The organism is Sphingobium jiangsuense (assembly GCF_014196495.1).
GTDB lineage: Bacteria > Pseudomonadota > Alphaproteobacteria > Sphingomonadales > Sphingomonadaceae > Sphingobium > Sphingobium jiangsuense.
This window is the reverse complement of the sequence record NZ_JACIDT010000024.1, coordinates 1-54035: the sequence shown is the minus strand read 5'-3', so window position 1 is coordinate 54035 and position 54035 is coordinate 1. Positions and strand designations below refer to the sequence as shown.

At 66.6% G+C, this 54035-nt stretch carries 43 protein-coding genes, 1 pseudogene and 1 CRISPR repeat array; of the genes and pseudogenes, 24 read left to right on the top strand and 20 right to left on the bottom strand.

Features of this window, described 5'->3' with window-relative positions:
• Positions 1-233, top strand: a 233-nt coding sequence (locus tag GGR43_RS23415) for a hypothetical protein (RefSeq protein WP_223177552.1), incomplete at its 5' end; no start/stop codon positions are given.
• On the opposite strand, the gene GGR43_RS20825 is transcribed toward GGR43_RS23415, so the two are convergent.
• Both GGR43_RS20825 and GGR43_RS20820 read right to left on the bottom strand, forming a co-directional pair.
• Positions 208-1680, bottom strand: coding sequence for a YncE family protein (locus GGR43_RS20825; RefSeq protein ID WP_188073737.1), 1473 nt, complete (start codon positions 1678-1680; stop codon positions 208-210). The two genes, GGR43_RS23415 and GGR43_RS20825, sit on opposite strands and share 26 nt — an antisense overlap.
• A gap of 107 nt (positions 1681-1787) precedes the next feature.
• Positions 1788-2957 (bottom strand): ABC transporter substrate-binding protein, encoded by a 1170-nt coding sequence (locus GGR43_RS20820; protein WP_223177551.1) that lies wholly within the window; start codon positions 2955-2957, stop codon positions 1788-1790.
• 183 nt (positions 2958-3140) lie between these two features.
• On the opposite strand from GGR43_RS20820, the gene GGR43_RS20815 reads away from it, so the two are divergent.
• From GGR43_RS20815 to GGR43_RS20790, 6 genes are all read left to right on the top strand, one after another.
• Positions 3141-3974, top strand: a complete 834-nt coding sequence (locus GGR43_RS20815) for an alpha/beta hydrolase (RefSeq protein WP_188073735.1) — start codon at positions 3141-3143, stop codon at positions 3972-3974.
• Between the two features lie 33 nt (positions 3975-4007).
• Complete coding sequence (locus GGR43_RS20810; protein ID WP_188073734.1) at positions 4008-4541, top strand: cytochrome b; 534 nt, start codon at positions 4008-4010, stop codon at positions 4539-4541.
• Positions 4542-4813: 272 nt separating this feature from the next.
• A complete protein-coding gene (gene exbB / locus GGR43_RS20805) occupies positions 4814-5485 on the top strand; it encodes a tonB-system energizer ExbB (protein WP_425502251.1) in 672 nt (223 codons plus the stop codon).
• Positions 5486-5489: 4 nt separating this feature from the next.
• On the top strand, positions 5490-5912 hold the full coding sequence (gene exbD / locus GGR43_RS20800; protein ID WP_188073732.1) for a TonB system transport protein ExbD: 423 nt from the start codon (positions 5490-5492) through the stop codon (positions 5910-5912).
• A complete protein-coding gene (locus GGR43_RS20795) occupies positions 5909-6718 on the top strand; it encodes an energy transducer TonB family protein (protein ID WP_188073731.1) in 810 nt (269 codons plus the stop codon). The genes exbD and GGR43_RS20795 overlap by 4 nt, the downstream gene beginning before the upstream one ends.
• A gap of 44 nt (positions 6719-6762) precedes the next feature.
• Complete coding sequence (locus GGR43_RS20790) at positions 6763-8226, top strand: class I SAM-dependent methyltransferase (RefSeq protein WP_188073730.1); 1464 nt, start codon at positions 6763-6765, stop codon at positions 8224-8226.
• A gap of 350 nt (positions 8227-8576) precedes the next feature.
• Here GGR43_RS20790 and GGR43_RS20785 read toward each other — a convergent pair whose 3' ends face one another.
• Both GGR43_RS20785 and GGR43_RS20780 read right to left on the bottom strand, forming a co-directional pair.
• Positions 8577-10811 (bottom strand): FepA family TonB-dependent siderophore receptor, encoded by a 2235-nt coding sequence (locus GGR43_RS20785; protein WP_188073729.1) that lies wholly within the window; start codon positions 10809-10811, stop codon positions 8577-8579.
• A gap of 215 nt (positions 10812-11026) precedes the next feature.
• On the bottom strand, positions 11027-11971 hold the full coding sequence (locus GGR43_RS20780; protein ID WP_188073728.1) for a LysR family transcriptional regulator: 945 nt from the start codon (positions 11969-11971) through the stop codon (positions 11027-11029).
• 294 nt (positions 11972-12265) lie between these two features.
• On the opposite strand from GGR43_RS20780, the gene GGR43_RS20775 reads away from it, so the two are divergent.
• Positions 12266-14944: a TonB-dependent receptor gene (locus GGR43_RS20775; protein ID WP_188073727.1), complete on the top strand. Its 2679-nt coding sequence runs from the start codon at positions 12266-12268 to the stop codon at positions 14942-14944.
• 559 nt (positions 14945-15503) lie between these two features.
• Here the strand turns inward: GGR43_RS20775 and GGR43_RS20770 are convergent.
• Complete coding sequence (locus tag GGR43_RS20770) at positions 15504-16499, bottom strand: alpha/beta hydrolase (RefSeq protein ID WP_246343958.1); 996 nt, start codon at positions 16497-16499, stop codon at positions 15504-15506.
• Positions 16500-16612: 113 nt separating this feature from the next.
• Here GGR43_RS20770 and GGR43_RS20765 point away from each other — a divergent pair, with 113 nt between their 5' ends.
• Complete coding sequence (locus GGR43_RS20765; RefSeq protein ID WP_188073726.1) at positions 16613-17887, top strand: DUF6351 family protein; 1275 nt, start codon at positions 16613-16615, stop codon at positions 17885-17887.
• Positions 17888-18066: 179 nt separating this feature from the next.
• A CRISPR array of direct repeats spans positions 18067-20935; the repeat unit is 36 nt; unit sequence GTTGCCGCTGGACCGCGATCTCTGAATGGCTATGAT.
• A gap of 72 nt (positions 20936-21007) precedes the next feature.
• Here the strand turns inward: GGR43_RS20765 and cas2 are convergent.
• The 4 genes from cas2 to GGR43_RS20745 form a co-directional block, all read right to left on the bottom strand.
• Positions 21008-21313, bottom strand: coding sequence for a CRISPR-associated endonuclease Cas2 (gene cas2 / locus GGR43_RS20760; protein WP_281392559.1), 306 nt, complete (start codon positions 21311-21313; stop codon positions 21008-21010).
• A 29-nt stretch (positions 21314-21342) separates the two neighbouring features.
• A complete protein-coding gene (gene cas1 / locus GGR43_RS20755) occupies positions 21343-22266 on the bottom strand; it encodes a type II CRISPR-associated endonuclease Cas1 (protein ID WP_188073724.1) in 924 nt (307 codons plus the stop codon).
• Between the two features lie 17 nt (positions 22267-22283).
• On the bottom strand, positions 22284-25607 hold the full coding sequence (gene cas9, locus GGR43_RS20750) for a type II CRISPR RNA-guided endonuclease Cas9 (RefSeq protein ID WP_188073723.1): 3324 nt from the start codon (positions 25605-25607) through the stop codon (positions 22284-22286).
• A 274-nt stretch (positions 25608-25881) separates the two neighbouring features.
• Entirely contained in the window at positions 25882-26259 is a 378-nt protein-coding gene (locus GGR43_RS20745; RefSeq protein ID WP_188073722.1) for an ANTAR domain-containing protein, read from the bottom strand.
• Positions 26260-26446: 187 nt separating this feature from the next.
• On the opposite strand from GGR43_RS20745, the gene GGR43_RS20740 reads away from it, so the two are divergent.
• A complete protein-coding gene (locus GGR43_RS20740) occupies positions 26447-27052 on the top strand; it encodes a murein L,D-transpeptidase catalytic domain family protein (RefSeq protein WP_188073721.1) in 606 nt (201 codons plus the stop codon).
• 254 nt (positions 27053-27306) lie between these two features.
• On the opposite strand, the gene GGR43_RS20735 is transcribed toward GGR43_RS20740, so the two are convergent.
• Both GGR43_RS20735 and GGR43_RS20730 read right to left on the bottom strand, forming a co-directional pair.
• Positions 27307-27738, bottom strand: a complete 432-nt coding sequence (locus GGR43_RS20735; RefSeq protein ID WP_188073720.1) for a hypothetical protein — start codon at positions 27736-27738, stop codon at positions 27307-27309.
• A gap of 155 nt (positions 27739-27893) precedes the next feature.
• Positions 27894-28691: a universal stress protein gene (locus GGR43_RS20730; RefSeq protein WP_188073719.1), complete on the bottom strand. Its 798-nt coding sequence runs from the start codon at positions 28689-28691 to the stop codon at positions 27894-27896.
• 239 nt (positions 28692-28930) lie between these two features.
• Here GGR43_RS20730 and GGR43_RS20725 point away from each other — a divergent pair, with 239 nt between their 5' ends.
• From GGR43_RS20725 to GGR43_RS20710, 4 genes are all read left to right on the top strand, one after another.
• Entirely contained in the window at positions 28931-30532 is a 1602-nt protein-coding gene (locus GGR43_RS20725; protein ID WP_188073718.1) for a bifunctional aminoglycoside phosphotransferase/ATP-binding protein, read from the top strand.
• Between the two features lie 148 nt (positions 30533-30680).
• A complete protein-coding gene (locus tag GGR43_RS20720; RefSeq protein WP_188073717.1) occupies positions 30681-30998 on the top strand; it encodes a 2Fe-2S iron-sulfur cluster-binding protein in 318 nt (105 codons plus the stop codon).
• Positions 30999-31032: 34 nt separating this feature from the next.
• A complete protein-coding gene (locus GGR43_RS20715; RefSeq protein ID WP_188073716.1) occupies positions 31033-32262 on the top strand; it encodes an NAD(P)/FAD-dependent oxidoreductase in 1230 nt (409 codons plus the stop codon).
• Positions 32263-32320: 58 nt separating this feature from the next.
• Positions 32321-33307 carry a bile acid:sodium symporter family protein gene (locus tag GGR43_RS20710; RefSeq protein ID WP_188073715.1) on the top strand — a complete coding sequence of 329 codons (987 nt, stop codon included), beginning with the start codon at positions 32321-32323 and terminating at the stop codon, positions 33305-33307.
• Between the two features lie 45 nt (positions 33308-33352).
• On the opposite strand, the gene GGR43_RS20705 is transcribed toward GGR43_RS20710, so the two are convergent.
• Positions 33353-34129, bottom strand: coding sequence for a TonB-dependent receptor domain-containing protein (locus GGR43_RS20705; RefSeq protein WP_188073714.1), 777 nt, complete (start codon positions 34127-34129; stop codon positions 33353-33355).
• Between GGR43_RS20705 and GGR43_RS20700 the strand changes: the two genes are divergently transcribed.
• Entirely contained in the window at positions 34095-34373 is a 279-nt protein-coding gene (locus tag GGR43_RS20700; protein ID WP_188073713.1) for a hypothetical protein, read from the top strand. The genes GGR43_RS20705 and GGR43_RS20700 overlap by 35 nt on opposite strands.
• Here the strand turns inward: GGR43_RS20700 and GGR43_RS20695 are convergent, their stop codons facing one another.
• From GGR43_RS20695 to GGR43_RS20675, 5 genes are all read right to left on the bottom strand, one after another.
• Positions 34374-34997: a molybdenum ABC transporter ATP-binding protein gene (locus tag GGR43_RS20695; protein WP_188073712.1), complete on the bottom strand. Its 624-nt coding sequence runs from the start codon at positions 34995-34997 to the stop codon at positions 34374-34376.
• Positions 34987-35685, bottom strand: coding sequence for a molybdate ABC transporter permease subunit (modB, locus tag GGR43_RS20690; protein WP_188073711.1), 699 nt, complete (start codon positions 35683-35685; stop codon positions 34987-34989). Before modB ends, GGR43_RS20695 begins: the two co-directional genes overlap by 11 nt.
• A 6-nt stretch (positions 35686-35691) precedes the next feature.
• Positions 35692-36474, bottom strand: coding sequence for a molybdate ABC transporter substrate-binding protein (modA, locus tag GGR43_RS20685; RefSeq protein ID WP_188073710.1), 783 nt, complete (start codon positions 36472-36474; stop codon positions 35692-35694).
• 126 nt (positions 36475-36600) lie between these two features.
• Positions 36601-36996 carry a winged helix-turn-helix domain-containing protein gene (locus GGR43_RS20680; protein WP_188073709.1) on the bottom strand — a complete coding sequence of 132 codons (396 nt, stop codon included), beginning with the start codon at positions 36994-36996 and terminating at the stop codon, positions 36601-36603.
• Positions 36997-37075: 79 nt separating this feature from the next.
• A complete protein-coding gene (locus tag GGR43_RS20675; protein WP_188073708.1) occupies positions 37076-38395 on the bottom strand; it encodes an MFS transporter in 1320 nt (439 codons plus the stop codon).
• Positions 38396-38580: 185 nt separating this feature from the next.
• Here GGR43_RS20675 and cyoA point away from each other — a divergent pair, with 185 nt between their 5' ends.
• The 7 genes from cyoA (at position 38581) to GGR43_RS20640 (ending at position 45551) form a co-directional block, all read left to right on the top strand.
• Positions 38581-39831, top strand: a complete 1251-nt coding sequence (gene cyoA, locus GGR43_RS20670) for a ubiquinol oxidase subunit II (RefSeq protein WP_188073707.1) — start codon at positions 38581-38583, stop codon at positions 39829-39831.
• A 15-nt stretch (positions 39832-39846) separates the two neighbouring features.
• Positions 39847-41844 (top strand): cytochrome o ubiquinol oxidase subunit I, encoded by a 1998-nt coding sequence (gene cyoB, locus GGR43_RS20665; RefSeq protein ID WP_188073706.1) that lies wholly within the window; start codon positions 39847-39849, stop codon positions 41842-41844.
• Positions 41845-41847: 3 nt separating this feature from the next.
• On the top strand, positions 41848-42483 hold the full coding sequence (gene cyoC, locus GGR43_RS20660) for a cytochrome o ubiquinol oxidase subunit III (protein WP_188073705.1): 636 nt from the start codon (positions 41848-41850) through the stop codon (positions 42481-42483).
• Positions 42480-42857 carry a cytochrome o ubiquinol oxidase subunit IV gene (gene cyoD, locus GGR43_RS20655; RefSeq protein WP_188073704.1) on the top strand — a complete coding sequence of 126 codons (378 nt, stop codon included), beginning with the start codon at positions 42480-42482 and terminating at the stop codon, positions 42855-42857. Before cyoC ends, cyoD begins: the two co-directional genes overlap by 4 nt.
• 113 nt (positions 42858-42970) lie before the next feature.
• Positions 42971-43711, top strand: coding sequence for an SURF1 family protein (locus tag GGR43_RS20650; protein ID WP_188073703.1), 741 nt, complete (start codon positions 42971-42973; stop codon positions 43709-43711).
• Positions 43708-45012, top strand: coding sequence for an ATP-binding protein (locus GGR43_RS20645; RefSeq protein ID WP_246343956.1), 1305 nt, complete (start codon positions 43708-43710; stop codon positions 45010-45012). Before GGR43_RS20650 ends, GGR43_RS20645 begins: the two co-directional genes overlap by 4 nt.
• Positions 45009-45551 carry a response regulator transcription factor gene (locus GGR43_RS20640; RefSeq protein WP_188073702.1) on the top strand — a complete coding sequence of 181 codons (543 nt, stop codon included), beginning with the start codon at positions 45009-45011 and terminating at the stop codon, positions 45549-45551. Before GGR43_RS20645 ends, GGR43_RS20640 begins: the two co-directional genes overlap by 4 nt.
• Before the next feature lie 168 nt (positions 45552-45719).
• Here the strand turns inward: GGR43_RS20640 and GGR43_RS20635 are convergent, their stop codons facing one another.
• The 3 genes from GGR43_RS20635 to GGR43_RS20625 all read right to left on the bottom strand — a co-directional run bounded on the left by GGR43_RS20635 (position 45720) and on the right by GGR43_RS20625 (position 49076).
• The gene (locus GGR43_RS20635; RefSeq protein ID WP_188073701.1) at positions 45720-46544 is read right to left on the bottom strand and encodes a ferredoxin--NADP reductase; all 825 of its coding nucleotides are present in this window, start codon (positions 46542-46544) and stop codon (positions 45720-45722) included.
• A 327-nt stretch (positions 46545-46871) separates the two neighbouring features.
• Positions 46872-48524 carry a cation:proton antiporter domain-containing protein gene (locus GGR43_RS20630; protein WP_188073700.1) on the bottom strand — a complete coding sequence of 551 codons (1653 nt, stop codon included), beginning with the start codon at positions 48522-48524 and terminating at the stop codon, positions 46872-46874.
• A gap of 153 nt (positions 48525-48677) precedes the next feature.
• Complete coding sequence (locus GGR43_RS20625; protein ID WP_188073699.1) at positions 48678-49076, bottom strand: hypothetical protein; 399 nt, start codon at positions 49074-49076, stop codon at positions 48678-48680.
• A gap of 276 nt (positions 49077-49352) precedes the next feature.
• Between GGR43_RS20625 and putA the strand changes: the two genes are divergently transcribed.
• Both putA and GGR43_RS20615 read left to right on the top strand, forming a co-directional pair.
• Positions 49353-53009, top strand: coding sequence for a bifunctional proline dehydrogenase/L-glutamate gamma-semialdehyde dehydrogenase PutA (gene putA, locus GGR43_RS20620; protein WP_246343955.1), 3657 nt, complete (start codon positions 49353-49355; stop codon positions 53007-53009).
• 92 nt (positions 53010-53101) lie between these two features.
• Positions 53102-54035: pseudogene (locus tag GGR43_RS20615) on the top strand (DNA helicase); the annotation flags it as partial.

Below are 54035 nucleotides of genomic sequence, written 5' to 3'. Positions count from 1 at the left end.
CTGAGCTTGTCGACCCGAAGGGCGGGCAAAGCCCAACGGCTGTTTTTCAACCTTTAGAAAGTACAGGGCTTCGACAAGCTCAGCCCGAACGGTTCTCTTATTCGTATGTCAGCTTTCGGCTGCAAACAGCCAACAAGTTTGCAAACTACAAAAACCGGGGCGCTCCACTCAAGGACCGCCCCGGCCTTTCATCCGAGCATCGACCGATCAGCGGCGCGGGCGGATGCGGGTGATGGTGTCGGCTTCGGCGTCCTTCGCGCCGGCGGATTTGTCGACCGCGAAGATGGTGCCGTTCTTGCCCAGCGCCACATGGTTGGCGGTCGGCGCCGGGCCGAGATTGGCGACCAGCTTGCCGTCGGCGTCGGTCACCGCGATGGTGCTCGCGCCGCGATTGGCGATATAGGCGCGGCGCTTGACCGGATCGAACACGACATTGAGCGCGCCCGCGCCCACCGGCGTGTCGGCGATAACCTTGCCGTCATTGCCGTCCAGCACGACCAGATTGTCGCTGCCCTGTGCGACGACGAAGATGCGGCCGGTCTGCGGGTCGTGCGACACGCCGATGGCGCTGCGGACGCCGGGAACGGGCAGGACCTTCTCCACCGTGTCGGTGCGGGTGTCGATCACCGCGACCTCGTTGGTCGTCAGGCTGACGACATAGAGGCGATGCGCAGCCGCATCGAGCGAGAGGCTGGCGGCGGAAAATTCCTTGCCGCGCCCCTTCGCCTGGATCTGGATCGTCTTGATCTTCTCCAGGCTGCCGGTGTCGATCACCGCGACTTCCGGGTGGCCGGTGGCGCTGACATAGGCCTTGTTCAGCGGCGCATCGACGCGCACGTCGCGCGGATGGCCGACCGTGTCGGGCGCGAACTGCTTGACCAGCGACAGGTCGGACTGGCGATAGACCGCGATCGTGTTCTGGCGGGTATTGGTGACCCAGACCAGATCCTTGCTGTCGTCCACATCGACGCCGTAGACGGCGAACACGCCCGGACCCTGCGGGCCCTGGGCACCGCCCGGCGCGGCCGGACGCGGCGCGCCCTGCGGGCCGCCCTGACGTTCCGGCGCGGCCTGCGGCGTGACGCGGGCGAGCACCTTCAATGTTTCGGCGTCGAGCTTCACCAGCTCGGACTGGCGCACCGGCGGACGGCCCACGGCGGAGGTGACGAACAGCGCGTTGTTCTTCGCGCTATAGGCGGACTGGTAGAGGCCGCGCGCCGCCTGCGCCTCGGTCAGCACATAGTCCTTCTGCCCGGAAAGCGGGATGGTCGGCGACACCTTGAGGTCGGCGACGGTCGCATAATAGGGGCCCTGCGCGACGATGACGATCGGGTGGACGCCCGGAACCGCATTGGCCGGAACCTGGAACTTGCCGGAAACCTTGCCTTCCGCGTCGGCGACCAGCGGTGCGCCGGACAGCGGCGTGGTGCCGTAGAGCAGCGTGACCTGCTGGCCGGGGCGGAAGCCCTCGCCCGCCGCCGTCACCTCGCCGCCCGCCAGAATCGGCTGGTTGCGCTCTGGGGCGGAGAAGCGGATCTGCGCGCTTGAGGTCTTGTCGAGCGTGCTGAAGGCCGACTGGGCGAATGCCGCGCCCGCGCCGATGCCCGCCCCGGCGGCGATCAGCGATCCGGCGGCCAGCAGGGCGATGCCCGCCCGCCTTGCTCTGTTGAGATGCGTCATATCAAAATCTCCTGTCTGTTCGGTGCGAAGGGAAATGGCGTTTTCCGCCAAGGGTTTGTTCTTGTGGGTTTCCCGACGGGGTCGGGGAAGGCCCGTTCTTCCCGGAATTATTTCAGGCTCACCCAGTAGACGCCGTCATAGGGCAGGGCGAGGAAGTCGCGGTTGATCGTCGCCAGCGTCGCGGCCGGATCGATGTCCGCGAACAGTTCGGGGTGCACCCATTTGGCGAACGTCTCTATGGCGACGATATCGAGCGGCGAGTTGATGAGCTGATGGGAAAAGCCGTAGGCGCGCCCTTCGCGCACCGCGGAAAGCCCGGCGATGCCCCGGCGGGCGGTCACCTTCTCCAGCGACGCGCGGGCCTGCGCCTCGCTATAGCCCGCGCCCAGCACGAGCCCGCCCGCCTTGGCGAGATGCGGCCCGCCGGTGCCGATATAGATATGGGGATCGCGCGAGATCACATATTCGAGATTCAGCTTGCCGAACGACTGCTTGATGACGTCGGCGCCGATATTATGGCCGCCGACGAAGCTCAGATAATCGCCGACATTGCCCTGGCCCGGCGAATTGCAGCAATCCTCGTTCATGCCCGCATGCGCCTCCAGAAACACGGTCGGCCGCTTGTCGGCGGGCAGCGAGGCGACGCGGTCGGCGATGCGCTTCATCCGTTCCGCGCGGAAATCGACGAAGGCCTTCGCCTGCTGTTCCCGCCCGGTCAGCGCCCCCAGTATCTCAAGGCTGTGGCCCAGATTTTCGAACGGCTTCACGAAGAAATCGACGATCACGACCGGCACGCCCGCCGCTTCGAGCTGGGCGATCTGCGCGTCGGTGATGCCGCTTTCCAGCGACAGGATGGCGACATCCGGATGCGCGGCGAGCAGCGATTCCACATCGAAGCTGCCCGCCGAGCTGGATATCTTCGGCAAGGTGGCGAGCGCGGGCGATTTCTTGAGGAACTGGGTATAGGTTTCCGTGCCGAGCCGGTTGATGTCCTGCGGCCAGGCGGCGAGCAGCGACACAGGATCGGGATGGATCAGGCCGAGCGCGACCAGATAGCGGCTGTCGTCGATCGCGATGCGGCGGAACGGACCGGTCTTGTGGATCGGGCGGCCGCGCACGTCGGTCAGCCCGGCGGGGGCGGCTTGCTCCCCGCCCGTATCGCTTGACCGCCACAGCAGGATGGCGGAAACCAGCAGGACGAGAAGGAAGACGAGAATCCCGACCTTCAGTGCCGAAACCCTGCCGGGAGCCTTGCTGCTCGTGAGAAAAGCCTTCACCTTCGATAGTCCCCCAAATGCGCGATCCTTGCCGGATGGCCCGTGCAGAATGGCATGTGTGGCGCGCAATGTCATCAGTTGATAATGATTGTAAAGTGCAACGCTTATTCTTGCGCCGGATAACGAATATGACCTTGAGGCATGATGTTGATCGCGGGGAAGAAGCTGGTGCAGGGAGGCGTCATGGACGCTGAGCCCGCCCCCTTTTCCCTGCCCTACACCCAAAGCCTGATATTGCCCGGCCCGGTCGCGGGGGAGGGATATCGTATCGATATCGCCCTTCCGTCGGGCGCCTGCCCGCCCGGCGGATGGCCCGCGGTGGTCCTGCTCGACGCGGCGGGCTGTTTCGCGACCTGCGTGGAGGCGATGCGGCGGATGAGCCGGCGGCAGGACGCGACCGGCGTGGGGCAGGCGGTGCTGATCGGCATTTCTCCGGCCGATGGCGATCCGGGTAATGCGCGGCGGCAGCGCGATTTCACTTCCACGCGGACGGGCGGGAAAGCAGATGCCGGTGCCGATGCCGGCGGCGCGGAGGCGTTTCTCGCCTTCATCGAGCGGCAGGTGCTGCCGACGGTTTCGGCGCGCCTGCCGCTCGACGAGGGGCGGCTCACGCTGTTCGGCCATTCGCTGGCGGGCTATTTCGCCTTGTGGGTGCTGGCCAACCGGCCGCGCCTGTTCCGGTCCTATGCGGCGATCAGCCCGTCCATCTGGTGGGACAGGGAGGGGTTGTTCGACGCCTTTTCCCGCGCACAGATCGCCGACCGCCGCCTGTTCATGGCGGTGGGTGAATGGGAAGAGGCGCTGCCGCCATGGCAGCTCGGCCTGCCGGGCAGCGAGGAAGCGCTGGCCCGGCGCAAGGCGCGCCGCATGATCGCCAATGTGCTGGAACTGGGCGCGGCGTTGCAGGCGGCGATGGGGGAGGAGCGGGCGAGCTTTCGCCTGTTGCCGGAGGAGGACCATGCATCGATCGTGTCCGCCGCCATCCCCCGGATGCTGCGCATGGCGTCGTTGTTATGAGCGGGGCTGTCATGAGCGGGAAGGGAACGCGCGATGAAATGGCGGGATGATGCGGACAGCTATGGGCTGGTCAGCAAGACGCTGCACTGGGGGATGGCGCTGCTGTTCCTGTGGCAGTTCGGCGGGATGCTGTTGAAGCTGGTGGTGGGCCGCGTGCCGTGGATGGGCTTCTGGGTCGGGACCCATGCGTCGGTCGGCACCGCGCTGCTGGCCTTGATGCTGGCGCGCGCGCTCTGGGCCGTGGGGCAAAGACGCCGCCGTCCGCCCTATCATGCCGGAACGGTCGGCCGCCTTGCCGCCCTCGGCCATGGGGCGCTGTACCTCCTGATGTTCGTCGTGCCCGCGCTGGCGCTGCTGCGCCTCTTCGGCGGCGGGCGCGAGGTGCGGCTGTTCGGGGTGCTGTTGCGCGAAGGCGGCGGTGAGCGCGTGGCGTGGATGGTGCAGCCCGCGACACTGCTGCACGGAGTGCTGGCATGGCTGCTGCTGGCGCTGATCGCCGGGCATGTGGCGATGGTGTTCGTGCACCGTTTCGGCTGGAAGGACGATATCCTGCGGCGCATGCTCTGACGCTGTTGTTCTGGTATTGGCCGCCGTCCGTCATCCGCAGGGGCTATAATCGTTATACCGAATTCGTCGATGCGCTTTGCGGCAAGGGAGGATATTGCGAGCCATTATCAGAAAATGGGGCATTTATGAACCGCATGATTCGGTGGACTTCCGCATGGAAGCCGGTGTCGGCTCTGGCATGCATCGCGGCATTTTCCGCCGCCGGGCCGGCTTTCGCGGCCGCAGGGGCCGTCCCGCCGGCGGCCCTGCCGCACAATCTCTCGCCCTGGGGCATGTTCCTGGCGGCGGACTGGGTGGTCAAGGCGGTGATGATCGGCCTCGCGCTGGCATCGGTCGCGACCTGGACGGTGCTGGTCGCCAAGACGCTGGAGCTGAAGCGCAGCACCGCCGCGCATCGCATCGCGCTGGGCAAGGTGGAAGATGCCGGCGGACTTGAGGAAGCGGTGCGGTCGGTCGGTCCCGATGCGACTGCCACCCTCGCGCTGCTCAACGCCACCCGCAGGGAAATCCGGCAATCCGCCGATGCGCTGGACGATGTCGAGGGGCTGAAGGAGCGCGTCGTCTCGCGCCTCGACCGCATCGAGGCGGCCGCGGCGCGCCAGATGCAGCGCGGCACCGGCGTGCTGGCGACGATCGGATCGACCGCGCCGTTCGTCGGCCTGTTCGGCACAGTCTGGGGCATCATGAACAGCTTCGTCGGCATCGCCGCCTCGCAGACCACCAACCTCGCGGTCGTCGCGCCCGGCATCGCCGAGGCGCTGCTGGCGACGGCCATCGGCCTCGTCGCGGCCATTCCCGCCGTGGTCATCTACAATCATTTCGCGCGGCAAGTGACGGGATACAAGGCGCTGATCGGGGATACGTCGGCCGCCGTGCTGCGCCTCGTCTCGCGCGACGCCAGCCGGGGACGGGTGAACGCGAAATTCCTCGAAGCGGCGGAGTAAGCCCATGGCCGCGCGGTTGAGCCACGACGACGAGCTGTCGGAAAATCACGAGATCAACGTCACGCCCTTCATCGACGTGATGCTGGTGCTGCTCATCATCTTCATGGTCGCGGCGCCGCTGTCGACCGTGGACGTGAAGGTGGACCTTCCGGCGGCGACGGCGCAGCCCGCGCCCCGGCCCGACAAGCCGGTTTATTTCACCATCGCCGCCGACCGCAGCCTGTCGCTGGGCAATGATCCGGTGACGCTGGCCGGGCTGGAACCGGCGCTTGCGCGGCTGACCGGCGGGGACACCGAGCAGCGCATCTTCCTGCGCGCGGACAAGAGCGTCGATTACGATACGCTGATGCAGGCGATGAACGCGTTGCGCGCGGCGGGCTATGTGAAGATCGCTCTCGTCGGCGCGGAAGGGACGGGCGGACGATGACCGCAGCGGCTCTTCCGGGCGGCGTTGCGATCGATCCCTTCGGGGACGCGCAGGACCGGCGCCGCTGGGGCACGGCGCTGGCTGCCGTTCTCGGCCTGCATGTCGTCGCCATTGTGATCGCCGCCCAGTGGCAGACGGTCACGCCCCCGCGCGAGGAGGACAAGGCGATCGCGGTGGAGCTTGCGCCGCTGCCGGTCGCCGATCATCTCGCCGCCGCCGCTTCCTCGCCTGCCGCCGCGCCGACCCCGGTGCAGCCGGTGCCGCAGCCGCAGCCGGTGCAGGAGGTGCCCAGGCTGATCGAGCGGGCCGAGGTGCCTTTGCCGCCAAGGCCGCTGCCGCCGGTGCCCGTGCAGGCGACCCCGAATCCTGCGCCGGTTCCCGCCCCAGTGGCGGGCGTGGCGGGCAATGGCCTCGCTTCTTCGGCGGGTACGGGCCGGGGCGGCCCGGATGCGGGCGATGCCGGTGCGCGCGGAGGCCCGCCGGGCCGGGGACGCGAAGGGGGCGGGGACGCGGCCGCCGTCTGGCGCGGGCGGGTGCTCGCGCACCTGGAACGGCACAAGCGCTATCCCGCCGCCGCGCGGCTGATGAAGCGCGAAGGCAAGGTGCATGTCAGCATCTCCATGGACCGCAGGGGGCATGTGCTGTCCGTGTCGGTATCGCGCGGGGCCGGGTTCAAGCCCTTCGATACCGAGGCGATCGACACGGTGCGCCGCGCCGATCCACTGCCCGAACCTCCGGCGGAGCTGGCCGGGAACACCATTCCCCTGCAACTGCCGATCGGCTTCTACCTGCCGGGCGGGCGCTGACGCGCGGCGTTCCGCGCGAGGCTGGGCTGAGAGGGAGGGGCGGCGTGGGCGGCTATATCACCGATCTGGTCTATCCCGGCCTGTTCCATCGCGAAACCGCACCGCGCTGGATGGCGGCGGCGGTCGCCGCGATCGGGCAGAAGATGCCGGACTGCGATGGGCCGTTCCGTTATCTCGACCTCGGCTGCGGCGTCGGCCTCAACACCGCGCTGCTCGCGGCGGCCAATCCGCAAGGGCGGTTCGTCGGCGTCGACATGAACCCCCGCCATGTCGAGCAGGCGCAGGCCTATGCCGCGCTGCTGCCCAATCTTTCCTTCGTGCAGGCCGGGTTCGACGAGGTGGCCGATGGCCGCGTCGAGCTTCCCGATGCGGGGCAGCCCTTCGACTTCATCGTTGCGCAGGGCGTCTATTCCTGGATCGCGCCGGACCGGCAGGCCGACCTGCGGCGGATCGTCCGCGACCGGCTGGCGCCGGGCGGGCTGGCCTATCTCCATTACACCGCCCATCCGGGCCATTCCGTCTTTGCGGGCGCGCAGGCGATGATGCGCCGGGTGGCGGCGACGATGCAGGGCGATTCCGCCCGCGCGCTCTCCGCCTCGCTGGCGGTGTTGCGCGGGCTGGAGCAGGGCGGGGCGGGCTATCTGCACCAGCATCCGGCGGTCGGCAAGATGCTGTTCGACGGCAGCGTCGATGCCGCGGCGCTCGCGCATGACCTGCTGGCGCCCGATTGGGCCGCGCTCCATGCCGCCGATGTGATCGAGGCGATGGAGGATGCCGGGTGCGCCTTCGTCGGCAGTGCCGCGCTGCTCGACAATGTGGATGCGCTGTCCGTGCCGGGCGCCGCGCTGGATCTGATCGCACGCATCGGCGACCTCAAGGCGCGGGAGACGGCGCGCGATCTGGCGCGCAACCAGTCGGTGCGGCGCGACCTCTATCGCCGGGGCCTTCAGGGCCTGCCGGTGGAGGCCTATCGCGCCCAGTTGGAGGCGCTGCGCTATGGCGCGCTGCCCGCGATGCGCGCATCGGGCGACCTGACGGTGGCCATGCCCATAGGGCCGATAGCGGTGGAGGCCGCGCTGGTCGATCCGATCCGCGCGCATCTGGCGCGCGGGGCGGCGTCCTTCCACGAATTGATCGCCGCCCATCCGGCGGGCCATGCGCCGGGCGCGCTGATCCGAGCGGTGCTGATGCTGATGGCGGCGGGTGAAATCCATCCGGTGGCGGCGGACGGCGCGGACGGCGCGGGCGCGCTGCGGCTCAACCGGCTGCTTGCCGAAGAGGGCGCGGGGCCGGGCTGGCTGGCCGCGCCGGGCATCGGCTCGGCGATAGCGGTCGATGCGACGGAGATGGCCGTCGCCGGGGCGTTGCTCAGCGATCCCGCGCTGGAGGGTGAGGCGCTGCTGGCGGCGGCGCGGCAGGACGCGCAGGATTGGGATGAGGAGCGCGGCGCGGCCGCGGTCCGCTTCGGCTTGCCGCTGTGGCGCGCGCTGGGTGCCGTGCCTGCCTGATAGTGCGGAAACCGGTTATGGCGGTTTTGGGTGGTTGGCGGACATATCGTGCTGGAGTAGAAAGTTCACGCGGAGGCGCGGAGAAGGACGTTCCGGGCCGCAGGCTCCATTTCATTCTCCTTGCGTCGGTTGCCGGGGTGAATGACGAGGGAAAGCGCTTCGCGCTACTATCTCTCCGCGTCTCCGCGCCTCCGCGTGAAACCAATCTTCTACGTCCGCTTCTGGCCGGTAACCGGCACCATATTCTCAAGTCCGGAAAAAAGGGGGGAAGCGTTCGGGTGCGCTTCCCCCTTTTCCTTTGCCGTTCCCCGTCCCCGGCGCATCACGCGGCGGGGTGGGATGGCCTTCGGTCAGAACGAGGCCGTGCTCGTCACGAAGAAGGCGCGGCCCGGCTCGTTATAGTTGTTCGCGCCCTGTGCGTTGTTGGAGCTTTCGCGATAGAGGCGCTTGTTGAACAGGTTGGATACGCCCAGGCCCAGGCGGAAGTTGCGGTTCACCCGAAAATTGGTGTTGATCCCCACCTGATTATAGGCCGGACGCGGGCGAAGCTGGTCCGCGCTCGGCGTGGCGCCGCTGTAGAGCACGCGGTTCGGCTCCTGCTTGCCGTAGCGGGTGAAGGTCAGCAGCAGGTTGATCTGCTCCGTCACCTGCCAGTCCAGCGTGGAGTTGATCGTATATTCGGGAATGACGGACAGCTTCTCGCCGGTCGTCTTGTTCTTGTTCTGGATCATGTAGGTGACGTTGGTGTTGAAGCTGATCGCCGAGCCGAACGGGATCAGCACATTGCCTTCCAGACCTTCGACGACCGCCTTGGGGGCGTTCTGCCACTGGAAGACGCGGCCCGTCGTCGTGCCGCCGGTGGTGGTGCCGACCGGCACATTGCCCGCGAGGATCTTGTTGTCATAATCGTTGCGGAAATAGGTGATGCTGAAGTTCCAGCCCTCCGGCGCATAGGCGACGCCGATTTCCTTGTTGACGCTGCGTTCCGCATCCAGATCGGCATTGCCCTGCACATAGCAGCCGCCGCCGAGGCTCGGATAGTCGAGCGGGCAGCCATTGCCCATGGTGTAATAGAGGTAGTTGGGGTTGGACTGGTAGAGGTTCGGCGCCTTGAACGCGCGCGCGATGCCGCCCTTGAAGGTCAGGTCCGGGATCGGCGCGACCGACAGGTTGAGGCTGGGCGACCAGTTGCTGCCGAACTGGCTGTGCCGGTCGAAGCGGACGCCGGGCGTCACCGTCACCGGGCCGATGATGATATTGTCCTCGATGAACCCCGCCCAGGTATCCGCGTTGGAGGACGGGCTGCGTGTGCCGCTTTCCGCGCCTTCGATGGCGCTGCCGGTGCCGTTGCTGATGCCCTGCGACATCGCATAGGGATCGTTCAGATATTCGTAGCGGAACTCGCCGCCGACCGTCAGCACGTGCATCAGGCTGCCCGTCTCGAACGGGATGTCGAGCGAGCCGTTCACGTACCAGTTCTTCAGCCGCGAGGTGGAGAAGTTGGTCGTGGTGTTGAACGTGCCTTCCGGCCCGCCCGCCAGACCCTCGTTCAGGCGGCGGTTCCTGGTGTGCTCATATTGGGCGATCAGCTTGGCGGTGCCGAAATCGAAATCGCCCTGATAGTTGAGGCTGGCGGTCTTGCGCTTGATGACGTTGGTTTCCTCGCCGACCATCGCCGCGACATTGGGGCTGGTCGCGCCGCTGCCGGACAGGCGATATTCGCCTGCATATTCGTTGCCCTGGCGGCTGAAGCTGCCCTCGATGTCGAGGCGCTGGCCCTGAGCGGGGGTGAAGCGGAGCATCGCGTTGATGTCCTTGTTGGTCACGCCTTCGCGCGCGCCCGGCGGGTTCTGGCCCTCCGGCGTTTCGGATGCGTCGGCGTTGATCCGCGCATTGTCGGCCGAGGTTTCATTGTAATTGCCGTAGACGCGGAAGCTGACTACATCCTTCACGATCGGGCCGCTCAGCGAGAAATTGGCGCGCTTGGTGTTGCTTTCGGAGGTGTCCTCCGGCTGCTGCGCATAGCCGGTGATCGAACCGTGGAATTCCTGCGACGGGCCCTTGGTGATGATGTTGATGACGCCGCCCGCCGCGCCCGAGCCGTAGCGCGCCGCCGCCGGGCCGCGCAGGATCTCGATGCGATCGACTTCCTCGGCGGGCACCCAGTTGGTGTCGCCGCGCGAGTTGCGCTCGCCGTCGCGGCCCATGCGGGTGGAGTTGCGCGACTGGACGGGCTTGCCGTCGATCAGGATGAAGGTGTTTTCCGGGCCCATGCCGCGAATGTCGATCTGGCGGTTGTTGCCGTAGGTGCCGCCCGAGCCGCTGTTCGTCAGGTTGATGCCGGGCTGGCGGCGGATGATGTCGGCGAGGTCGTTGACCGGCGGGCGCTTCTCGATATCCTCGGCGGTGACGGTGGAGGAGCCGAGCGCCTGCCGCGCCTGTGCCTCCGCGGTGTCGAGCACGCGCAGCTCGTCCAGCACCTGCGTCTCGGCCTGAGTGCCGCTATTGTCCTGCGCCTGCGCCGGGCTGGCCAGACTTGCCCCCAGCGCCGTCGCCGAGAGCAGGGTGGTCACGCTGAATTTCATCCCAAAACCCCTTTTATAACCATGATCCGTCCGGAGGCGGGCCAAGGGAAAAGGCCCGCCGCCCGGAGGCAGATCGCGGCGCGTCAGCGGAAGGAAGCCTGCTTTTTCGCAGGTGTTCCGTTGCTCACGAGCCAATGAAAGCTAATGCGAGTAAATCGCATCAGCGCCATTGGCAGAGTCTCGGTGGAATGACCAATATCGGAACAGGATAACGATTATTCTTCGGGCGGCTGGCAATGGGCGGCCAGCAGATCGACCAGCCACATGGTCGCGGCGTCGCGCCGGTTGCGTTCGTGCCACAGCACCCAATAATCGAAGCTGGCGAGCAGCGGCGGCGGATCGGCCAGCCCCATATCATGGGCCGCCGCCATTTCCCGCGCGGCGCGGCGGGGCAGCACCACCATCGCGTCCGAATCCCTGAGCAGCGACGGCGCCGCCTGGAAATAGGGCAGGGCGGCGATGATGGTGCGCTCGGCCGCGCGCTCGCCCAACTGGGTGTTGATACGGTCGAAGCCGGTTTCGCCCACCAGCACCGCGATATGCGGCCAGTGCACGAACTGATCGACCGACAGCCGCTGGCCGCCGGTTTCGAGCGCCGGATGGCCCTTGCGCATCAGGCAGGAAAATTCCTCCCGGAACAGCAGGCGTCCATAGGTCGCCTGCAGATCCGGCTCCAGCCCGGTGACGATCAGGTCGATTTCCCCGGAAGCGAGTCTGGCGTGCATCGCATCGCTGAACTGCACGATTTCCAGCATCGCCTGGGGGGCCATGCGGTGGAAGGGGTCGAGCGCGGGCGCCAGCACGGCGGTGACGCCGAAATCGGTCGACGCCACGCGGAAGCGCCGGTTCAGCTGCTTGGGGTCGAATTCCTGCGTGGCGAAAAGGGAATTGGTGTGCGCCAGCCAGCTCTGGACGCTGGGGATGAGATCCTCCCCTCGCCGGGTCAGTTCCATGCCCTTGTTGGTGCGGATCAGCAACGGGTCCTGAAAAGCGTCCCTCAACTGCGCGAGAGAGCGGCTGACGGCCGGCTGGCTGATGCCCAGTCTGCGCGCCGTTCCGGTCACGCTGCGGGTTTGCAGCAGGAAGGACAGAATCAGGAGCAGGTTGAGATCGATATGCGATGGTATGGCCGGGCTTCCCTTTTCCGCCTGCGAGTGCATCGCAATAACATAGAGAAAGGTGAGTTTGCGATCAACCGTGCACGGAACCAAGCGATATAGCGGTTATGCGTATATCCATTATGCAGAACAGGCATGACCGGTCGCGCAGTCGTTGGAAAAGCCCGAATCCGGCAAAGGCGATTCGTATCCCGCCGAGCGGGAACAGCGTGAGAGGGCGGCAAAAACCGCGGAATAATGGAATTTCTCTACCGTTGCCTTTGGATACCAATTTATGTAAGCGCGTACATATTCAATGCATTGGCATTGCGGCAGTTTTCGAATTCGGGAGAGATTATGCGCTTTCATCCTTTCATGCGGGTCCTTGGCGGCTGTTCGTCGGTCGTGGCCCTCGCCATCGCAGGCGGCGCCCGTGCGCAGGAAGCCGCCGATGCGGCGGCGGAAACCGATATCGTGACCGACATCGTCGTCACCGGCACCAGCATCCGCGGCATCGCGCCGGTGGGCGCGCCCGTCACCGCGCTGGGGCAGGACGAAATTCAGGCGCAGCCCGCCAACACCACCACCGAATTGCTGCGGCAGGTGCCTTCGGTCGCCAATCTGGGCGCGAGCGATCAATATTTCGGCTCCGCCAACAACAGCAACGCGAACATCACCGGCGGCAACGGCATCAACCTGCGTGGCCTCGGCACGGAAGCGACGCTGACCCTGCTCAACGGCCGCCGCCTGCCCCCGGCGGGCACGCAGGGCCAGTTCTTCGACCCGTCGATCATCCCCACCGCCGCGATCGGCCGCATGGAGGTGATGGCGGACGGCGGCTCGGCCATTTACGGGTCGGATGCCGTGGGCGGCGTGGTCAACATCCTGCTGCGCAAGAATTTCTCCGGCGTGGAGCTTTACGCCAAGCAGGGGTTCAACGGCGATGTGCGCCAGTTCATCGCCGGCGGCGTGGTCGGCCACAAATGGGACAGCGGCAGCGCGATGGTGGCGTTCGAGCATAATGAACGCTCGCCGCTGAAGGCGTCGGCGCGCTCGCTCTACACCGACGATCTGCGCGCCTATGGCGGCACCGACCAGCGCCTGTTCAACTCCAACCCCGGCAATATCCAGGTCGCGGGCAGGCGCTACGGCATTCCCGCCGGGCAGAACGGCACGGGCCTCACCGCCGCCGATTTCGTCGGCGTGCCGGTCAACCGGATGAGCGCCTATGAAGGCGTCGACGCCATTCCGGGGCAAAACCGGGATTCGGTGATCGGCTCGATCGAGCAGGAACTGACGCCGGGCATTTCGATCTGGGGGCAGGGCTATTTCGCGCATCGCGAATTGCTGCGCACCGTGGGCGCGTCGACCTCCAACCTGACGGTGACGAACGCCAATCCCTTCTTCGTCGATCCCAGCGGCACCGGCGCGAGCAGCGTGACCGTCAACTATAATTTCTACGACGATTACGGCCCGCGCCAGCAGGATGCGTGGCAGCGCTCGTGGCAGATCGCGGGCGGCATCGATGCGGAGCTGGGCGGCGGCTGGAATTTCAGCGCCTATGGCAGCTATGGCCGCAACAGCGAGGAACGCTCTCAGCAGGACATCAACACCGCCCAGCTGCTCGCCGCGCTGCGCGACACCAATCCGCTGACCGCGTTCAATCCCTTTGGCGACGGCAGCTATACCAATGCCACGACGCTGGCCAATATCCGCGCATGGTCTGCCATCGGCGCGCGCTACAAGCTCGCTGATTTCGGCGCGAAGGTGGACGGCACGCTGTTCGACCTGCCCGGCGGCGGCGTGAAGCTGGCGGTGGGCGCGGAATATCAGGACCACAGCCTGCTGTCCTATTTCCGCAACACCACGGCGGGCGCGAACAACAGCACGGTGGTCTATACGCCGTCCACCACCTCCCGCACGGTGAAGTCCGGCTATGCCGAACTGTTCATCCCGATCTTCGGGCGGGACAATGCCCGGCCGGGGCTGGAGGAGCTGTCGCTGTCGGCAGCGCTGCGCCATGACGACTACAGCGATTTCGGCTCCACCACCAATCCGAAGTTCGCCGCCCGCTACAGCCCGTTCGAAGGCTTCAGCCTGCGCGGCACCTTCGGCAAGTCGTTCCGCGCGCCGACCCTGTCGGATATCGATCCCAACACGCTGACCATCTCGGTCAACGACTTCACCGACCCGAGTTCGTCGACCGGCGTCACCCGCACACTGTGGGTGCGCGGCGGATCCGACACGCTAGGCCCGGAAAAGGCGACCACCTGGTCGCTGGGCTTCGACTATCAGCCGGTCTTCGCCTCCGGCCTCAGCCTGTCGATGACCTATTTCAACGTCGAATACACCAACCGCATCGAAACGCCGGGCAACACCAACCTGGCGCTGACCCCGGCGATCGAGAGCCAGCTGGGCGCGCTGGTCACCCGCAATCCCTCGGCGGCGCTGGTGCAGGGCTTCCTCAGCAACCCGCTCTACACCGGTGTGCCCGAAAATCCGGCGAACATCCTCGCCTTCGTCGACGGGCGGAAGGTCAATATCGGCCGTCTCGAAACGCAGGGGATCGAAGGCGTCGTCAGCTATCTGTTCGACACCGGCCTCGGCCGGTTCAATCTGGGCGTCAGCGGCACCTATAATTTCGACTTCAAGCGGACGACCTCGCCCAATGCGGCGCCGGTCGACGTGCTCGACACCATCAACAACCCGCTGGAATTCCGCGCGCGCGGCAATGTCGGCTGGGACAATGGCGGGTTCAGCGCCAATGCGTTCGTCAACTATGCCGCCGGTTACCTCAACAATTCGGTGACGCCGGTGCAACATGTCGAGGCCTACACCACGGTGGACCTGTCGCTGCGCTACAAGATCACCGACGATGCCGGTTTCGGCCTGAAGAACGTGACCTTCTCGGCCGATATCCAGAACCTGTTCGATCGCGACCCGCCGGTGGTGCTGAACGGAACGCTGGCCTTCGACCCGCAGGTCGCCAGCATCATGGGCCGCTTCGCCACCATCGGCATCCGCGCCAACTGGTAAGCGCATGGCGCGCGCTGCCGGGCGGCGGCGCGCGCGTCAGACCATGGACCCGCATCGGCACGCCGGTGCGGGTTTTTTATTGGCCTAAGCGGACGCGGCCAGCGAAGCAGAATCAGGCACGCGGAGACGCGGAGGCGCGGAGGCGCGGAGTAGAGTGTCGCAAAGCATATTCTTCGCATGTTGGCGGCGTGAAGTGAGGCAGCGTGGGTCCAAGGAGCCTGCGGCTCGACTCCGCGTCTCCGCGCCTTCGCGTGAACTCATAGGGTGCAATGCCTGAGTCCGCTTCCACCCCAATTCGCCACCCCCCTCGCGTCATGTCGGCGCAGGCTGGCATTTGTGGAGACGGCACGCCACATGGCCTACGTCCCCTGCGCTGGGGTGACGGTAAGAGAGGCTCAACCGCACCAGTCGGTTTCGGCGTCCCTATTCACAGGATCGCCGGAGGAATAGACATGAACCCCGCGCGCGTGGCCATGCCGGGAGGCATGAACCGGCCACGCGCGGGGCAGGGACGAAGGCATCGTCGGATGCGTCATCAATCGAGCCTGCGCCGGGGAATTCAGTCGATCTTCTTGCGCTTCACCGTCCAGCCGGGTTCCTCGCACAGCCCGCAGGGCGTGCCGGTGAAGCGGGCGGCGGCCTTGCGGTCGCCGCGCAGCTGCCATTCCAGCCAGTCCGTCGCGACGCTCGCCGCCTTGCCGCCATTGGGCTGGCGGAAGGTGCCGCCATGGCCGACATCGATGCTGGCGAGCGCGACCGGCACATGCTCGATCTTGTCGAAGTCGTCGCTGCCGTTGGGAAAGGCCACGTCGCTCGGCCCGCCGAGAATATAGAGCACCGGCGTGTGCAGCTTCAGCAGCAGCGACTTGTCGACGGTCATGCCCTTGATCGGGTTGCTGCCGTCGGCGAACACGCCGCTATTATGGACGATCACCGCCCGGATGCGCGGATCGCCCGCCGCCTGCAACGCCTGAAGCCCGCCGCAGCTGGTGCCGGAAACCGCGATGAGCTTCGGATCGATGCGGCCATGGAAGGGGCTGTCCGGCCGCGCGTTCTCGGCCAGCGCCATGTCGAGGCCCGCGAGCACCTGCGCGGCGGTGGTCTTGACCGGATCGACCGGCGGGGCATTGGCCGGACGCGGCGCTTCCGCCGGTGCGGGCGCCGCGCCGGGGCCGGAGAGAATGGCCCCCGGCGCGACCACGAGATAGCCGTGGGACGCGATTTCCGCGAGATGGAGCCGCGCGCTCGCCCCGTCGGCGCGGCATCCGCCATTGCCCCACAGCAGCACGCCCAGCTTCTTCTGCCCCAGCGCATCGAGATTGGCCGGATGATAGATCACATGGTCGGGGAAATGGGCGTCCTGCCGCTTAATCGCGGGCCAGGGGCCGGTGCCGGGCGTGTCGGGCATCGCATTATAGCGATCGCGGGCCGCCTGCTGCTGCTCCGCTGCGGCGGTATCGGTGGGAGGAGTTGGTGCCTGTGCGAGGGCGGCGGTGCCGAGAAAGGTCGATGCCGATGCCAGTGAAACCACCAGCCTGTGCAGTCCAGCGCGCATAATCCGTCTCCTTGCTGTTTCGCCATGCTGTAGCAGCCGCCAATAAGATGTTGCAAGCGCTTACACAAAATCCTATCGAACGGGCAGGCGATGGAGATCGGGAAGGGAAAGCCATGGGTAAATGGATCGCGCTGCTGGCGGCGCCGTTGCTGCTGGCGGGCACGCTGCCTTTGGCGGGGCAGGGGCTGGCGCAGGAAAGCGCCAATGGCGACCTGCCCGGCGGCGGCCATTGGGCGGCGCAGATGCCTGCCCGCTGGAACGGCACGCTGCTGCTGTGGAGCCGGGGCTATTCCCCCGCCGCCAACGGCGCGGAGGCGGCTTCCCCCGCGCATCGGCAGGCGCTGCTCGACGCGGGTTATGCGCTGGTCGGGTCGGATTATGGATCGGGCGGCTGGGCGCTGGCCGAGGCGGTCCCCGCCCAGCGCGCCGCGGTCGCCGCCTTTGTCCAGCGCTTCGGCAAGCCCAGGCGGGTGATCGGCTGGGGCTTTTCGATGGGCGGCCTGGTGACGACCGCGCTGGCCGAGCAGCCGGACAGCGTGCTGGACGGCGCGGTGTCGGTCTGCTCGTCCATGGGCGGGGCGGTCGGCATGATGAACATGGCGCTGGACGGTGCCTTCGCCTTCCGCACCCTGGTCGCGCCCGATGCGGGGATCGAGCTGACCCGCGTGACGGACGACCGAGCCAACGGCGCCCGCGCGCAAAAGGCGCTGGACGCGGCGATGGCGACGCCGGAGGGCCGCGCGCGCGTGGCTCTGGCGGCGGTGCTGGCGGGCTTGCCGGGCTGGACCACGCAAAATGGCCCGGAACCGGCGAAGGAGGATGCGGAGGCGCAGGTCGCCGAAATGGCGAAAACCTTCGTCGCGGGCGTCTTCCTGCCGCGCGGCGATCAGGAACGCCGCGCGGGCGGGCCCTTTTCGTGGAACGACGGCATCGATTATCGCAGGCAACTCTCCCTGTCCGGCCGTCGCGCGATGGTCGAGCGGCTGTACAGGGCGGCCGGGCTGGATCTGGAAAAGGACCTCGACCGCCTCGCCGGGGCGGAGCGGGTGACGGCGGAACCGGCCGGCGTCCGTTACATGATGGATCATTACACCCCCACCGCGCGGCCGTTGGTGCCGGTGCTGGCGGTGCAGGCGATCGGCGACGGGATGACCTCCCCTTCGTTGCAGCGCGGCTATGTGGACGCGGCGAAGGGCAGGGCGGTGAAGGGCCTGTGGGTGCGTTCGGCCGGGCATTGCCGGTTCGGTCCGGAGGTGATCGTCAGCGCGATCAACCAGATGGGCGCGCGGCTGGACAGCGGCCGCTGGCCCAAACCGCCCGCCTTCTTCATCCGCCACACGCCCCCGCCGATGCTGCGCCCCTGCATTCGCGGCGGGCAGTGCCGGTGAGGGCAGGGGAGAGGCGGATGGTGGAGAGGTCGGGCAGGGCGGCGTTGCTTATGCCGCTGGGCTGGATCGTGAAAGATCTGTGATTTGCGGGCGAGCCGGCGCCTGAAATTTTCTCATTGTGGGTGGATATGGATTTCAGTGCGGTTATAAGAAAGCGTCGGGCAGCTCTCGATGATGGCGTTGCGGTTGGACTGTGATCTTTGAATAGCTATGATTCATATTCTCGATGGTCGCCACGTCGAGAGGTTGCCGCTGGACCGCGATCTCTGAATAGCTATGATTCCCGAAGAGGTCGAGCCGCTGGCGTAGTCGTTGCCGCTGGACCGCGATCTCTGAATAGCTATGATGGTGAGGGAGCGCAACCGGCGCCTCTCCGGTTGCCGCTGGACCGCGATCTCTGAATAGCTATGATTCGCGCTTGGCGTAGTCGTTGCCCGCCATCGTTGCCGCTGGACCGCGATCTCTGAATAGCTATGATTTGCCGAACGCCTCCTGTAGCGCCCATGTCGTTGCCGCTGGACCGCGATCTCTGAATGGCTATGATTATTCGCCTATCGGCGACGGGCTGGCCGTGGTTGCCGCTGGACCGCGATCTCTGAATGGCTATGATGGCCGGATCGGCCTCGCTGGGCGGAACGGAGTTGCCGCTGGACCGCGATCTCTGAATGGCTATGATGGTGCCGCTCGACGGCTCGACGGTGTTCGAGTTGCCGCTGGACCGCGATCTCTGAATGGCTATGATGCAATGCCATTTTCTGCCACCGCCCCCATAGTTGCCGCTGGACCGCGATCTCTGAATGGCTATGATGCGTGTATTGGCGAAGTTGCGCTTCATCGTGTTGCCGCTGGACCGCGATCTCTGAATGGCTATGATCAGGCGAGCGGGGATGCCGCTTTCCGGCATGTTGCCGCTGGACCGCGATCTCTGAATGGCTATGATGGTGCAACCAACTGGCTGCTGGTCAAGGCAGTTGCCGCTGGACCGCGATCTCTGAATGGCTATGATCGATCTATCGCGCGTTCGAGCGGGGTTTCCGTTGCCGCTGGACCGCGATCTCTGAATGGCTATGATGTTGCGCCGCCGCTGGCGTCGCGCCTCGGAGTTGCCGCTGGACCGCGATCTCTGAATGGCTATGATCTCGCCGTTCATCGTGCCGCTGACCCATCAGTTGCCGCTGGACCGCGATCTCTGAATGGCTATGATTCGACACCGACGCGACCGTCGACGCGCTGCGTTGCCGCTGGACCGCGATCTCTGAATGGCTATGATGGCGGCGGCGGGCGATCCGCGAGCTGCACCGTTGCCGCTGGACCGCGATCTCTGAATGGCTATGATCGTCTCGGCATTGACGAATATGCCCAGCGCGTTGCCGCTGGACCGCGATCTCTGAATGGCTATGATGCCGACCTGCGCGGACCCCGACGCCCTCCGTTGCCGCTGGACCGCGATCTCTGAATGGCTATGATCCCGGCGAGCAGCGCACGGCGCGAGGCGGTGTTGCCGCTGGACCGCGATCTCTGAATGGCTATGATAGGCCAAGCCATCCCTGACGGTTTACTGTAGTTGCCGCTGGACCGCGATCTCTGAATGGCTATGATATAGTCAACGGATTGGCTACCACCTTTTTCGTTGCCGCTGGACCGCGATCTCTGAATGGCTATGATTTAGCGACAATCAGGCCCTCGCCGCCGTCAGTTGCCGCTGGACCGCGATCTCTGAATGGCTATGATCACGTCGAGCATTTCGCCGGGCACAAGCTGGTTGCCGCTGGACCGCGATCTCTGAATGGCTATGATCAAGTGGTTCGGATAAGGTGATGGCGGCGGTTGCCGCTGGACCGCGATCTCTGAATGGCTATGATCGCGCGGACCCTCGGCGCAGGCGCTGCGTCGTTGCCGCTGGACCGCGATCTCTGAATGGCTATGATCAGGAGTTCGAGGCATCAGCGGCGCTCAAGGTTGCCGCTGGACCGCGATCTCTGAATGGCTATGATGACCCGGCTAGCAACCCGAAGGGGAGGGAAGTTGCCGCTGGACCGCGATCTCTGAATGGCTATGATTCCGCGATAGCGGCAAGCTCGCGCTGCAAGTTGCCGCTGGACCGCGATCTCTGAATGGCTATGATGCAGTGTCAATATCCTGCCCTGCCTGAGGTGTTGCCGCTGGACCGCGATCTCTGAATGGCTATGATTCATCCACGATTTTCTTGAACGCAGTGGCTGTTGCCGCTGGACCGCGATCTCTGAATGGCTATGATATGGAAGCGTTTGAGCAGCTTCGCGCGCTTGTTGCCGCTGGACCGCGATCTCTGAATGGCTATGATCCGCTTGCCACTGCTACGACCTCGGCCACGGTTGCCGCTGGACCGCGATCTCTGAATGGCTATGATAGCGGGCCGGTGTCGAGCGCGAAATATTTCGTTGCCGCTGGACCGCGATCTCTGAATGGCTATGATTCCCGCTTCATGCGCCTGACCAGTATTCTTGTTGCCGCTGGACCGCGATCTCTGAATGGCTATGATTTCTCGCCTATCGGCGACGGGCTGACCGCCGTTGCCGCTGGACCGCGATCTCTGAATGGCTATGATTTCTCGCCTATCGGCGACGGGCTTGGCGTGGTTGCCGCTGGACCGCGATCTCTGAATGGCTATGATTGCATCGGGCAACGCAAGAATATGCTCTGCGTTGCCGCTGGACCGCGATCTCTGAATGGCTATGATAGGGGAAGCGTCGGCCCCGTCACGCGCAAGGTTGCCGCTGGACCGCGATCTCTGAATGGCTATGATGGCGTCGACAGCGGTGGCTGGCTGGAGCTGTTGCCGCTGGACCGCGATCTCTGAATGGCTATGATCTCCGGGGATTATGTCTATATTGAGGGGTCGTTGCCGCTGGACCGCGATCTCTGAATGGCTATGATATGAAGAGGGCGTGGGTCAATCTGCGGCGGGTTGCCGCTGGACCGCGATCTCTGAATGGCTATGATTCTCGCCACGGTCCAGCAGGAACCTCGCCAGTTGCCGCTGGACCGCGATCTCTGAATGGCTATGATGGATGGAGTGTCATCTCATTGAGAAACAATGAAAAAACGCTCCATCCATCGCGCTGGAAATAGTGCGAATCGCTAGAACAGGGCGAGCTGGTCGGGATTTTTTCTTTGCCGGCGGCGGCGTTGGCCTGAGAAGCGGATGATGTTTTCATATTGCCGGTCCGTGAAACTGAGGATGTGAATGTCACCCCGATCGGGCAGATTGGCCTCTATGCGCCGCATATAGGTCTCGAACTGCTCCTTGCCGTTGCAGAAGCGAGCATAGACCGAAAACTGGCTTTTTTCAAAACCCTCATCCAGCAGGAATTCGCGGAATTTGGTCGCTGCGCGCGATTGTTCCCTGGTGGTGACGGGCAGGTCGAACATGACGAAAATCCACATGAGCCTGTATCCGCTCAATTGGGTGACACTCATGATATCAGGCTGTCCAGCCCGGCCAGTTCCAGCGCCGAAGGCGGTGTAGGCAGGGTGATGTCGGCCGCTCGCCCTGTTTCGAACGCGCGGGCGAGGGTCTGGGCGGCCCGGTTGGCCGCGCCGGATAGGGTCGTGGTGCCATCGGGGCCGGGCAGGTCGAGGGCGATCAGCCCGGCAAAGGCGCGCTTGGCTTCGCTCGTCACCCGGTCGATGCCGCGCGCCGTCAGCCGCACGGTCAGCGCATCGACCAGCGGCCGGAAGGGCTCGATCAGATCATCGGCCAGCGCAAAGGCATTGGCCCGGTTCGCATGGTGGATCCCGATCGAGGGATGCAGGCCTGAGGCGACCACCGCCCGCGCGCACAGCGACCGCATCACGGTATAACCATAATTGAGCAGCGCGTTCACGCCGTCGGCGTCGCGATCCCGCCGGAAGCCGCTGCCCATCAGCAGCGGCCAGTAACGGCGGGCGGCCTGCGCCTCGACATTGTCCGGGTCGCCGGACCCGACGCGGCGGGCGAGCAGGTCGAAGGCGGAGGCGGAAACGCCATTGGCTTCCAGCACGGCGGCTTGCCAGCGAATCTTCGCCACCACGACGCGGCGCCAGAGCTGCTTGGAAAGCGGCTTTCCGGCCTCCCATTGCGCGCGCATCCGGGCGTTCTGCGCATGATGGCCGTCAAGCGGCAGACACACGGCGACCGGGGCATGGTTGCTGCCGCACAGCAGCATGACCGCGCCTCGGCTGGCCAGCGCCGCGATCAGGTTGGTCGACCAGGTGACGCCATGGGCATGGACGATCACCGCCGCCACATCGTCGAGCGGGATGCGGCCGACCTCCGACCGGTCCTCCGAAACGATGAGGAAACCGCGATGGGCGGAAAGATGGCGGCCATCGGTGGCGATATCGACGATCCGCTCCATCCGTCGCCGTCCCCTGCTCAGGCCGCCTTGCGCGTCTTGCGCCGGGTGGTGCGCGCCGGAAAGCCGGGGTCGAGCACGCGGCCCAGTTCGTCGATGCGGATCTTGCGAAGTCTCCATGCTTTTTGCTTGGCGGGAAACAGCGATATGTAGCGGAACGGATCATTCTTGTCGGCATCGCGGCCCTTCAGAGAGCCGCCTTCCTCCGGCGGGGCGAGATACAGCCGCCCCTCCTGACCGAATTTGACGACACGCAGCAATAGCCGTTCTCCATCCGGTGGGGTCGCTGCCGCAAGGTCGTTCTGGTGCAGGCTCAACACCTTGCGCGCGGTCGGGCAGCTGGCGCGGACCTTCGAGGTCCAGCCCGGCTGATGCGCGTCATACATGGAAACGACCTCGCTCACCCATTTGCCGTCGGGCAGCTCCCACACATCGTAGCGATAGTTTGAATCGCCCTTATATCCTTTGTAGGCGCGCCCTTCGCGGTCGCGGATGGGAATGACGCTCAGCGGTTCGACCCGACGCACGCGGCGGACGCCGCCATAGGGGTGCCAGTGCAGCTTCGGAAATTCTGCGATCGCCTTTTCGAACGCCTTGCCTTCCAGTCCCTCGACCTGGCGATAGAGCGCGGCCTTCAGGTCGGTATCGCGGATCTGCTCGATATGCTCCAGCTTCTTCAGGCCGGAAAGCGGCGTGCGGCGCACGACGATGCTGTTGCCCTTGTCGTCCACCTCGCCGGTCAGGCCATAGGCGGTGTCGTTGTGCAGCCGTCCCGCCGTCTGGTCCTTGCCCTTGTCCAGACCCGCCTTGGAAACCGTGCCATGGTCGGCGCGATGGCTGACCACGATGGCGTTGACGACCTTGCGCAGATCGTCGCGGAAGCCTGCCCAAGGCGGGGGGATTTCGATCTTCTCCCGCCCGTCCGCGCCTTCCATGCCGGAAGCCCTGGCGATGCGTTGCAGCATCGAACGGTCGATGATCGCGACGACGGCCGCGTCGATTGCATGATGGCGGTGGTCCAGCCGGTTCTTGGGCTGGTCCGCGCCGCCGCCGAAATTATGGTCGGGCAGCAGGTCATTGAGCCCCAGCTTGCGCCGCGCCATCTCGGTGAGGCGGCCGGGCGACACCCAGATCGGCCGGCTGCCTTCGCCCCGGTCCGGGTATAGGGCGGCCAGATATTCATGCGCCAGCCGCCCGAGATATTGGGTGTCGACCAGATGGCGGGCGAGGAAGCCGCCTTCTTCGCGGAAGCGTTCCATCGCATCCGGCTCGAACCGCCACCTTTTGTTCTTCGGCAGGCGCGCGGCGCGGGCGGCGACTTCCGGCCAGCGGTCGAGATGGCCCCATGCATCGCAGGGCGAGCGATTGCCCTTGTCGCGATTGGCCTCTCGCACGCAGATGATCTTGTTGGCGTTGCTGTCATCCAGCGTGGCGGAGAAGGGCAGGATATGGTCGACCTCCGCCCGGCCGTCGAACAGCATCGCGGCCGAAATGACCTGTCCGCTATAGACGCATTGCCTGCCGATGGCGTTTTCGTCCAGTTCCTCCCACAATTTCAGCAGCGCACGATTGGCGCCCGTATTGGGCTGGCCCAGTTCCTCCAGCTTTTTTCCGCGGCGTTCGGCGGCGGCGCGGTTCTCGGCATTCTTCCGGTTCAGGTCCTTTTTCTGCTCGTCGTTCAGCTTCAGTTCGCGCGCCAGCTCGATCGCGATCTCGGCGGGCGGGCCATAGGCGCGGATCAGGCGGTTGACGACGCGGCGCAGCTGGTTGAGCCCGATATGGACGGTGGGGTTGGTCAGGCGGCCGATGCGCATTTCCTCCGGATCGGATGCATTTCCGGTGCCCGGCATGATGTGCCGCTCCAGCGCCACGCCATAATAGGGCAGTTGAGGGCGGCCTTGCTCGTCCTCGAAAACCTCTCCGGTACGCCGGTCGCTGTGATGGCCCAGCCCCGCATGCTCGACCGCCTCGCTATAGACGATGACGCGACCCGGCTCGATCGGCGCCGCTTTTTCGGTGCGCCCTTCCGGTGTCCTGCCGCTGGTCAGCGCCTCGATCAGCCGGGTGGTCGCGGTCAGGCCGAACCGGCCATAGCCCTGCGGCAGGTGCGCATTGGCGACGGCGCGCGCCTGCTCCTCCTCCAGCCCGTAGGTCGCGGCCAGCCAATCGAGAAAGGCGCGATGATCCGCGTCGCTTTCCACGGCGTTCAGGCGCTGGATGACGTCCCATTGCTCCTCGGCCGGCAGATGCGCCCAGCGGGTGCCGAAGCGGGTCTTCGCCCCCATGATCGCCGCGACCTCGTCGCCTGCAAGATGGGTGCGGTTCTCGCTTTCCTTGTTGAAGCGGGAGTCGGAATCGGCTTTCAGCACCTTGCGCAAGCTGTCGAAGCCGACCTTCGCCCTGTCCTTCAGCTTGAGCACAAGCAGGTCCCGCTCCTCCGGCGTCAGGCGCCGGGCCTTTTCGCCGGGGCGCACGATCATCAGCGCGTTGACTTCCTCCAGCAGGCGGCGGCGCTGGAACAGCGGATGCATCTTGGGCAGCCGGTCCTCGCCGTCGACCAGCATGCATTTGCCGATTTTCGGGGCCTTGAGGGGGCGCTGATGAAAGATGATCTCGAACAGCCGGTCATGCACCTCCGCCGTCAGCACATCGGGATGATGGGGCGACTGCGCCTCCCAGATGGCGTCGAATTCCTCCTCCAGCAGCGCGCGGGCGGGATAGAAGTCATAGCCGTCGCCCTTGGCGCCCTCGCCGCTTTCCGGCCGCATCCGGGTGCGGACGGAGGGAATCGCATTGGCATTGACGGCGCTCTTGCGGCGCAGGTGGAGCCATTCGCCATAGGTGCGCGCGCCCGCTTCCTGCATCGCGTCGCGCAGGCGCTCGATGCCGATGGCGATCTTGCCGCTCTCGGCATCGTCCTTGCGATCGGCCTTGCGGTTGGACTTGAAGCCGCGCCGCTGGTTGAGATGGAACAGCGCCCGGCCGAGATGGGCGAGCGGCAGCGCCTCGTCGAGCGCTCGCGCGCGCAGTTCGATGGGGTCGAGCGCGGCGAGCGCCTTGCGTTCGGCTTCATCGGCGGGGAAAAGCCCGTCCCGCACCAGATATTTGATCAGCGCGCGCTGCCGCTGCTTGAAGCGGTCGCGGCGGCGGCTCATCGAGCGGGCGTCGCGCCGGTCGACGGCAAGCGAGGCCCCGGATTTGGGATCGCGCCCGTCGCTGAAGATGCGTGATCCGGCCGCCAGAAAACCCGCCGGTTCGCCGGCCTCGTTCAACAGGATCGCCGCCCAACCCAGCGAGTTCGCGCCCAGATCGACGCCCAGACGCCAACGCAATGCCCGCTTCATTCTGTCCTTCCCCCCGGAAATCGCGGCCGATGTCGCCGCACCTCATTTCAGGTGCGGCAAATCAGCCATGGCTTCATAATGGGGACCAGCCTAATCGTCGCCAAAATGAAATCAATTCGCTATTCTTCACCGGGTCATGGGGCGGCCGGACTATTTCCGTCTTGACGGGCCTGATGCTTCGGCTATCTTCTCCTCATTCAGAGATCGCGGTCTGGCAGTTAACAAGTGTCAGTACGCACCAGATAAGGGCAGCGCTCCGGCGCTGCCTTTTTGCTTACCGGCTCATCGCGGCTTCACCATTCGGGAGGTTCGACAGGCGCCTGCCGAGCAGGCCGCCGATCTCGTCGAGTCGGCAGGGGCCGTGGATCGCCATGTCGTCGGGCAGCCGCTCCAGCGGGCGGGAGATGCCGGTGGTGGCGAAGAGGATGGGGACGGGCGCGGAACGGCCGATGGTGCGGGCCGCGGCGATGGCCGATCCCTGCTCCACCCGGTCGCCGATGACGATCAGGGCAGGGGCCTGCCGCCGCGCATATTCCACCGCCTGGCTTTCCGTCCAGGCATGATCGAAGGACTGGAACCCCGCCTCCGTCAGTTGCCGTTCAATGGCGTGGCCGACAATGATATTGTCTTCCATGATGAGGGCGTGGCCCATGGCATCTCTCCTGACATGATGTGGTTAGGAACTGGGTGCGGCCCGATCGGGTTCTGCGGATCGATTGCCTTATAGCGGACCGCCCGGCGTATGGCTCGGCAAATATGCGATATGCTCCGTTTGCGGGTCGAACCGCTTTCGTCGCAGGGGGGATGAAATTCAGGGCGATTCGTTCTATATCGCGTCCATGGCTAAATTGATTTCGAGACGATCGCTGCTGATCTGCGCGGCGGCTGCCGGTCTGGCGCCCGTTGCCGGCGCGCGGGCGGCGATGCTCCCGGCAACGCGGGAGGAAAGATTGCTGGCGCGCGCCAAGGCGGCGCTGGAGTATCATGGCGGGGTGGTGAAAAGGCGCGACCGCATCGCTATCGTGGATTTCTCGCTGCCCTCACGCCTGCCGCGCCTCGACATTGTCGATCTGGAAGGCGGGCGGGTGGAAAGCATGCTGGTCGCGCATGGGCGCGGGTCGGACCCGCAGCATAGCGGCTGGGTGGAAAGGCTGTCGAACGAACCGGGATCGCTTGCGTCCTCCGCCGGGGCCTATCTGACCGGCCCGCTTTATGTGGGCAAGCATGGCCGCTCCCGGCGTCTGGTCGGGCTGGACCCTGGCAACAACAATGCCGAGGCCCGCGCGATCGTGGTCCATGGCGCCTGGTATGTCAGCCCGGCCATGGCGCACGAGCGCGGCAAGCTGGGCCGCAGTGAGGGCTGCTTCGCGGTGGACGAGCGGGAGATCGACAAGCTGCTCGACCGGCTGGGCGAGGGGCGGCTGCTCTTCGCCGACAAGTCCTAGGCGATTATATTCTTGCGAACAGGGGCCTTGACGGCCGGGTTGGGGTGGTTAGCTGCCACCTTCCTACATCCGTCACCCCAGCGTAGGCTGGGGTCTCAGGCCATGTCGCGCGCCGCCTCCGGAGATGCCAGCCTTCGCTGGCATGACGCGATGGGGAAGGCAAGAATAGACCGAAAACGGACTTCCACCCGAACCTATTCGTAATGGATAATCGCCAAGTCTTGAGCGGTGCGAGCATGCCCCGCCGCTGCGGATCAGGCCGCCGCCCGCGCGCGTTCCACCGGGGCAAGGACCTCGGCCCGTTCCTGCTCCAGATCATGGGCGACCTCTATCGTCCCCTGCGCGCTTATCTCGGCGGCGCGGCTCGCCTGCGCCGCATAATCCACCGCCGCTTCCTGGCAGAAGCTGAGGCTGGCCGACACCACTTCCCCGATGCTCGCCGCCGAACCGATCTTTTGCGCGAATTTCATATCCTGGTCGCATCGCTGCTGAAGGAAACCGAACAGCGCCTTCTGCTGGTCGATCGCCGCTTTCAGCATCGCGGCCTGCATATGCGGGCCGACCATGAGCAGCTTCTGGAAATCGGGGACGGCCGACAGGCTTTGCCCGGCCGGGAAGGGAAAGAATTTGGTCCACGGGGCTGCACCCTTGTCCGAGGGGATGGTGCCCTTATTGTCCTGAGCCATGATCGAATCTCCAGTCCGGTGAAATCAGCATGACATATGCCGGTCCAGCCTATCCTGTTCCGGCATTCCGCATCCATACGTAATATTGCCCGTCGCCCCGATCCGCTCTCCTGTGATCGCGAAACGGGGCTGGGCGGGGCGCCCGGCCTGCGGCCTCAATGGCCGAGGATCAGCGGCAGCTTGCTCGAACTCAGCAGGCGCTTGGTGACGCCGCCGAAGGTTTCGCGCAGGCGGCCCCGGCCATAGGCGCCCATCAGCACATAGTCGGCCTGCGCCGAAGCCGCCGCCTCGGCGATCAGGTCGTCGGCGTTGCGCGATCCGCGCTCGACCAGATCGATCTCCGCGCGGATGCCGTGGCGCGAGAGATATTGCGCCGCCGCCGCCGGGCTCAGCTGGTTCGATTTCTCGGTGGCGGTGAAGATGCGCACGTCGCTCGCCAGCTTGAGCAGGGGCACGCACGCGCGCAGCGTCGCCGCGCAGGATTCGCTGCCGTCCCAGGCGACAAGGGCGCGGTCCGTGCCGAAATGCGTCTGGTCCTCCGGCACGGCGGCGACCGGCGCGCGCGATTTCATCACCACCCGGCTGGTGATCTCGCGCATGTCGAGGAACGAGCTTTCCTCAAGCTGGCGGTTGAGGATGATGATGTCGGCAAGGGAGGATGCGTCCACCATCGCCTGCGCCATGCCGCCGATCACGTCGGTCCAGTCCCACGACACCGCTTCCCGGTTGAGGCGGGCCTCCAGAGTCGCGCGGTTGGCCCTTTCCCGGTCGCGCTCCTCCTCCAGCAGCATCGCCTGTTCGGCGCCGCCGTTGATGTCGGCCGCCACCAGCGGCACCACCGCGACGTCGATGCAGCTCAAATGGCCTTCCAGCGCCCGAGTGATGTCCAGCGCGGTCTGGAGGCGCGCCTCCTGACCGGCATCGTCATGGACCAGCAGCAGGATATTTTTCATCGCATCACACTCCCCGTTCGCGGTAGAAACGTCAGTCGGTGTGCCGTTCGGCAGGATCGCGGAGATCGACTATAACCCCCGAAGGTTGCTCCGCTTTCATACCGACATGATAGATGCGCAGAGGGCCATGTCCCTTGATCTGTGTCAACCCCTCTCCTGATCCGCCGATGACGATCCGCGCGCGCAAAATGGACCTGAGGCGGCTTGCCCTCGGCCCATACCTGCGCCAGCATCGGCGCATGGGCAGGGACGAGAGCGAGAATGTGCTGCGCTGGTTGCAGGGCGGCGGGCCGTTTGGTCGAGAAGAGCTGCGGCGCATCGACACCCATGGCGCGGTGATCCTGCTGGCGGGGGACCGGGCGTGGAAGCTCAAGAAGCCGGTCCGGTTCGGCTATATGGATTTCTCGACGGCGGAAAAGCGGCATAGCGCGCTGGACGCGGAGCTGCGACTCAACCGCCGCACCGCGCCGCAGCTCTATCTCGGTCTGCACCGGGTGACGCGCGCGGCCGATGGGCGGCTGGCGCTCGACGGCGCGGGCGAGGTGGTGGACTGGCTACTCGAAATGCGGCGCTTCCCCGACGGCGCGCTGCTGGAGGAGCAGGCCGCGCAAGGACGGTTCGATGAGGAACGGCTGGACGACGACCCGCTGATCCGCGAGCTTGCCGACCATGTCGCCGCGCTGCATGCGCTGGCGGATCCGGTTCCGCTGTCCGATGGCGCGGCGCGGCTGCGGCGGGTGGTGGAAGGCAATGCCGATGCGATGGCGGCCTATCCCGCCATCCTGCCGGAGGAGCAGGCGCGGCGCCTGACCGGGCGGCTGCGCGAAAGGATCGATGCGCTGGCGCCCCTGCTCGATGCGCGCGGGCGGGAAGGGCGCATCCGCCATGTCCATGGCGATCTCCATCTCGGCAATATCGCGCTGGTGGACGGCAGGCCGGTCGCGTTCGACTGTCTGGAATTCGATGCCGACCTCGCCACCATCGATGTGCTCTACAATCTGGCGTTCCTGCTCATGGATCTGTGGCAAAGGGGCCTCGCGCAGGCGGCGAACCGGCTGCTCAACCGCTATCTCGACCTGTCGCCGAATGACGAGGGGGCGATGGCGCTGCTGCCGCTGTTCATGGCGGTGCGCGCGTCGATCCGCGCCCATGTGCTGGCGGCGCGGGCCGAACAGGCAGGCGAAGGGCCGGGGCGGGACGAGGCGGCGGCCAGCGCGCGGGCCTATCTCGATTTCGCGCTCGGCCTGCTGGACCGGGCCGACCGCGCGCCGCCGCGCCTTCTCGCCATTGGCGGGCTGTCGGGCACCGGCAAGTCGACGTTGGCGCGCCTGCTGGGCGACCGGATCGGCACGCCGCCGGGCGCGCGCATCCTGCGCAGCGACGTGCTGCGCAAGCGTCTGGCGGGCGTGGCGCCCGAAGCCCCGCTGCCGCCGGAAGCCTATACGCGCGACTCGAGTGCGCTGGTCTATGGGGAGCTGGCGCGGCTGGCCGGGACGGCGCTGGATGCGGGCGGCGGCGTCATTGCCGACGCGGTGTTCGCCAGCCCCATGGAGCGGGAGGATATCCGCGCGGTGGCGGACAGGCGGGGGGTGCGGTTCGACGGCCTCTGGCTGGTGCTGCCGGAAGAAGGGCGGGTGGCCCGCGTCGAACGGCGGCGCGGCGACGCATCCGATGCCGATGCGGCGGTCGTGCGCGCGCAGACGCTGCGCCATCCCGACCGGCCGGAGGACTGGCCGGATGACTGGACCGTGCTGGACGCCGACGGGGACGGCGCCGCGCTGGCCGTCCGCGCGCGGGCCGCGCTGGGGCTGGCGCCCGAAGCCGGTCCGCCCCGGCAATGACCGGTTTTCGTTATTTCATTAATGCAAATCATTGTTGCATTTCATCGAAAGGGTATCAATGGACGCGGCGGTCCGATCGCATTATGGAAGGCTCGCGAAATTGGGCTTCCGCCGTAAAAAGGGGCGGAAACAGGAAAGGATTACGGGAATGCCTCAGTTGGTGGTGACGACGCGCGAAGGGGAAGAAAAGACGATCGAGGCCGGGTCCGGCCTGAACGCAATGGAAGCGATTCGCGATGCCGGTATCGATGAATTGCTGGCGCTGTGCGGCGGCTGCTGTTCCTGCGCGACCTGCCATGTCTATGTCGACCCCGCCTTTGCCGATCGCCTTCCGGCGATGAGCGAGGACGAAAACGATCTGCTCGACAGTTCGGAGCATCGTCAGGCCACGTCGCGCCTGTCCTGCCAGATCGTGCTGACGGAGGATGTGGAGGGCCTGCGCCTGACCATCGCGCCGGAGGATTGATCGGCGTCGAATAATAAAGGGGAGAGGTTTGATCGTGACGGATTATGATGTTTTGATCGTCGGCGGCGGGCATGGGGGCGCACAGGCCGCCATCGCGCTGCGGCAGGAAAAGTTCGAAGGCAGCATCGCGATTGTCGGCGACGAGCCGGAATTGCCCTATGAGCGGCCGCCGCTGTCCAAGGAATATCTGTCGGGCGACAAGACGTTCGACCGCATATTGATCCGTCCGGAGAAATTCTGGGAAGAGCGCGAGATAAGCATGCTGCTGGGGCAGCGCGTGACCGCCGTCGATCCGGCCGCGCACCGGGTCACCCTCGCGGACGGCACGTCCATCGGTTACGGCAAGCTGATCTGGGCCGCGGGCGGCGATCCGCGCCGCCTCACCTGCGACGGCCATGACCTCGCCGGCGTTCATTCCGTGCGTACTCGCGCCCATGTCGACCAGATGATGCGAGAGCTTGACGGCGTCGAGCAGGTCGTGGTGATCGGCGGCGGCTATATCGGGCTGGAAGCGGCGGCGGTGCTGCGCAAGTTCGGCAAGCAGGTGACTTTGCTCGAAGCGCTGGACCGGGTGCTGGCGCGCGTCGCGGGCGAGCCGCTGTCCCGCTTCTATGAGGCGGAGCATCGCGCCCATGGCGTCGATGTCCGGCTGGGCGCCGCCGTCAACGCGCTGGAAGGCGATGGCGGCAAGGTGATCGGCGTGCGCATGGCCGACGGGTCGGTCCTCCCGGCGCAGATGGTGATCGTCGGCATCGGCATCATCCCCTCGGTCGCGCCGCTGCTGGAAGCGGGCGCGAAGGGTGCCAACGGCGTCGAGGTGGATGCGCTGTGCCGCACCAGCCTGCCCGATGTCTACGCGATCGGCGATTGCGCGCTGCATGCCAACCGCTATGCGGCGGGCGCGGAAATCCGCCTGGAATCGGTGCAGAACGCCAATGACCAGGCGAAGGTCGTCGCCCGTTCGATCATGGGCACGGATGCCGATTATGACGCGGTGCCGTGGTTCTGGTCCAACCAGTATGACCTGCGCCTCCAGACCGTGGGGCTGTCGTCGGGCTTCGACCAGACGGTGCTGCGCGGCGACCCGGCGACGCGCTCCTTCTCGCTCATCTATCTGCGCGAGGGCCGCGTGATCGCGCTCGATTGCGTCAATGCGGTCAAGGACTATGTGCAGGGCAAGGCGCTGGTCGTCGACGGCGCGCGCATCGATCCCGCGCGCCTTGCCGATGCCTCGGTGCCGCTGAAGGAACTGGTTGCGGCCTGACGGGCCATCCGGATGACGGGGCGCGGCCGGACGGCATGCCTGCGGAGAGTGGCGGACGATGAACAGATTGCGGATGCTGCTCGACCCCTTCATCCTGATGCTGGTGGGGACGGTGGTGCTGGCGTCGGTCCTGCCCGCGCGGGGCGGCTTCGTGCCGGTGGTCGGCGCGGTGTCGACGGCAGGCATCGTCGCGCTGTTCTTCTTCCACGGGGCGAAGCTGTCCCGCGCCGCGATTGTCGCGGGGGCCAGCAACTGGCGGCTGCACCTCGCCATCGTGGCCGCGACCTACGGGCTGTTCCCGCTGATCGGCCTCGCCGCCGTCCGGCTGCCGCTCGATCCGCCGCTGCTGGCGTCCGGGCTGCTCTATCTGACGCTGCTGCCCTCCACCGCCATGTCCTCGGTCGCGCTGACGGCGATGGCGCGCGGCAATGTCGCCGCCGCGCTGTGCGGCGCGTCCTTCTCCAACCTCGCGGGCATCATCCTGACGCCGCTGCTGGTGCTGTTGACCATGGGCGGCAAGGGGACGGGCGTATCCTGGCGGAATGTCGAGGAAATCGGCTTGCAGATGCTGCTGCCTTTCCTGCTGGGCCATATGCTGCGGCCGTGGATCGGCGATTTCGTGCAGCGCCGCCGCGCGCTGGTGACGGCGGTGGATCGCGGCGCGGTGCTGCTGGTCGTCTACAGCGCGTTCGGTGCGGCGGTCGTCGCCGGGCTGTGGCATCATGTGTCGGCCGGTGCGCTGCTGCTGGTGACGCTGGTCTGCTGCATGATTTTGGCGCTGGTGCTGCTGGCGACCTGGCTCGGCGGGCGGGCGCTGGGGTTGGCGCGCGAGGACGCGATCGTCCTCCTCTTCTGCGGTTCGAAGAAAAGCCTCGCGACCGGTGCGCCGATGGCGAGCATCCTGTTCGCGCGGGCCGATCTGGGCTTCATCCTGCTGCCGATCATGCTGTTCCATCAGATCCAGCTGATCGTCTGCGCGCTGATCGCCCAGCATTATGCCAGCACCACGCCCCAGCTTGCGGAGCGCGCCGCCGCGCGGGCTTGATAGGGCAAGGGCCGGGGCAGCAGCACGGCCGCCCCGGCGTCTCGCTCAATATCGCGCCCGCAGGCTGAGGAACAGGCTGCGGCCGGGTTCGGGGTAGCCGTCCGCCGTCGCATGGTTCACGTCGAACAGATTGCGCCCGCCGACGCTGACATCGATGGCGGCGGTGAACGCATATTCGATGCTGAGATTGGCCAGCGCATAATCGCCGGTGCGGTAATAGGCGCCCGCCGGGGTGACGACCCAGCGGGCGGAGGCGATATCGACATTGGGCATGATCCGCAGGCCCGCCAGCGGCGACCAGTCGGCGTAGAGGAACGCCTTGTGCGTCGGCACCCCGGTCGGGCGGAAGGCCGCGACGGACGGATCCGTCAGCTCGCGCTTCACCCAGCTGTAATTGCCGCCCAGCGACAAGCCGGAGCTGACCGTCGCGGTCAGGCTGAGTTCCGCGCCGTAATAATCGCCATTGCCCAGATTGCGGTTGATGGTGGTGGACGGCGCGATGGTGATCGCCATGATCGCGTCGTTGACCCGCGAATACCAGACCGCGCCTTCCGCCCGCAAAGGCCCATAGCGCCGCGACCCGCCCAGCTCGACCTGCGTCGCCCGCTCGGCCTTCAGGTCGGGATTGGCGATCGCCATGCCGAACCGGCTGCTGAACCGGTCCGCCAGCGTCGGGAACCGCGTGCGGGAGGAGATGGATAGGCGCAGGTCGCTGTCCTCGTCCGGCGCCCAGCGCAGCGCGCCCTGCGCATTCCAGCTGCTGCCGATGACGAAATTGAGCTTTGCGGTGCAGCCCGAAAAGCTGGGCGGATCGGTCAGCAAGGGCGGGCTGTTCCGCGTCGATATCGCCGAGGCCGGAACCTATCGTGTCGCGCTGGGGTCGGGGCCGTGGATCGACGTGATCGAAAAGGGCGCGGCGCTGCCTTCGATCGCCCATGGCCATGGGCCGGAATGCTCCGGCATCCGCAAGATGGTCGATTACGAGATGCAGGCCGGGCCGCATATCCTCCAGATTTCGGGCAATGGCGACGCCGCGCTGACGCTGATGGTGGTCAGGCTGCGCTGATCAACTCAGCGTGATGACAGTGTCGGCCAGCCGGTCTATCTCCTGCCGGTCGTGGCTGACATAGAGGATGGGCAGCTTCAGTTCGCGGGCGATCCGCTCGATCACCGTCATGATCTCGTCGCGCCGGGGCAGGTCGAGCGAGGAGAGCGGCTCGTCCATCAGCAGGAAGCGCGGTGCGGACAGCAGCGCCCGGCCGATGGCGACGCGCTGCGCCTCGCCGCCGGAAAGCGAGCGCGGCCAGCGGTCGAGCAGATGCGCGATGCCGAGGAAATCGGCGGCTTCCTCAGGGCTCATCCAGCGCTCTTGCGGCGGCGCGAGGTCGTGGCCGTAGAGCAGGTTGGCGCGCACGCGCTTGTGCGGGAAGAGGCGACCGTCCTGAAACACATAGCCGAGGCGGCGGCGCTCCGGCGGCAGGTCGATGCCCGCCAGCGCGTCGAACAGCACCTCGCCGCCCACGCTGATGCGTCCGCTGTCGGGTTGCAGCAGGCCCGCGATCATGTTGAGGATGCTGCTCTTGCCTACGCCGGACGGGCCGAACAGCGCGGTGATGCCCCGGTCCGCCGTGAAATGGGCGGAGATGATGCGGTCGCCCAGATGGCGGCTTATGTCGACCTCAAAGGACATGGCCCATCCGTTCGTTCATCTGGCCGCGCCGCGCCAGCGCTTCCGACAGGATCACCGCGCCTAGCGACAGCGCGACGGAGATCAGCGCCAGTCGCGTCACCAGCGCCTCGCTGCCGGGTATCTGCAATGCGGAATAGATGGCGAGGGGCAGCGTACGGGTTTCGCCGGGAATGTTGGAAACGAAGGTGATGGTCGCGCCGAATTCGCCGATCGAGCGGGCGAAGCCCAGCACCGCGCCCGCCAGCACGCCGGGCAGGCTGAGCGGTAGCGTGACGGTGAGGAAGGCGCGCCAGGGCGAGGCGCCCAGCGTGCGCGCCGCGCCCTCCAGCCGCCGGTCGACGGCCTCTATCGACAGGCGGATCGCCCGCACCATCAGCGGCAGCGCCATGATCGCGGCGGCGAGCGCAGCGCCGGTCCAGCGGAACATCAGCGTGATGCCCAGCGTCCGGTCGAGGAAGCGCCCTGCCGGGCCTTCGGGGCCGAAGGCCAGCAGCAGCAGCCAGCCGGTCACCACCGGGGGCAGCACCAGCGGCAGATAGACGAGGCCGTCGAGCAGGAACCGCCCCGGAAACCGCGCGCGTGCCAGCAGCCATGCCAGCGCGAAGGCGATCGGCAGCGTGCCGGCGATGGCGACGCCGCTGACCTTCAGCGACAGCAGCATGATGCCCCATTCCTCAGCTGTCAGCATGGGCGCTTACCGGCTGGAAAAGCCGTGGCGGACGAAGATCGCGCGCCCTTCCCTCGACAGCAGGAAGCGGCGGAAGCCCTCAGCCTCCGGGCTGGCCGAGGCGGCGAGGCGGGCGACGGGATAGCTGATCGGCGGATGGCTGCTTTCCGGAAAGGCGCCGACCACCACCCGCACCTTGGCGGAGGCCATCGCGTCGGTCGCATAGACGATGCCGAGCGGCGCCGCGCCCCGTTCGACCAGCGCCAGCGCCGCGCGCACATTTTCCCCGCTCGCCACCCTGTTTTCGACGCTTCCCCAGACGCCCAGCCTTTCCAGCGCGGCCTTGCCATATTTGCCCGCGGGCACGGCGGCGGGGTCGGCCATCGCCAGCCTGCCATTGCCCAGCGCGCGGGAAAGCGGGAAGCGCGGCGCGATGGCGAGGCGGACATTGCTCGCCGCCGGGGCGATCAGCACGAGCCGGTTGTGGAGGAAGGAGGCGCGGGTGCCCGGCACGATCCGCTTGCGTGCCTCCACATAATCCATCCATTCCTCGTCGGCGGAGAGGAAAAGGTCGGCGGGCGCGCCGGTGTCGATCTGGCGGGCGAGGGCGGAGGAGGCCGCGAAGGAGAGGACGGGGCGCTCATGGCCCTTCGCGGCCCAGGCGGCGGCCGCCTCTTCCAGCGATTCCCGCAGGCTCGCGGCGGCGAGCACCAGCGGCGGCCTTGCCAGCGCGGCGCCCGGCGCGACGGCGGGCAGCAGCAGCGCGGTCGCCACGATCAGCAGCCAGAGGCGATGGAGGAACTGCGGCATGCGGGAATGGTCCCTATGTTCATGGAAATATAGCGTGCGCCTATCATGTTCGCCTGCGGGGTGCCAGTCCCGTGGAACGGGAAACGGTATCCGCGAACGGTTTCCCGCCGCCCTTGGCGGCGCGCCTCATTCCGGCGGATTGCCGTCCTTCCGCTGCCCCGGCCTGGGCTGCTCGCGCATCAGTCCGCGCAGCGCGGTCCAGTCCTCGCCCCGCGCCGCGTCGCGCACGGCCTGCTGGAGCGCGCGATAATGGGCGAGCACCTGCCGCCCGCGGTCCGTCACGCGCGCGCCGCCGCCATGGCTGCCCCCGGCCGCCGTCTGCACCAGCGGCTCGTCCCAGCAGCGGTTCATCACGTCGACCAGCATCCAGGTGCGGCGATAGCTCATGCCCAGCGCCCGCCCGGCGGCGGAAATGGACCCGTGCTGCCTGATCGCGTCGAGCAGGTCGGCCTTGCCCGGCCCCATGGCGATTTCCTCGCCGCAATGGAGGCGGATTCTGATGCTGGGGGCAGGGTCGGTCATGCGGTGGGATTAGCCCGAAACGGGGGCGGCCCGCAATCGGGTCGGATTGCGGGCCGCCGAAGGTGTGGGGGTGCGGGCGTCAGTTGTGGCGCGCCAGCTCGCGGTTCAGCCACAGCGCGACGATGGTGCCGAGCGCGCCGGACAGCAGGTAGATGCCCGATGCCAGCAGGCCGAAATGCACCGACAGCCACAGCGCGACCAGCGGCGCGAAGCCCGCGCCGAACATCCACGCCAGATCGCTCGTCAGCGCCGACCCGGTGTAGCGGTAATGGGTCTGGAAGCCGGAGGCGACCACGCCGGACGACTGGCCGAAGGACAGCCCCAGCAGGATGAAGCCGAACAGCATGAACACCATCTCGCCGCTCGGCCCGCCGTCGAGCACGAAGGGCGCGAAGATGCTGAAGATCGCGATGCCCACCGCGCACACGCCCAGCAGCGAGCGGCGGCCGATACGGTCGGCGATGATGCCCGACGCGATGATCGCGCCCACGCCCGCCGCGCCCGCCGCCGCCTCGATCAGCAGGAAGCGGACGGGGCTTTCCAGCGTGAACAGGAACACCCAGGACAGCGGGAACACCGTCACCATGTGAAACAGCGCGAAGCTGGCCAGCGGGGCGAAGGCGCCGATGACGATGGTGCGCCAGTGGGTCGCGATCGTGTCGCGTATCCGTGTCGGCTGGAGGTCGCGGCTTTCGTAGAGATGCTCATATTCCGGCGTCGCGACGATGCGCAGCCGGGCGAACAGCGCGACCACGTTGATCGCGAAGGCGCAGTAGAAGGGATAGCGCCAGCCCCAATCGAAGAAATCCTCCGGCTGCAACGACCCGGCGAAATAGGCGAAGAGCAGGCTCGCGACGATCAGGCCGAGCGGCGCGCCCAGCTGCGGGATCATCGCGTACCAGCCGCGCCGTTCCTTCGGCGCGTTGAGCGCGAGCAGCGAGGCGAGCCCGTCCCACGCGCCGCCCAGCGCGATGCCCTGGCCGATGCGGAACACGATCAGCGCCAGCGCGGCGCTGTGGCCGATGGTGGCGTAGCCGGGCAGAAAGGCGATGGCGGCGGTCGAGCTGCCGAGCAGGAACATCGCCGCCATCAGCTTCACGCTGCGGCCGTAATGGCGGTCCAGCGCCATGAACAGGAAGGTGCCGAAAGGCCGCGCGACGAAGGCGAGGGCGAAGATTGCGAAGGAATAGAGCGTGCCGGTCAGCGGATCGACATAGGGAAAGATCAGGCGCGGAAAGACCAGCACCGATGCGATCGCGTAAACGAAAAAGTCGAAAAATTCGGATGTGCGTCCGATTACCACGCCGATCGCGATATCGCCCGGATCTATGCCATGCTGTATTTTCTGCTCGCGCAGTTCCTCTCCGGCGAAAGGATGGGTGGCTGCTGTCGTCGTCATGAGCTCAGCCTCTTCTCTATGTCCGGCGGCCACGGAATTCGCGCCGCCTCTCTCCTTGGAACGCCACGATAACCCAAATTGATCCGGGCACAACAGCGGAAACGCGGGGGCTTTGGCGGGAGGGCCGGATTCTTGGACAAAATGTCCTATGTTCGCACTTGCAACATCGCTATAGGCGCGCCCTCATGTCTTCTCTCCCCTCTCGTCGTCGCGCAAAAAGGCGCGCTTTTCCACGGCTTCTGGCTGCCGCGGCGATTCTGCCGCTCGGCGCCTGCGACGCCATCGTCCTGGACCCGGCCGGGGATATCGCGCGGCAGGAAGCGAACCTGCTGCTGGTGTCGACCGGGCTGATGCTGCTCATCATCGTGCCGGTGATGCTGCTTACCGTGTTCTTCGCCTGGAAATACCGCCAGTCGAACACCGAGGCGGAGTATGAGCCGGACTGGGACCACAGCACGAAGATCGAACTGGTGGTGTGGGCCGCGCCGCTGCTGATCATCATCTGCCTGGGCGCGGTGACGTGGATCGGCACGCATATGCTCGACCCCTATCGCCCGATCTCGCGCATCTCCAAGGGTCAGCCGGTGACGGCGGCGCACAAGCCGCTGGAGGTGAACGTCGTCGCGCTGAACTGGAAATGGCTGTTCATCTATCCCGAACAGGGGATCGCCACCGTCAACGAACTGGTGGTGCCGACGGACCGCCCGCTCAATTTCCGCCTGACCTCCTCCAGCATGATGAACAGCTTCTACGTGCCGGCGATGGCGGGGCAGATCTACACCATGCCGGGCATGGAGACGAAGCTGCACGCGGTGATGAACGAGGTGAACAGCTCGGTCGGCTTTTCCGCCAATTACAGCGGCGCGGGCTTTTCCACCATGCGCTTCGGCTTCAAGGGCGTGGCGCCGGCCGATTTCGACGCCTGGGTGGCGAAGGTGAAGGCGGGCAAGGACGGCGCTCTCGACCGCCAGGTCTATCTGAAGCTCGAACAGCCGAGCGAGAGGGAGCCGGTGCGCCACTATGCGGCCGTCGCCGACGATCTCTTCGACGCCGTGGTCAACATGTGCGTGCAGCCGGGCAAGATGTGCATGAGCGAGATGGCGATGATCGACAAGCGCGGTGGCCTCGGCCTTGCGGGCATCCATAATGTCGCGATGTTGACCTACGACAAGAACGGCCGCGCGCAGAGCTTCACCGCCAGGGACCGCAGCGACAAGGCGCTCAGCATCTCCTACGTGAAGGCGCTCTGCTCCGACCCCACGCTGCTCGACAGCCTGCGCGAGCAGCAGGCGAAGCTCTCCTCCGTCGGCACCACCGACGAGGCGGCGCTGCTGGTGACGAAGAAACCCGCCGCGATCACACCCGCCACCATTTCGCCCGCCACCATGTCGCCTTCCACCATTTCGATGGCCGCACCGGCCAATCCCGCTTCCTGATATTGGGAACCCCCGATGACTTCCGAACCGCAACACTGGTCTTTCCTGCTGGGCAAGCTGGGGCCTGATTCCATCCCGAACGAGCCGATCGTCTGGGCCACCTTCGTGGTGGTCGCGCTCGGCGGCGTCGCGCTGATCGGCGCGCTGACCTATTTCCGCCTCTGGGGCTATCTCTGGAAGGAATGGTTCACCACCGTCGACCACAAGAAGATCGGGATCATGTACATGATCCTGGGCCTCGTCATGTTCACGCGCGGCTTCGCCGACGCGATCATGATGCGCCTTCAGCAGGCCTGGGCGTTCAACGGCTCGGAAGGCTATCTGAACGCGCATCATTACGACCAGATCTTCACCGCGCACGGCGTGATCATGATCTTCTTCGCGGCGATGCCGTTCATCACCGGGATCATGAACTATGTCGTGCCGTTGCAGATCGGCGCGCGCGACGTCAGCTTTCCGTTCCTCAACAATTTCAGCTTCTGGATGACGACCTCCGGCGCGGTGCTGGTGATGGCGTCGCTGTTCATCGGCGAATTCGCGCAGACCGGCTGGCTCGCCTATCCGCCGGTGTCGAGCCTCGCCTACAGCCCCAATGTCGGCGTCGACTATTATATATGGTCGTTGCAGATAGCGGGCGTGGGCACGACCCTGTCCGGCATCAATCTCGTCGTCACCATCGTCAAGATGCGCGCGCCGGGGATGAGCTGGATGAAGCTGCCGGTGTTCACCTGGACCTCGCTCTGCTCCAACATCCTGATCGTCGCGTCCTTCCCGGTGCTGACGGCGGTGCTCGCGCTGCTGTCGCTCGACCGCTATGTCGGGACCAACTTCTTCACCAACGACTTCGGCGGCAGCCCGATGATGTATGTCAACCTCATCTGGATCTGGGGCCATCCGGAAGTCTATATCCTCATCCTGCCGCTGTTCGGCGTGTTCTCGGAGGTCACCTCGACCTTCTCCGGCAAGCGGCTGTTCGGCTATACCTCGATGGTCTACGCGACGGCGGCGATCATGATCCTGTCCTACCTCGTGTGGCTGCACCATTTCTTCACCATGGGCGCGGGCGCCAGCGTCAACAGCTTCTTCGGCATCACGACGATGATCATCTCGATCCCGACCGGGGCCAAGCTGTTCAACTGGCTGTTCACCATGTACAAGGGCCGCATCCGCTTCGAGCTGCCGATGATGTGGACGGTCGCCTTCATGCTGACCTTCGTGATCGGCGGCATGACCGGCGTGATGCTGGCGGTCCCGCCCGCCGACTTCGTGCTGCACAACTCGCTGTTCCTGATCGCGCATTTCCATAACGTCATCATCGGCGGCGTGGTGTTCGGCGTGTTCGCCGCGATCAACTTCTGGTGGCCCAAGGCGTTCGGGTTCAAGCTCGATCCGTTCTGGGGCAAGGTCAGCTTCTGGTGCTGGGTCGTCGGCTTCTGGTTCGCCTTCATGCCGCTCTACATCCTCGGCCTGATGGGCGTGACCCGCCGGATGCGCGTGTTCGACGATCCGAGCCTGCAAATCTGGTTCGTGATCGCCGGGCTGGGCGCGGTCATCATCGCCGTCGGCATCGGCGCGATGCTGGTGCAGTTCGCGGTCAGCATCCTCAACCGCGACAAGCTGCGCGTCGGCGGCGATCCGTGGAACGGCCGCACGCTGGAATGGGCGACGACCTCGCCGCCGCCCGACTACAACTTCGCCTTCACGCCCGTAGTGCACGGCCTCGACGCGTGGGACGAGATGAAGCGCAAGGGCGTGGCGCTGCCGTCCACCGGCTTCCGCCCGATCCACATGCCGAGCAATACGGGCGCGGGCATCGTCCTCGCCGGGATCGCCACGGTATGCGGCTTCGCCCTCGTCTGGCATATCTGGTGGCTGGCGGCCGTCAGCTTCGCCGGCCTGATCGGCAGCGCGATCGTCCATACCTTCAACTACAAGCGCGACTACCACATCCCGGCGGAGGAAGTGGCGGCCACAGAGGCCGAGCGCATCCGCCTCGCCGCGCAGGGAGCCTGAACCATGAGCCAGAGCGTTACGGCCGATAGCACGGGCGACCTGACGGCCCGCTACTTCGATCTGCACGAGCATGATCACCCGGAAGGCGGCAGCACCATGCTGGGCTTCTGGATCTACCTGATGAGCGACTGCCTCATCTTCGCGATGCTGTTCGCGGCCTATGCGGTGTTCGGCGGCAATTACGCCGCCGGGCCCTCGCCCAGGGACCTGTTCGACCTCGATCTCATCGCGCTCAACACCGCGATGCTGCTCTTCTCCTCCATCACCTACGGCTTCGCCATGCTGGAGATGGAGAAGGGCAAGGTCGGCGCGACGCAGATGTGGCTCGCCATCACCGGCCTGTTCGGCGCGGCGTTCCTCGCGATCGAGCTTTACGAATTCTCGCACCTGATCCATCTGGGCGCGGGGCCGCAGCGCAGCGCGTTCCTCTCCTCCTTCTTCACGCTGGTCGGCACGCATGGGCTGCACGTCACCTTCGGCATCATCTGGCTGGTCACGCTGATGGTGCAGGTCGCGAAGAAGGGCCTCATCCAGGCCAACAAGCGCCGCCTGATGTGCCTCAGCCTGTTCTGGCACTTCCTCGACGTGATCTGGATCGGCGTCTTCACCTTTGTCTATCTGATGGGAATGCTGCGATGAGCGCTGCACACGACACGCACGGCCATGACGGCCATCATGACGAGGGCGCCAGCCATGGTTCGCTGAAGGATTATCTGATCGGTTTCTTCCTGTCGGTCGTGCTGACGGCGATCCCGTTCTGGCTGGTGATGGGCGACGTGCTCGCCAGCAAATCGGCCACCGCCATCGTCATCATGGCTTTCGCGGTGGTGCAGGTGCTGGTCCACATGGTCTATTTCCTGCACATGAACGGCAAGTCCGAGGGCGGCTGGAACCTGATGGCGCTGCTCTTCACGCTGTTGCTGGTGGTGATTGTGCTCGCCGGGTCGATGTGGGTGATGTATCACCTCCACATGAACATGATGCCGGTCCACGACATGCGCCAGTTGCCCTGAGAGCGCGGGCGGCAAAGGGACAGGAACCCGCGCGCCGGGTTTGCGGTTGACGCCTTGCCGGGCCGGGGGATGTCCCTCCGGCCCGAAAATGCACCAAGCGGGAAGGCTGGACGATGAAGCAGGACCAAGGGCAGGCCGGATCATCCTTTCCGGGCGTGCCGGTCCTGTCTCTTGTCGCGCTCGTCCTGCTGTTCACCGCGCTGGGCCTGTGGCAGGTGAAGCGCCTCGCCTGGAAGGAAGCGCTGATCGCGAAGGTCGAGCAGCGCGTCGACGCGCCGCCGGTCGCGCCGCCCGATGAAGCCGCCGCGCGTGCCTCTTCCCTGCCGGAGCTCGAATATCTGCGGGTAAGGCTGTCGGGCGCCTATGTCGCGTCGGGCACGGCGCTGGTTCGCGCGGTGACGGACCTCGGCGCGGGCTATTGGGTGCTGACGCCGCTGCGCACCGGGGACGGCCGCCTCATATACGTCAACCGGGGCTATGTGCCGACCGGCAGCAGGCTGGAGGCGGCGCGCGCGGCGACGCCGCAGGGGCAGGTGTCGATCGTCGGCCTGCTGCGCCTGACCGAGCCGGGCGGCGGCTTCCTGCGCAGCAACGACCCGGCGGGCGACCGCTGGTATTCGCGCGACGTGGAGGCGCTGGCGCGCGCGCGGGGCCTCTCCCATGTCGCACCCTTCTTCGTGGATGCGCAGACCGAAGGCACCGCCGCCGCGCGCCCGGCGGGGTCGCCGGTGCCGGGGCTGACCGTCATCCGTTTCGCCAACAGCCATCTTTCCTATGCGCTGACATGGTTCGCGATGGCGGCGGGGTCGCTGGGGCTGGCCTTCTGGCTCTGGCGCCGGGGGGCGGCGGCATGAGCGGCAAGGCTCCCTTGCCACGGGGTGGCCAGCGCGTCGCGGCCAGCCGCCGCAACATGGCGCTGCTGGTGCAGTTGCGCTGGATCGCCGTGGCCGGGCAGATACTGACGATCGCCGTCGCATGGAAAGGGCTGGGCATCGACCTGCCGCTCGCCAATCTGATGACGGTGCCGCTGCTGCTCGCGCTGGTCAATGTCGCCAGTCTCGGCGTGATGCGCAGGCGGCGGGCCTTCACCAATGCGGAACTGTTCGCGGTGGTGCTGCTCGATGTCACCGCGCTGGCGTGGCAGCTTTACCATAGCGGCGGGGCGGGCAATCCCTTCGCCTTCCTGTTCCTGTTGCAGATCGTCATCGGCGCGATCCTGCTCGATCCGCGCTGGAGCTGGCTGATCGCGGTGGCGGCGGGGCTGTTCATGCTGTTCCTCACCTATCGCTATCAGCCGCTGGTGCTGCCCGCCGGGCAGGCGGGCGACCCGCTGCACCTCTATCAGGCGGGCAGCCTCATCTGCTTCTTCCTGATCGCGGTGCTGCTGATGTTCTTCGTCGTCCGCCTCGACCGCAACCGGCGCGAAAGCGACGCGGCGCTGGCGGCGCTGCGCCAGCAGGCGGCGGAGGAGGATCATATCGTGCGCATGGGCCTGCTGGCGTCGGGCGCCGCGCATGAGCTGGGCACGCCGCTTTCCTCGCTGTCGGTGATCTTCGGCGACTGGGCGCGCATGCCGGAGATCGCCGGCAATCCCGACCTTGCCGAGGATGTGCGCTCGGCCCGCACCGAGCTGCAACGCTGCAAGACGATCGTCAGCGGCATCTTGATGTCGGCGGGCGAGATTCGCGGCGAGAAGCCGACGGTGACGACGCTGCATGATTTCCTCGACCAGATCGTCGGCGAATGGCGGCCCCGCATGCCGGGGGAATTGCAGTACGAAAATCTGCTGGGCGAGGACATGGCGATCGTGTCCGACCCGGCGCTCAAGCAGGTGATCGGCAATGTGATCGACAATGCGGTGGAGGTCTCGCCCGACCGGGTGCGGATCGCGGCATCGCGCATCGGGGATTCGCTGGTGCTGGACGTGCGGGATTACGGGCCGGGCTTCACGCCGGAGATGTTGCAGAATTTCGGCCGCCCCTATGCCTCGACCAAGGGCCGCGCGGGCGGGGGGCTGGGCCTGTTTCTGGTGGTGAACGTGATGCGCAAGCTGGGCGGGCGGGTGAACGTCGCCAATCCGCTCGACGGCGGGGCGAGCGTGCGGCTGACCATACCGCTCGCCTCGCTGGCATTTGATGGAGGAGGAACGGCATGAATATAGCGGAAGGCTCCTCCCTGTTGATCGTCGAGGATGACGAGGCGCTGGCCCGCACGCTGCGGCGATCGTTCGAACGGCGCGGCTATCGCGTGGAAACCGCTTCCAGTCCGAAGGAGGTGGAAAGCCTGCTGGAGGCGGGGCGGAGCTTCGCCTATGCGGTGGTCGACCTGAAGCTGGGCGCGGCCTCCGGCCTCAGCTGCGTGGAGATGCTGCATGCCAGGGATGCGGCGACGCGCATCGTGGTGCTGACCGGCTTCGCCAGCATCGCCACGGCGGTCGAGGCGATCAAGCTGGGCGCGGCGCATTATCTCGCCAAGCCGTCCAACACCGACGACATAGAGGAAGCGTTCGGCAAGGGCGAGGGCGACGCGGCGGTGCCGGTGGAAGGGCGCAAGACCTCGATCAAGACGCTGGAATGGGAATATATCCACCAGACCTTGGTGGAGAGCGATTTCAACATCTCCGAAGCCGCGCGGCGGCTGGGCATGCACCGGCGCACGCTGGCACGCAAGCTGGAGAAGCGGCAGATTAAGTAGGGGGCATCCTCCCATCCGTCATGCCAGCGCAGGCTGGCATCGTTATCGATAGCGCGGAGCCAAGCCTCCACAGATGCCAGCCTGCGCTGGCATGACGGTATAAAGGTAACAAAAAAGGCAGCGCCGTTACCGGTCGCTGCCCTTTCCTGATAACCGTTGTCCCCCGCCTCAATCCACGAAGGCGCGTTCGATCACGAACTGGCCGGGCGAGGCGTTGGAGCCTTCGATGAAGCCCATGTCGAGGAACTTGGCCTCCAGTTCCTTGATCATCGCCATGCTGCCGCACATCATGATGCGATCGGTCGCCGGGTCGAAATGCGGCGCGCCGTCGCCCAGCGGGTGCTTGAAGATCGTGCCGTTGTCGATCAGAACCGGAATGCGGCCCGTGGTGTGGAAGTCCTCGCGGGTGACGGTCGGGATATAGTGGAAGCGCGCCCGCTGATCGTCGTCCAGCAGCGGGTCGCCTTCCAGATTGCTTTCCAGCAGTTCGCGATAGGCCAGTTCGTTGACATGGCGGACGCCATGGACGACGACGACCTGATCGAAGCGGTCGTAGATTTCCGGGTCGCGCACGACGCTGAGGAACGGGGCGAGGCCGGTGCCGGTGGAGAGCAGGAACAGCCGCTTGCCCGGCAGCAGCGCGTCGGCGACGAGCGTGCCGGTCGGTTTCTTGCCGAGATAGATATGGTCGCCCGGCTGGATCTTTTGCAGGCGCGAGGTCAGCGGGCCGTCCTGCACCTTGATCGACAGGAATTCCAGCTCCTCGGCATAGGCGGGGCTGGCGATCGAATAGGCGCGCAGCAGCGGGCGGCCATTGTCGCCCTGAAGGCCGATCATCACGAATTCGCCGGACCGGAAACGCAGCGAGGCCGGGCGGGTGATCTTGAAGCTGAACAGATGCTCGTTCCAGTGATGGACCGAAAGCACTTCCTCGACCGACAGGGCGGAGGTCGGGGTAAGGGTCTGGTTGGCTGTGGCCAGACTGTCGCTCATCGTCTAATATCCTTCATGCAGGGGAAGGGCGCGGGTTGCTTGGCGTGTCGTGCCCCCGGCTTCCCGACCCATGGCGAAACCTGTGTTGATCCGTGACGTGCGCGACGCGTTACCGCACACGGGCAGCGCCCACAACAGGAAAGAAGACCTGAAGCGGCGGCTTTTCGCAGGGTGAACGATCGGGGTGCGCATGCCGAATCCCTATAATGCGTTGCGGCGGCTATTATTGCTAATGCGAATAGGGATCAATTTTTTTGGCGAGATAATTTGTTTCAGGGGCGATAGGACCGGTTTCAGAAATGGCGGCGGAGGCGGGAAAGCGGCCATTCAGCCCATCAGCCGCTGGCCGCACAGCGACAGCATGCGGTCGGCGATCTCCCGTTCCCCGGTGATGATCTCGGTGACGCCGAGGCGCTGGAGATGCTCCGCCTCCGCGTCGCTATGGGCGCGGGCGATCACGCGGATCGCGGGGTTGAGCGCGCGCGCCCGCTCGAAGATCGCGCCCGCTTCATAGCCTTCGGGAATGGCGAGCAGCAGCTTGCCCGCCCGCTGCACCCCCGCCTTTTCCAGCGCCTGCTGGTCGATCGCATTGCTGGCGAGCACGGTCATGCCGTCCGCCTCCGCCCGCCTGGCGATGTCGGGCTGGTCCTCGATCAGCACGAAGGGCCGGCCTGCGCGCTTCAGCTCCCGCGCGATCAGCCTGCCCACCCGGCCATATCCGGCGAGGATCACATGATCGGACGGCGGCGGCGGGGCGGCGGCGGCGGGTTCCTCCGCCGTCCTGCCCGCCTTTTCCGCCAGCTTCTCGCGCGAGAGGATCAGCGTGAAGACGAAGGGGTTGAGGAAGATCGAGATGATCGCGCCCGCGAGGATCAGGTCGCGCCCCTCCTGCGGCAGCATGCCGAGCTGGGTGCCGAGCGCGGCGAGGATGAACGAGAATTCGCCGATCTGGGCGAGGCTGCTGGCGATGGTCAGCGCCTGGATGTTGGAATGGCCGAAGGCGCGGACGATCAGATAGGCGGCGGCGGACTTGCCGAACAGGATGATCGCCACCGTTCCCGCCAGCGGCAGCGGCTGCTCGACCACGACCGCGGGATCGAACAGCATGCCGACCGACACGAAGAACAGCACCGCGAAGGCGTCGCGCAGCGGCAGCGTCTCTTCCGTCGCGCGGCGGCTGAGCGGCGTTTCGCCGAGGATCATCCCCGCGAAGAAGGCGCCGAGCGCGAAGGATATGTCGAACAGGAAGGCGGCGCCGAACGCCACCCCCAGCGCGATCGCCAGCACCGCCAGCCGGAACAGCTCGCGCGATCCGGTATGGGCGACCCAGTGCAGCGCGGAGGGGATGACGCGCCGCCCGACCACCAGCATCAGGCCGATGAATATGGCGACCTTCAGGAAGGTCAGGGCCAGCGGCACGACGAGCGCGGAAAGGCCGCCCGCCGTTCCGCCGCTGATGATGCGGGCCATCACCGGCAGCAGCACCAGCGCCAGCACCATCGCCAGATCCTCCACGATCAGCCAGCCGACGGCAATCCGGCCCCTTTCGGTCTGCACGAGGCTGCGGCTCTGCAACGCGCGCAGCAGCACCACGGTGCTCGCGACGGAGAGGGCGAGGCCGAACACGAAGCCCGCCGCCAGCCCCCAGCCCAGCATCGCGGCAAGGCCCATGCCGAGCAGCGTCGCGACCGCGATCTGCACCAGTGCGCCGGGCACGGCGATCGCCCGCACCGACAGCAATTCCTTCAGCGAAAAATGCAGGCCCACGCCGAACATCAGCAGGATGACGCCGATTTCCGCCAGTTCATTGGCCAGCCCGCTGTCCGCGACATAGCCGGGGGTGGAGGGGCCGACCATGACCCCGGCGAGCAGATATCCGGCAATGGGGGAGACTTTGAGGCGTTGGGCGAGCGCGCCCATGACGAAAGCGACGACGAGTCCGGCGACAATGGTGCCGATCAGGGGGGAGTGATGAACCATCCACGCTCCACGCAAAAGGGGTCAGGCAAAAAGGGCCGGACAAGGGGTCGGACAAGGTCGGGCAAAAGGGGACAGGCCCGATATTTCCACAGCTTCATGACAAATTCGCCGCGCCTTTCGGCTTTTCCGGGACGGGAGCCGGAAAGGCCGATGTCAGGCGGCCGGAGGCGCGCGGGCGAGCGAGGCGTCGCGGATTGTGTCGGAATGGCGCGGCGCGATATGGGGCGGAATTTCCGCCTCGGCGCGGGCGGCGAGGCCGCGCTGCAAGGCGGCCGGAACCGGCTGGATCAGTCCATATCCGGCCTCCATCGGGATCGGCGGCGGCAGCTTGCGGCCCGGCCGCGCGGCTTCCGGCCGGACATGGCGGGGGCGTTCCGATTTCAGTTTCAGCGCGACCATGACGGTCGACGGGTCGAAGGCCGATCCGACCATCCGCGTGCGCGGCGCTCCCGCAGGCATCAATGCGCAGGCCAGCACCACCGCCAGCGAAATCCACAGCGCTGGCGGAAAGGCAAGGCCGCGCGGGCCGCGAGATATGTTCAGGACCCGCACAAGCCGCGCCGTTCTCCCTCCGTGATGCCGGACCTGGAGAAGCCTATCAGTCTGACCTTGCGCTGTAAATTGGCGGGTCGATCGGGTGCGTCCCAGCCGTGCCGTCATGAAAAGACGCAAGTGCGCATGCGGATTATTGACAGCGGTGTCATGCCGCCCTATGCAGCCTCTGCGCGCAAGCGCACCATCCGCCGGGTCGGAGCTGCACGCCGATCCGGCGGATTTTCCTTTGGGCCGGTCCTTCCGCTATCCCGTCCCCAGCGCGGCAATGCTATCATGCCCCTCATGATAGACGGCATCGACCCCGCTGCACCTTTCGCCCGTTTCGCGCCGCCCGTCCGCGAGCCTTCCGCGCTGAGGCGGGCGATCACCGCCGCCTGCCGCGCGCCGGAGCGGGACTGCGTGCCGCCGCTGCTCGACGCGGCGACGCTGCCGCCGGAGATGCGCGCCGCCATCGCCCGCACCGCGCGCGGCCTCGTTCTCGGCCTGCGCGCCCGCCCCCACGGCAGCGCCGTCGAGGCGCTGGTGCAGGAATATGCGCTGTCCAGCCAGGAAGGGGTGGCGCTGATGTGCCTTGCCGAGGCGCTGCTGCGCATACCGGACGAGGCGACGCGCGACCGGCTGATCCGCGACAAGATCGCCGATGGCGACTGGCGGTCGCATTGGGGCGGCGGCCGGTCGCTGTTCGTCAATGCCGCGACCTGGGGGCTGGTGGTCACCGGCGTGCTGATGGAAAGCGTCAACGCGCGCGGGCTGGGCGCGGCGCTCACCCGCCTGATCGCCCGCTGCGGCGAGCCGGTGATCCGGCGCGGCGTCGACATGGCGATGCGCATGCTGGGCGAGCAGTTCGTCGCCGGGCAGACGATAGAGGAGGCGCTGAAGCGCGCGCGCGGGCCGGAGGGCAGGGGCTTTCTCCACAGCTATGACATGCTGGGCGAGGCGGCGGCGGCGATGGCCGACGCGCGGCGCTATTATCATAGCTATGAGGCGGCGATCCACGCGATCGGCAGGGCAGCGGCGGGCAGGGGCATCCATGCCGGGCCGGGCATCTCGATCAAGCTGTCGGCGCTCCATCCGCGCTATTCCCGCGCGCAGGCGGAACGGGTGATGGGCGAACTGCTGCCGCGCGTGAAGGCGTTGATGCTGCTGGCGCGCGGCTACGGCATCGGCGTCAATATCGATGCCGAGGAAGCCGACCGGCTCGAACTGTCGCTCGACCTGCTGGAAAGCCTCGCGCTCGATTCGGAGCTGGCGGGGTGGGACGGCCTCGGCTTCGTGGTGCAGGCCTATGGCAAGCGCTGCCCGTTCGTAATCGACTGGCTGATCGATCTGGCGCGGCGATCCGGTCGCCGCCTGATGGTGCGGCTGGTCAAGGGCGCCTATTGGGATGCGGAGATCAAGCGCGCGCAGGTCGACGGCCTGCCCGGTTTCCCGGTCTATACCCGCAAGCAGCACACCGATGTCGCCTATATCGCCTGCGCGCGGGCATTGCTGGCGGCGCGGGCGCATGTCTTTCCGCAATTCGCGACGCATAATGCGCAGACGCTCGCGACGATCCATCATCTCGCCGGGCCGGATTTCCGCCCCGGCGATTATGAATATCAATGCCTGCACGGCATGGGCGAACCGCTTTATAGCCAGATCGTCGGGCCGGGCGGATGGAACCGCCCCTGCCGCATCTATGCGCCGGTCGGCACGCATGAGACGCTGCTCGCCTATCTGGTCCGGCGGCTGCTGGAAAATGGCGCGAACTCCTCCTTCGTCAATCGCATCGCCAATCCCGACGTGTCGGTGGAGGACCTGATCGCCGATCCCGCTGATGTGGTGCGGGCGATGGACGATCCCGGCGCGCCGCATCCGGCGATCGCGCTGCCCGCCGACCTGCTGCCGGGCAGGCGCAACAGCGAGGGCCTCGACCTCGGCGATGAGAGCGTGCTGGCGGCGCTGGCCGAGGCGGCGCGGGAAAGCGCGCGGATCGACTGGAGCGCGGCGACGGAGGGCGGCGCGGGCGCGGCCCGTCCGGTGCTCAACCCGGCGGACCTCGGCGATCGGGTCGGCACCGTGGTCGAGGCGACGGCGGAGGAAGCACGTGCGGCGGCGCGGGCTGCGGTGGCTTCCCCATGGCCGGAGCTTGAGGTGGAGGCGCGCGCGGCCTGCCTCGAAAGCGCGGCGGACCTGATGCAGCGGCGCATCGGCGTGCTGATCGGCCTGATCATGCGCGAGGCGGGCAAGTCCGCATCCAATGCGATAGCCGAGGTGCGCGAGGCGATCGACTTCCTGCGCTATTATGCGGGCGAGGCGCGGCGCGTCTGCACGGCGGAAATCCGCCCGCTCGGTCCGGTGGTGTGCATCAGTCCGTGGAACTTCCCGCTTGCGATCTTCACCGGGCAGGTGGCGGCGGCGCTGGCGGCGGGCAATCCGGTGCTCGCCAAGCCCGCCGAGGAAACGCCGCTGATCGCCGCCGAAGCGGTGCGCCTGCTGCATGAGGCAGGCGTGCCGCCGCATGCGCTGCGGCTGGTGCCGGGCGATGGCGCGATCGGCGCGGCGCTGACCGGCGCGGCGGAGGTGCGGGGCGTGATGTTCACCGGATCGACCGAGGTGGCGCGGCTGATCCAGCGCTCGCTCGCCGGCCGCCTGTCCCCCGAAGGCAAGCCTATTGCGCTGGTCGCCGAAACCGGCGGCCAGAATGCGATGATCGTCGATTCCTCGGCGCTGGCCGAGCAGGTGGTGGGCGACGTGATCGCGTCGGCCTTCGACAGCGCGGGGCAGCGCTGCTCCGCGCTGCGGGTGCTGTGCCTGCAAGAGGATATCGCCGACCGCACGCTCGCGATGCTGAAGGGGGCGATGGCGGAAGTGTCGCTGGGGCGGACGGATCGCCTTGCGGTCGATATCGGGCCGGTCATCACCGCCGAAGCGAAGGCGGGCATCGAGGCTCATGTCGAGGCGATGCGGGCGAAGGGCAGGCGGATCGAGCGCAACCCGCTGCCCGCCGATGCGGCGCGCGGGCATTTCGTGCCGCCGACGATCATCGAGCTGGACGACATAGCCGAGCTGGAACGGGAAGTGTTCGGCCCGGTGCTGCATGTGGTGCGCTGGCGGCGGGAGGACCTCGACCGGCTGATCGATGCGATCAACGCGACCGGCTATGGCCTGACCTTCGGCCTGCACACCCGCATCGACGACATGGTCGAGCAGGTGTCGGCGCGGGTGAAGGCGGGCAATATCTACATCAACCGCAATATGATCGGCGCGGTGGTGGGGGTGCAGCCCTTTGGCGGGCGCGGTCTTTCGGGCACCGGGCCGAAGGCGGGCGGCCCGCTCTATCTGCGGCGGCTGGTGCAGGGGACGGCCCCGGCGCCGGAAGGCATGGCGCCGGTGGGCGGCAATCCTGTGCTCGCCGCCTATGCGGAGTGGCTGGAAAGCCGGGGCGAGCGGAATGCGGCGGCCCTGGCGCGGCATCTGGAGGCGACCTGCCCGCTGGGATGCGAAGTGCCGCTGCCCGGCCCGGTCGGCGAGCGCAACAGCTATGCGCTGCATCCGAGGGGACGGATCGGCCTTTACCCCGCGACCATGGCGGGGCTGCTGCAACAGATCGCGCTGGGGCTGGCGACCGGCAATGAACTGGCGATCGCCGGCCTTCCCGCCGGGCTGGCCGACACGCTGGCCGCCTTGCCCGAAAGGGTGCGCACCCGGATCGCTGCGGCGGATGCCCCGGTTTCCGCCGCGCTGGCCGAGGGCGACGAGGCGGCCGTCCTCCGCCTGCTGCGCCGGCTGGCGGAGCGCCCCGGCCCGGTCGTCCCGCTGTGGACGGCGACGCCGGAGCAATGCGCGGCCGGGCTGACCTATGATCCGCTCTGGCTGATGGAGGAGGTCGCGACCTCGATCAACACCACCGCATCGGGCGGCAATGCCAGCCTGATGACTCTCGTTTAGGGAACTCGGCTGCCCTCCATTATGGATCAATCTTGCCATGCTGCGGGATAGGCCGGTGACTAGGCTGGACCCCCTTGAAACGGGGGCAGTCCATGGAAGTCTCGGTCCACGCGGTGATGGCCGCGAAAATCGGTTTTGCGTCTCATCAAAACGCGGTGCCCCTGCTGCGCGAGGTCAAGATCGCGCTGGCGGGGGAACAGGCGCTGGAACGATGCCGCCTGTCCCTCACCGCCGATCCCGCCTTTGTCGAGCCGCGTGACTGGCGGATCGACCGGATCGCGCCGGGCGACGAACTGGCCATTGCCGACCGCGCGGTGCGGCTCAACGCGACGCTGCTCGACGGGCTGACCGAAAGCCTGCGCGGCACGCTGACTCTCACGCTGCATGCGGAGGACGGGACGGAGCTGGCGCGCGAGCGGCAGGATGTGGAACTGCTCGCCCATAATGAGTGGGGCGGGCTGTCCTCCATGGCCGAGCTGCTGCCCGCCTTCGTCATGCCCAACGACCCTGCCGTCGACCGGCTGCTGAAGGCCGCGTGCGAGGTGCTGCGCCGGGCGGGGAAGCCTGATGCGCTGGACGGATACCGGTCGAAGGACCGCGCCCGCGTGTGGCAGGTGGCATCGGCGATCTGGTCCGCCGTGGCGGGCGCGCGCCTTTCCTACGCGATCCCGCCCGCCAGCTTCGAGCGCGCGGGCCAGAAGGTGCGCACACCCGGCGCGATCATGGAAGGCGGCCTCGCCACCTGCCTCGACACCGCGCTGCTGTTCGCCGCCGCGCTGGAGCAGGCAGGGCTGAACCCGCTGGTCGTCCTGACCAGGGGCCATGCGTTCACCGGCGTCTGGCTGCAACCGGTCGAGTTTTCCAACCTGATGACCGACGAGGCGGCGGCGCTGCGGCGGCATTTCGATCTCGACGACCTGATCGTGTTCGATGTCCGTCGTCAGAACATTTGGCACAACTCGCGGCGTAAATTAGCGGAGTGCGGGCCTCGTCCTGGGGTTGATATTAAGCGGCGATCTTGCGGTG

What these genes read in the sequence shown, in the direction of transcription:
- GGR43_RS20825 (WP_188073737.1), bottom strand. Translation starts at nt 1,680, where the DNA reads ATGACGCATCTCAACAGAGCAAGGCGGGCGGGCATCGCCCTGCTGGCC.
- GGR43_RS20815 (WP_188073735.1), top strand. Translation starts at nt 3,141, where the DNA reads ATGGACGCTGAGCCCGCCCCCTTTTCCCTGCCCTACACCCAAAGCCTG.
- GGR43_RS20810 (WP_188073734.1), top strand. Translation starts at nt 4,008, where the DNA reads ATGAAATGGCGGGATGATGCGGACAGCTATGGGCTGGTCAGCAAGACG.
- exbB (WP_425502251.1), top strand. Translation starts at nt 4,814, where the DNA reads ATGTTCCTGGCGGCGGACTGGGTGGTCAAGGCGGTGATGATCGGCCTC.
- exbD (WP_188073732.1), top strand. Translation starts at nt 5,490, where the DNA reads ATGGCCGCGCGGTTGAGCCACGACGACGAGCTGTCGGAAAATCACGAG.
- GGR43_RS20795 (WP_188073731.1), top strand. Translation starts at nt 5,909, where the DNA reads ATGACCGCAGCGGCTCTTCCGGGCGGCGTTGCGATCGATCCCTTCGGG.
- GGR43_RS20785 (WP_188073729.1), bottom strand. Translation starts at nt 10,811, where the DNA reads ATGAAATTCAGCGTGACCACCCTGCTCTCGGCGACGGCGCTGGGGGCA.
- GGR43_RS20780 (WP_188073728.1), bottom strand. Translation starts at nt 11,971, where the DNA reads ATGCACTCGCAGGCGGAAAAGGGAAGCCCGGCCATACCATCGCATATC.
- GGR43_RS20775 (WP_188073727.1), top strand. Translation starts at nt 12,266, where the DNA reads ATGCGCTTTCATCCTTTCATGCGGGTCCTTGGCGGCTGTTCGTCGGTC.
- GGR43_RS20770 (WP_246343958.1), bottom strand. Translation starts at nt 16,499, where the DNA reads ATGCGCGCTGGACTGCACAGGCTGGTGGTTTCACTGGCATCGGCATCG.
- GGR43_RS20765 (WP_188073726.1), top strand. Translation starts at nt 16,613, where the DNA reads ATGGGTAAATGGATCGCGCTGCTGGCGGCGCCGTTGCTGCTGGCGGGC.
- cas2 (WP_281392559.1), bottom strand. Translation starts at nt 21,313, where the DNA reads ATGTGGATTTTCGTCATGTTCGACCTGCCCGTCACCACCAGGGAACAA.
- cas1 (WP_188073724.1), bottom strand. Translation starts at nt 22,266, where the DNA reads ATGGAGCGGATCGTCGATATCGCCACCGATGGCCGCCATCTTTCCGCC.
- cas9 (WP_188073723.1), bottom strand. Translation starts at nt 25,607, where the DNA reads ATGAAGCGGGCATTGCGTTGGCGTCTGGGCGTCGATCTGGGCGCGAAC.
- GGR43_RS20745 (WP_188073722.1), bottom strand. Translation starts at nt 26,259, where the DNA reads ATGGGCCACGCCCTCATCATGGAAGACAATATCATTGTCGGCCACGCC.
- GGR43_RS20740 (WP_188073721.1), top strand. Translation starts at nt 26,447, where the DNA reads ATGGCTAAATTGATTTCGAGACGATCGCTGCTGATCTGCGCGGCGGCT.
- GGR43_RS20735 (WP_188073720.1), bottom strand. Translation starts at nt 27,738, where the DNA reads ATGGCTCAGGACAATAAGGGCACCATCCCCTCGGACAAGGGTGCAGCC.
- GGR43_RS20730 (WP_188073719.1), bottom strand. Translation starts at nt 28,691, where the DNA reads ATGAAAAATATCCTGCTGCTGGTCCATGACGATGCCGGTCAGGAGGCG.
- GGR43_RS20725 (WP_188073718.1), top strand. Translation starts at nt 28,931, where the DNA reads ATGGGCAGGGACGAGAGCGAGAATGTGCTGCGCTGGTTGCAGGGCGGC.
- GGR43_RS20720 (WP_188073717.1), top strand. Translation starts at nt 30,681, where the DNA reads ATGCCTCAGTTGGTGGTGACGACGCGCGAAGGGGAAGAAAAGACGATC.
- GGR43_RS20710 (WP_188073715.1), top strand. Translation starts at nt 32,321, where the DNA reads ATGAACAGATTGCGGATGCTGCTCGACCCCTTCATCCTGATGCTGGTG.
- GGR43_RS20695 (WP_188073712.1), bottom strand. Translation starts at nt 34,997, where the DNA reads ATGTCCTTTGAGGTCGACATAAGCCGCCATCTGGGCGACCGCATCATC.
- modB (WP_188073711.1), bottom strand. Translation starts at nt 35,685, where the DNA reads ATGCTGACAGCTGAGGAATGGGGCATCATGCTGCTGTCGCTGAAGGTC.
- modA (WP_188073710.1), bottom strand. Translation starts at nt 36,474, where the DNA reads ATGCCGCAGTTCCTCCATCGCCTCTGGCTGCTGATCGTGGCGACCGCG.
- GGR43_RS20680 (WP_188073709.1), bottom strand. Translation starts at nt 36,996, where the DNA reads ATGACCGACCCTGCCCCCAGCATCAGAATCCGCCTCCATTGCGGCGAG.
- GGR43_RS20675 (WP_188073708.1), bottom strand. Translation starts at nt 38,395, where the DNA reads ATGACGACGACAGCAGCCACCCATCCTTTCGCCGGAGAGGAACTGCGC.
- cyoA (WP_188073707.1), top strand. Translation starts at nt 38,581, where the DNA reads ATGTCTTCTCTCCCCTCTCGTCGTCGCGCAAAAAGGCGCGCTTTTCCA.
- cyoB (WP_188073706.1), top strand. Translation starts at nt 39,847, where the DNA reads ATGACTTCCGAACCGCAACACTGGTCTTTCCTGCTGGGCAAGCTGGGG.
- cyoC (WP_188073705.1), top strand. Translation starts at nt 41,848, where the DNA reads ATGAGCCAGAGCGTTACGGCCGATAGCACGGGCGACCTGACGGCCCGC.
- cyoD (WP_188073704.1), top strand. Translation starts at nt 42,480, where the DNA reads ATGAGCGCTGCACACGACACGCACGGCCATGACGGCCATCATGACGAG.
- GGR43_RS20650 (WP_188073703.1), top strand. Translation starts at nt 42,971, where the DNA reads ATGAAGCAGGACCAAGGGCAGGCCGGATCATCCTTTCCGGGCGTGCCG.
- GGR43_RS20645 (WP_246343956.1), top strand. Translation starts at nt 43,708, where the DNA reads ATGAGCGGCAAGGCTCCCTTGCCACGGGGTGGCCAGCGCGTCGCGGCC.
- GGR43_RS20640 (WP_188073702.1), top strand. Translation starts at nt 45,009, where the DNA reads ATGAATATAGCGGAAGGCTCCTCCCTGTTGATCGTCGAGGATGACGAG.
- GGR43_RS20635 (WP_188073701.1), bottom strand. Translation starts at nt 46,544, where the DNA reads ATGAGCGACAGTCTGGCCACAGCCAACCAGACCCTTACCCCGACCTCC.
- GGR43_RS20630 (WP_188073700.1), bottom strand. Translation starts at nt 48,524, where the DNA reads ATGGTTCATCACTCCCCCCTGATCGGCACCATTGTCGCCGGACTCGTC.
- putA (WP_246343955.1), top strand. Translation starts at nt 49,353, where the DNA reads ATGCCCCTCATGATAGACGGCATCGACCCCGCTGCACCTTTCGCCCGT.